Genomic DNA, 57,671 nt, shown 5'->3' with positions numbered 1-57,671 from the left:
AATACATCGTAACAGAAGTTCCAACCGCCGTTAACGTTACTGCGCTTAATACTGCAATCGTCGCTAACGATTTCGCATTTCCTTTAATGCGGTATAGTAACTGAGATGTCGTCACAATTTGCATTCCGTTATAGAATGAAGATTTTTTGTTTCGCACTCTTTTTAATACAAAGACTGTAAAGAACATAAATAATAAATATGTTCCAAGTACTGTTGCTAATAAAATGTAAAGAGCAAGTGGCATAAAGTTATCACTGTTTGCATTTTTAATAGCCGTTACTGATAAGAAATACCCTGATCCAATTAATAATATAGAAATGATAGCCATTACTTTAGAACCTTTTGGCATGACTTCGCCTTCGTTATCTGCACGGAATAGCTCAATTAACTTAAATTGATAAATAACGCGGTACCCTTTAAACGATGTGTATAAAATAATGAAACAAAAAATAACTGCTGTATCTATAACCGCTCCAATCGGTACTTCAAAGTGAACTTTTACACCTAACTCCATCATATTTACAAGTAAATTCAGGAATCCTTTTGAAAGTAAACTACCTATTATAATTCCGATTACTAACGATAATAACCCCATTAACATGTTTTCATAAAAAAGCATTTTACCTATTTCTTTCTTTCGAATACCAAGTAAAGAATAAAGACCTATTTCTTTCTTACGTTTTCGTGTAAAGAAACCATTCGAATATATAATAAATATCGCAACGAAAATAATGAGCATTACACTTGCAAGCTGGAATCCTCGTTCGATGTTATCTCCAGCTTCACTTATTTGTGAATTGTATTGCAGCGCCTTAAATGTAAAATAAATGACGATGCTAAAAATCATAGACGCAAAGTATATAAAATAATCTTTAAAATTTCGTTTTATATTACGAAGCGCAATGCTAGATAAGCTCATTTATAGCACCTCCAGAAATTGAAGACATCACATCAATAATTTGTTGGAGGAATTGTTTGCGTGTCATATCCCCGCGGTGTAATTCTTTGTATAACTTGCCATCTTTAATAAATACAACACGTTTACAATAACTTGCCGCAAATGCATCATGCGTTACCATTAAAATTGTTACACGATCTTTTTCGTTTAATGTTTTCATGCTTTCTAATAAATCTGTCGCTGACTTTGAATCAAGTGCACCCGTTGGCTCATCCCCAAAAATCATACTTGGATTTGTTACAATCGCTCTTGATGCTGCACAGCGCTGTTTTTGTCCACCTGATGCTTCATACTGATATTGATTTAAAATATGATCTATTCCAAACTTCTTCGCAATCGTCTCGACTCGTAATTCTACTTCTTTCGCCTTCACTTTTGATAAAGCGAGTGGCAGTGCAATATTTTCTCGTACTGTTAACGTATCTAACAAGTTATAATCTTGAAAAATGAATCCTAAATGATTACGACGAAATAGCGCCAATTCATCATCATTCATCTTCACAATATCTTTTCCATCAATTAAAATCTCACCTTTTGAAGCTGTATCAATGGTAGAAAGGGCATTTAAAAGTGTCGTCTTACCAGAACCAGACGGTCCCATAATACCGGCAAACTCTCCTTCTTTTACCTGTAAATGAATATCTTTCAACGCTTCAAACGTATTCCCGCCTGTATCATATATTTTCGAAATCCCTTTCGCTTCTAACATTGTTTTCATCTATCTGTACCTCCTGTTATGATTCTTGATGTTCTCTTTAAGCAACAGAATTCAGTATAGATATATTTTCTTAACAAATAGTGACGGGGTTTCTTAAGGTTTTCTTAAAAAGAAAAATCCAAAGCCGTAACAACCAACTTTGGATTTACTATTATTAAAATATTAAATTACACTTCGAACAAAAAGGAGCAGAATTCCCTTTTCTAATTTTCGCATCACATTTTGGACAATATACATATCGCTCTTCTATCTTTTGCCGCTCTATCATATGTAAGGATACTATTCTCAAACTACACATAACCCCAATTAATATAAGGCTCACAATGAGTAGCATACCTCTCACTCCCCCTTTATATATTACCATAAAATAACAAACCCGATTCTCTCATTAAGAATCGGGTTTATACTTACAATCCTAACTTTTCCTTTGCACCGTTAGGAATTTTATCTATCGTTACTTGCACTTTATCATGTAAAAACTGTCCTCTTGTAAGCACATGCCAGTACGAACCTTTTTGTAATTCACCTACTCCATCAATCGTTACTTCTTTTTCCTTACCATCCTTATCGTAAGCTTTCACTGTATATTCACGGCCTTTATTTCCACCTAATTCTTTTCCATTGGTATCAATAATTGCGTAATGATTCTCTATGTCAAGAAATGGGTTCATCTGATCTAGTAGCTTACTCCCATTTAATAAATATGCCGCTCCTGCTACAATCACAAGTAATGATCCTAAAATAAATCTTTTCATCTATATTCCGCCTTTCATTATGTTTTTCAATAAGACCTTTCTAAGTATATAGAGCATTTCTTAATAAAAACTCGTACAGTTTCTTAACTTTTTCTTAATGTAACAGGGCTGTGCATCAGCACTTCGATACATGAAACCATATTCATAATAAAGGAGGCTGCCGCCTCCTTTATTTACTCATCACTGTATTCCTTTTTTGTCTGTATAAATAAAACACACTCACAATCACTGCGATAATTCCTCCAAAATACACGCCATACTCTATGGCAATCGCCACAATACTTTCAATATGTTGTCCAAATATAGAACCAAGCACAAAGTAAACGAGCGTCCAAACAAAGCCTGTCGTATAGGAATATAAAACATACGTCTTAAATGACATGTTATTCATTCCAACTAAATACGGCACGATATGTCTTACAACCGGTATGAAATAACTCGTAATTAGTGCGTAATGTCCGTATGCCTCGACCATTTCTTGTGATTTTATAAAATACTTCGCCTTCTTCTTTTTCATTAATTTATGGAGTACTTTTGTCCCAAATATTTTCCCTAATATATATCCTAAAGAAAGCCCGGACACAACGCCTAAATATGTTAATAAAAACGCAGGAATAACACTTAATATACCTAATGAAGATACAAATCCTCCGCTCATCACAATCATTTCATCTGGAATTGGCATACCGATAATTCCTAACCATAAACAGAAAAATAATGCCCAATACCCGTACTGTTCAATGTATGATAATAATTCATGTAATTCCATTATGCATACGCTCTCCTTAGCTCTTTTTTACAGCTAAAGACGTAAGCTGGCGGGAAATTGAGCCACACTTTTTCTAATGTAATTTCAGGGAAGAAATGCTGTATAAAGCCTTTTTTCACAAGTGAATATTGAAATGTTATGAATTCCCCATTCTCATGTATCGCTTCCATTGCATTGTTTAAAATACGTTTTGAAACTTCTTCTGGTAAAGAAGTAAAAGGCAATCCTGATAAGACGTAATCAATGCATTCTATATTGAACTCTTCCATATACTTCTTTATATTTTCAGCTGAACCGTGTACAACAATGACGTTCTGCTCATCTTTAAATTTTCTCTTTAGCTCTTTGCAAAACACTTCATTAATTTCAATAAGAAGAAATATTGTTTCCTTCTTCTTTCTCTTCATAATTTCTTTCGTAAAGACTCCTGTACCAGGACCTAACTCTACAATGCATTTCGCTTTATTAAAATCAATTACATCTACCATTTTCTTTGCTAATATTTTTGAACTTGGCGCAATGGCACCAGTATGTTTCGGATGTTTAATAAATTCATGTAAGAATGTTATGAGTTGCATGTAAACCTCTCCCCATTCGTTCAATAGTTTTTAACTTGTGTCTAAGTATAACTATTGTTTCTTAATAAAAATTGAGGAGATTTCTTAAGATTTTATGAAGAATAAAAAAACAGCTATCGCCTATAGCGATAGCTGCCCCTTATTACTTCGCACTCACGATCTTATAATAAGAACGAACTGTTAAGAAGTAATATCCAATATAAATAGCGCCATATACTCCGATACTAATTAGAAGCGGAATCATAATTTCAAATGGTAGTATGTTCCCTAAACCTTTTAATGCAAACAAGCTGTGCAGGATTCCGATTACTAACGGAATCGCAAAAATAAAGCTTACTTGTTTTGCAATCGCTTTTTTCATTTCTTGTTTTGTGACCCCTATTTTGTGAAGTACAACATAACGCTCACGATCAGCATTTGCTTCTGTTAATTGTTTAAAGTAAATGATAGAACCTGTTGCTAGTAAGAATACAAGTCCTAAGAACATTCCGATGAACATCATTAGTCCAGTTCCTTCAAGCCCCATATGGAAACCAGTGTAGAAGTCTCTAAATGGTGGCACCATTTCTGATTCACCAGCTGGCATCACTTTTGCTAATTTTTCCGTTAACACTTTACTGTTTCTTTCATCTTTTACATCGATATTTTTTACAACACGTGTTCCAAATGCTTGCTTCGCTTGCTCATACATTTCATCTGAAACGACAACAACTAGTTCACCTAAGTTTGTAATTGCATTATCATTTGCGTCTTGAATCGCCAATTTCTTCGTTTCATTTCCAATTTGGAATACCACTTTATTCCCTTTATATTGAGGGCTAAACTCATGCCCTTCAATATAAGAACTATCATATATAAATGCTTCTCCTGCAGCTACATTCACTGTTTCCGCATCGATTTTTTGCGCAAGTTTGTTGAATTCAGATTGAGATATAAATTGATATTTCTCTGAGATACTGTAGTTCATATTAAAGATAAAATCGACTTTAGCTCCTTCAAACTTTCCTTTTACAGGAACCATCTCAACTTCAAATTGATTTTTTACAGGATGATTTTCTTTCTCTTCAGCAAAAATCGCATTTACTTTCTTATCTAGTTCTGCATCTTTCTTCTCATAAGAGTAGCTGTATGGTGCAACTGCTTTTGATTGTGTAAATGTGTTGTAATACATCGTAACTGACGTACCAACCGCTGTTAATGTTACCGCACTTAAAATAGAAATTGTCGCAAGTGACTTTGCATTCCCTTTAATACGATATAGTAGCTGTGACGTCGTTACCATATTCATACCGTTATAAAACGATGATTTATTATTTCTTGCACGTTTCAATACGAATACTGTAAAGAACATAAATAGTAAGTACGTACCTAATACTGTCGCAAGTAAAATATAAAGTGCAATTGCCATAAAGTCTGCATACTTAACTGCCTTCATGAACATTAATGCTAAGAAATAACCTGAACCGATTAAGAAAACTGAAATTAATGCCATAATGACTGATCCTTTTGGCATTGCTTCTCCTTCGCGTTCCGCACGGAAAAGTTCAATTAATTTAAAGCGATAAATTAAACGATATCCTTGGAGCGATGTATATAAAATAATCACAAGGAAAATAATTGCTGTATCAATAATGGCAGCCATCGGTACTTCAAAATGAACATTTAAGTTTAAGCCCATCATACTTACTAATAACTCAAGGAATAGTTTTGAAAGGACACTACCGATTGCAATCCCAATTACTAATGACATTAGTCCCATTAACATATTTTCATAAAAGAGCATTTTACCAATTTGTCTTTTACGAATACCTAATAACGAATATAAGCCAACTTCTTTTTTACGTTTACGTGTAAAGAATCCGTTCGAATATATAATGAACACTGCTACGAAAATGATAAGCATCACACTTGAAACTTGAAACGCACCGCTAATTTTTTTAGAGGCTTCCGCTGCTTTTTCCATTTGTGAATTATATTGCAGTGCTTTAAATGTAAAGTAAATGACGATACTAAAAATCATAGATGCAAAATATACAAAGTAGTCTTTAAAGTTCCGCTGTATGTTGCGGAGGGCAATGCTAGATAAGGTCATCAGCCATACCTCCAGAAATAGAAGACATTACGTCAACGATTTTTTGGAAGAACTGTTTACGCGTCGATTCACCGCGATGCAATTCTTTATATAGTTCACCATCTTTAATAAAAATAACTCGTTTACAATAACTCGCCGCAAATGCATCGTGTGTTACCATTAAAATGGTAGAGTTATCATATTCATTTAACGACTTCATACTTTCTAATAAATCTGTAGCTGATTTTGAATCAAGCGCTCCAGTTGGCTCGTCCCCGAAAATCATACTTGGATTTGTAACGATTGCACGTGATGCGGCGCAGCGCTGCTTCTGTCCACCAGATACTTGATATGGAAACTGACTTAAAATATGATCGATACCAAACTTTTTCGCAATTTCAAGAACACGTCGATCAATTTCATTTGCCTTTACTTTCGATAAAGCAAGAGGCAACGCAATATTCTCTTTCACTGTTAACGTATCTAATAAGTTATAATCTTGGAAAATGAAACCTAAATGATCGCGGCGGAATAACGCTAGCTTATCATCATTCATCTTCACAATATCTTTTCCATCAATTAAAATTTCACCGTCCGTCGCATTATCAATTGTAGAAAGAACATTTAGTAACGTCGTCTTACCAGAACCCGACGGTCCCATAATTCCAACGAACTCACCTTCTTTTACTTGTAAGTTAATGCCCTTTAACGCCTCAAATTTATTTCCACCTGTGTCATATACTTTTTTAATATTTTTTGCTTCTAACACTGTTTTCATCTCGACATCCCTCATTTCTTCTATTCTCTATTTTCACTATATACATTCTCTACTCTTGCCACTATCGATGTTTCTTACACAAACATGACAGTTATGTAAGGCACATAAGTAAAGACATCAAAAATTTAACGTAATGAATCAAAGTACTTTGTTACTATAACATTGGGATATCATACCATCCATTCATTCTCCTTACAGGAACATTACAATTTTGTAAGGTGAAAAAGCTACCTACAAAGTTGTGCACGAAATGTCGGATGGAGCTATTTCGTTCCTGCTATTCTATGTACAGAGGAGGTCATAATATGGATTCACTTAAAAATATGAATGCAGCAATGCACTATATTGAAGATAACCTTACGAATGAAATTGATTTTAAAGAAGTTGCGAGGCTAGCACTCTGCTCCGAGTATCACTTTAAAAGGATGTTTTCATTTCTAGCTGGCATATCGCTGTCAGATTACATTCGCTGTAGACGTCTTACTCTCGCTGCCTTTGAACTAAAAAACAGCAATATAAAAGTCATTGATGTTGCTATAAAATATGGCTACAATTCACCAGATTCATTTGCACGTGCATTTCAAAATTTGCATGGCATAACGCCTTCAGAAGCTCGAAGTACTAGTCATTCTTTGAAAGCTTATTCACCAATGACCTTCCAATTATCCATTCAAGGAGGAACTGAAATGAACTATCGAATTGAAGAAAAAGACTCATTTCGAATTATAGGTATTACAAAACGAGTGCCAATCGTTTTTAACGGTGTAAATGAAGAAATTGCTTCTATGTGGAAAAGTTTAAACCCACAGTCCATTCAAACATTAAAGATACTTTCAAATGTGGAACCAAATGGAATCATTAGTGCTTCTACAAATTTTTCTGAAGGAAGAATGGAGGAAAAAGGCGAACTCGATCATTATATTGGAGTAGCCACAACGAAAGATTGTCCAGAGCAATTCGCGCAACTTGAAGTTGCAGCTTCAACATGGGCTATATTTGAAGCTGTCGGTCCATTTCCTGATGCATTACAAAATGTGTGGGGACGTATTTATTCTGAATGGTTCCCTTCTTCAAACTATGAACTAGCAGGAGGTCCGGAAATATTGTGGAATGAAAGTAAAGAGATATCCTCGCCGAATTTCAGAAGCGAGATATGGATACCTGTTTTAAAAAAGTAATATAAGAGTCTAAACCTTTTCAAAATAAAAAAGCTGCTCTTCCTTTTTAAAGGAAAAGCAGCTTCTTTATTTTATCCCGCTATTTGCGGGCAGTAAAACTCCCACCTCAAAATTCAGATGAAGCAAAGAAGTTAGGTGGGAGATAAACTGCCCGTAAACGCCCGATTGGTAAAGGCTAATAATCAGTGGGGATGAACATCCCCCACTGATTAAAGTTTCACTTTATACTTCTTCTCGACTCGTTCTTATACAAGAAAATAGTAATAATCGTAAGTACTATAACAACTACAAAAGTAAATACTCTGTCGTTCGAGATAGTACCGGTACCGATTAACAAGGCAGGTATAACTGCCATAATTAAGCCACCAAACATACCGATAAACGATCCTATACTTTGTTTTATTACTTGAGTTTCTGATACCCAATCATAATAACCAAATCGATTATTAATAAAAATTCCCCATACTGCCGAAAAGAGTGAGTATGTTATCGGTGTTATTACGATGAAAAGAGAACTCCAAGCATCGAGTTTTAACCCGATTATTAGCAATACGGCACTAATAAGTGATGCAGGTATACTCAATGAAAGATTCATAAGAATTTTACTGTCATAAACCATCTTTGGCGCTATAGGCAATGACTTAATAATCCATACATTTTTTCCTTCTAAAGACAATGACACACATGTTGTACACGTCATTGAAATCGCTGCTGCAATAGCAAATGGAGCAATCTTTTGCAACAAGGGCTCAATTCCAGGATACGCTATTAATTGACTTGGCCCTACTACAACTACAGCTAACGAGAAAGCTATCGCCATCACGACTCCCATTCCACTATTTATGACATACACTGTAGAAGAAAAGAAACGTTTCAGCTCTTTTTTATACAATGCGACCAATACACTTTCTTTTCTCATACTATTAATCTCATAATTTGAAAGCATATGATAAGTGGAAATCCCTGTGTTTATTTGCTTATATTTTAACGAAAGTATTTTTACAAAAAGATAATACCAACTAACTGATATCCCGACGAATAAGATGAAAGCTATAATATCAGCATGAACAATTGCTTTTTGAAACATGTTAGCTAGTGGATACACTTTAGTTAATTGCTCCGAAACAATTGCACCAATTCCGTTCATATCATTAAGGCTATATTGAGCATTTCCGTTTTTTAGCATAAAGAAACCGAATGTAATAATTACTATAAAACTTAAAATCGTAGTTATTTTATTCGCATTTTTAAATTTAGAAGCGATTGCCGTAATCGCAGCTCCAAAGATTGCTGCAATTGTTGTTGGAATTAAAGATGCTATAAACATACTGATGAACCACATAAAGTAAAAAGAAACTGATTGATTTTCATGTATGCCATAAACAACTCCCATCGGTAGCATAATTACGATTGAAAAGATTGTATTCAGCAAGTATAAATACAAAAATCTACTTGCAATAACAGTACTTACACGAATCGGCAATGACATTAAAAAGTCGTAATCCTTAAAAGCAAAAATTTCTCCATTTGCCTTAAATATAGTGAAAAACAACGTTAATACACTGCTAATAACTAGTGCATAAACGGGAATAATTTCACTCATTCCTAGTTTCACCAATCCATATGCCGAGGCTCCGCAATATAACATTAACATGACACCAACTAGAGCAATAGATGCTGCCAGCAAAATCTTATTCTGCTTCTTTTTCTTATCTTTTTCATATTTAAAAGTGTTTAGACCGAGCTGCGTTATTAACCGGATTTTTAAAAGTCCTAAACTATTAGTATTCATTAGCAAGCTCCTTCATAAAGAGCTCTTCCAATGAACTTTCCTTTATTAAAGAATGCACTTCCCCTGAAAGTGCTAATTTCCCTCTATTTATCATCGCTATTTTATTGCATAACTTCTCCGCTACATCTAAAACGTGCGTAGAAAAGAAAATCGCACTGCCTTTTTCACAAAGCTCTTTCATAATACCTTTCAAAACTACGGCTGCCTTTGGATCAAGACCAACGAAAGGTTCATCTAAAACTAATAATTTCGGTTTATGTAAAACCGCCGATATAATCGCTACTTTTTGTTTCATCCCATGCGAATAAGAAGATATTAAGTCTCCCAAGTAAGGTGTAATCTCAAAGGCATCCCCATACTTCTGTATCCGTTCTTCCCGATCCTTCGCCGGCACTTTAAATACATCGGCAACAAAGTTCAAATATTGAATTCCTGTTAATTGCTCATATAAATCTGGATTATCAGGAATATACGCCATTACTCTCTTACATGCAATCGGATCCTTTTTTACTGAATGTCCATCAATAAAAATTTCGCCCTCTTCAAAATCTATAACTCCTACTAACGACTTAATTGTTGTACTTTTCCCCGCACCGTTATGTCCAATAAATCCAAAGATATCTCCTGCTTTAACAGCAATATTTAAATGATTTACTGCTTTCTTTCCACCTTTGTATGTCTTACTAAAATTTATAATTTCTAACATGTAAAATCCCCCCAAGTCATCTTTTTAACTGAATTTTCAGACCTTGAAACAGAAAATTTACTCAGTGAGCTTTTCATTATCTCCACTGAGTATTAAAATCTCTTAACACATAGAAACTATAACTATAAAATTTGATTAATATAGCTCACAATTGTATTTCTTTTTTATATAAAACGTAAGAATATAAATTCGTTATAATAACAGCAACTACTATAATCCCCAGCATCATATAAGATCTCCAATCAGCCGGAGCGAAAACACTTATAATCATAATAATTCCTAAAGCCACAAATACTTTTCCACTAAATCGATGTGTTTTCCGCCACACTTCTTCATTACTTAACGTCCATGGATTACGCATCCCGACAAAAAAGTTTGGCTTACACTGTGGTAAATAATTACCCATTACTAAAAATAAAACACCCACTAATAATTCTGGAACCCGATTAATAAATAAGTTATATCCTAATCCACTTGTAATAATATCTATATTCCCTACAAATAGTAGCAGGAGTACCCCATTATTCATCATCATAAAAGCTTTAGAAAATTTCTCGTAATTTGCTTTTCTTGGATCAATCTTAGGTATCACATTTAGAAATATATATAATGCAATCATAATTCCGACCATAGAAATCATTCCGTAAAATTTAGACGAATAGCCATCTACCTTACCGCCGCTCCAATGTGTCGCAATTGTATCCGGCAAATGCGGCCAAGCAAACGCCCAAGCTAAACAAGTTGTAACAATTAATATAATTGCGAAAAGATGTTTTTTCATTTCCCCTCTTCCCCCTTATTTGTAAACGTAAACACCCAAGTCAACAAATCTTGAAAGACAGTTGTGTTTAAAGAGTACACAACGAATTGCCCTCTTTTTTCATCTTGAATAAGTTCAGCATTTTTAAGTGCACTTAAGTGGTGTGAAATACTTGGTTTCGTCATATTGAAATGTTCGGCAATTTCACCAGCGGTTAGATCACCTTCTTTTAATAAGTCTAAAATTTTTCGCCTTGTTGGATCTGCTAATGCTTTGAATGCTTGATTCAATGTCTTTCTTCCTTTCAATAATTAGACATTTAGATATTTATCTAAATGTTAAAATGATTTCAGTTAATTGTCAATAATATGTAAGGCCCTTTTTACTTTTTCCACTTTTAACCTACATTAATTACTTTATAGATTAAAACTGTAAAGATGGAAGAAATACGAGGGATACAAAATAAAAGAAGCTCTTCTAACTAAAGGAAGAGCTTCTTTTATTTAAATTTTATCATTTTATTAACAAACGAAGAAATCCAAAAGATTATTAAACTTATAATAAAGGACATACCTACTATCGTTCCGAATGCATTTAACCAATAACTAATCATGCTTTCACACACCTAGTTTGGATTCTATTAAATAGAATACGAAATTATTCATTCTTTATAGATTCCTTCTGCACAGTTTTATGCGCCATGTCCACTGGAATTTTCGTTGTCCAAGTTCCTTCCGTTCCTCCAATTCTGTTAATATTAATATGTACAAATAAGAAGTCTGGGAATTTTTCACCTTCTAACGGTTCAAAAACAACTACTCCCTCTGGTTCGTCGTGCGCAGCTAACACCGTTTCAAAGCTCTTTCCTGCTTCATCACTTAAGTAAAAAGTACTTGCCTCTGGTGCATCAGGATTACCAATACGATCTTTTTGATAATTATCGATATGAGTGTTACTAAGAAAATGCAAATATTGCACAGCATTAAATTTCTTATTTTCATAATGTGGACTCTCTACTTGTTTCCCGTCTTCTTTACCATCAGATTTAATATCAAGCCCAGTTGTATTAAATTCATATGGAACGAGCGAACCATCTTGTTGTTCAAAACGATAATAAACAAGTATTTTGGCATCTTGAATTAATATTTCTTTTATATGAAGAGTAATACCATTATCGACTATTTTTTCATTTAGCTGTATAGACTTTCCATCCGCAGCATCCTTTTTAACTTGATCATTAATCATGTCATTTAATTTTACTTCCGGTTTTACAAAATAAGAATTGTTTAATGCCATTGTACTCGTCGGTATAACGACAGCCGCTATTAAACCCACTATTAATAATTTCTTTTTCGTTTTCTTTTTGCTATCTTTTTTATACATTTGACTAAAGGATTGATAAGCATGCTCTTTAACTTCTTTAGGGACCTCTTGTTTCATTGCTTTTTTTAATTCATTTGAAAACGACATTTGAATTAGATTCCTCCTCATCTATTTCTATACTAGACTGATTCCGAATTTTTTCTAACGCTCTGTGAATTCTAGACCTTACTGTACCTATAGGGATTTGTAATAGTTCTGCAATTTCGTCATACGTGTAATCGTGGTAAAAGCGATACACGATTACTATTCTAAATTTAAATGGAAGTTCTTGTATCACCATTAATAACTGCTCTTCTGTTTCTTTTCTTAATAATACTTTTTCGGGAACGTCTACAACTGGATTATCACTTAATTGTTGTTTTTCAAATAAGCGCATCCTCTTCCATATATTTTTTCTCCACTGACTAATCTGTTTGTAAACAATTCCATTCAACCAAAATAGAAACGGTCTAGATTGATCATATGTTGAAATAGATTTCCAAAGTTGAAAGTAAACTTCATTTACGATTTCATTTGTATCATGCCGATTTTTAACTATAGCGAAGACAGTTTCATATATTCTCTGACTCGTTAAATCAAATATAAATTCAAAAGCCTCCTCATCACCTTTTAATAAACGTTCTATCCAGATATGTATATCTTCATTACTTGCCAAGTAGTGCCCCCTCCTTAACGATGTTCTCACTATATATTGGACAGTAAGCAAAATAAAGTTCCAAATTTCATAAAAAATATATTATTTTTTATAAAATTTCATCTATTTAAAAGGACAATACATTCAGTTATCCCTATAATGCTTTTTACTTTTCTCACTTTTAACCTATACTGTTAACTAGCTTATATTTCAACATAATGAAAAGACGTGAAACACATGGTACACTATAGCTACAATTGTTTTTTTGAGGAGGAATATACATATGTATAAAATTTTAATCGTTGAAGACGATCCAAATATTTCATCATTACTGCAATCTCACATTCAAAAATACGGGTACGACGCTGTTGTTACTGAAAACTTTGATGATATTATGGAATCGTTTAACGCCGTGAAACCACACCTTGTTTTACTTGATGTGAACTTACCGAAATTCGATGGATTCTACTGGTGCCGTCAAATTCGTCATGAATCTACTTGTCCAATTATTTTCATTTCAGCGCGTGCTGGTGAGATGGAACAAATTATGGCGATTGAAAGCGGTGCGGATGATTATATTACGAAACCGTTCCACTACGACGTTGTAATGGCAAAAATTAAAGGTCAATTGCGCCGTATTTACGGTGACTATGCACCAAATATTTCTGAGCGTATCGTTGAAGTAGAAGGTTTAAAACTATTCCCTGAACGTCCAGAAATTCACTTCGGATCTGAACAAGTTCTTTTAACGAAGAAAGAAGCAATTTTAGCCGAAATGTTATTATCTAAATTCCCTCGTACAGCGAGCCGTGAAGATTTATTAGCTGCTCTTTGGGATGATGAGAGCTTCGTTGAGGAAAATACATTAAACGTAAACATCACGCGTCTTCGTAAAAAGTTCAATGAGCTTGGTATTGAAAATGCTATTGAAACAGTACGTGGACTTGGGTATCGTTTTAACGCAACTTGGAGTGAATAAGCATGAAGCTATTTTTACGTGATCATTTTACATTTTTTCTACTGTACGTATTAAACTTCGGTATCATTTTCGTTCTCTATGATGCAGTAGATGGATTTCAAAATAATAAGTTTTACTTCATCGTTTTAAGCTTATACTTATTTATTTGTTTCCTTGCTTATCGTTACGTTCGTAACCGTAGAATGTATCATAGATTAAGTGAGCAGCCAGAAAAAATGGAAGATGCGTTTATTGAAAGAGCAACCGCTCCGATGCCTCACGGTGTAAATGAACTCGTGCGTACGCAATACCGTCTCTTCCAAAAAGAACTACAATCGTATGAAGTAAAACAACAGGAACATCAATTGTTCATTAACCATTGGGTGCACCAAATGAAGACACCTGTTTCTGTTATGCAGCTTATGGTACTGGAGATGGAAGACGAACATTTAATTCCGAAATTCAAAAAAGAGTTAGAGCGTCTAAACCAAGGACTTGATATGGCTTTATACATGGCTAGGTTAAATAACTTCCATGAAGATTTCCATGTTGAGACGATTTCATTAAAAGATACGGTAACGAAAAATATTAATGGATTAAAAGAACTATTCATTCGTAATGGTGTCTTCCCTGTTTTAGAAGTACATTCTGATCTAAAGGTTGCTTCTGATGCGAAATGGCTAAAATTTATTATCTATCAGTTAATGACAAATGCAGTCCGTTACTCTGGTGAGCGTGGAAAGAAAGTGTTCTTATCCGCTTATCGAAATGGAAAAGACATTATTCTAGAAGTTCGCGATGAAGGCGTTGGTATTCCGCAAGAAGATATTCGAAGGGTATTTGAACCATTTTACACTGGGAAAAACGGTCGTACATTCGGAGAATCTACCGGTATGGGGCTTTATATTGTAAGTAAAATTTGTGATTATTTAGGTCACTCCGTCAAACTAGATTCTGAAGTTGGTAAAGGAACGACGATTAAAATCATCTTCCACAATGCTGCGAATAATCAAGCAGAGAATGTAGAGAAGGTGACTGAATCATGATCAGAACATATGCTAGCAAAATGTATGAGAACTCACTCTCATACATTTTTTGCAATAAAACTACATATTTCCCTGCTAACGGGAGGCACGTATTATGACATTTTGGCAATTTGCATTTAAAAATGTAACGCGCAACTCTAGAGCTTATTTTGCTTACTTTATAAGCAGTGCCTTTTCCATTGCTGTTTTCTTTTCGTTCGCTGTTTATTTGTTTCATCCGAAATTACAAAATCCCACTATGATCTCTGAAATTTCAGGATTAATGATTTTTTCAGAAGTTGTTATTGTTTTGTTCTCGTTCTTTTTTCTACTCTATTCAATCGGATCGTTTTTAAAAGTTCGTAAAAAGCAATTTGGTATTTTAACTATTTTAGGTATATCAAAAAAACAATTACATCGACTCGTTTTCACTGAAAATATGTTAATTGGTATTTTATCTATCTTTTTCGGTATGCAGTTTGGACTTGTCTTTTCGCAGTTTTTCTTATTAGTAACAGCGAAAATTACACATCTACCGGGGATATATTTATATCCCCCTACGAATGCTTTCATTTTAACAACGATTGTGTTTCTTGGTCTCTTTATCGCTGTATCTTCATTTACACCCATGCTAATTCGTACGAAAAAGACGGTAAACCTATTAAAAACGAATGGTAGGAAACAAAAGGAAAGAAAACCATCCATATTTATCTCTCTATTTGGTGCTATCTGTTTATTAGGTGGTTATATTTTAGCTGCAAACCCTAAATATTTCTTCTCAATAAACACGCAAGTAGGCGTTATCTATATGGTTTCAAGTGTTTTTGTGATTCCAGCACTTGTTACAATTGGGACATATTTTTTCTTTTCTCAAATTAGTTTCTTACTTATTTATATTTTAAAGAAAAGAAGAAAGTTTTATATGAAACGAATTAATATGCTTTGGATTTCGGATTTAGCAAGTCGTATTCGAACGAATATCAATATGCTTTTTATTGTAGCGATGCTATCTACAATTGCTTTCACAATGATTACGTTCCTATATGGCTTCGGAAAGTTTACAAAGCTAGATGTTGCGAGAACTTCACCTTTTCCATTTTCTTATTTTTCATATGACGCCAATCCTTTTGTTAACAAGCATTTAACTTGGCTTGAACAGCAGTTACAAAAAGAAAATTTCTCTTATAAAAAGATCAAAGCTGATTTATATGAAACATCATTGAAAGAAGATGAAGGTATAACGACTTACGATGACATTTATGCAATGAAACAAAGTGACTATAATAAACTTGCAGCTTCCCTGCGAATGAAACAACTATTCATGAGTGATAACGAAGCATATGTCTTAACAGGTAGCGCTTATTTCACCTTATTCAGCCAATTCGAGCCAAGCTACAATAGAAAATCCATTACACTTTCTAGCACAAATACGACATTACAAGTAAAAGGCTATGAACAAGTAGGGGCCATTCCCTCTGACTTTTCATATCAAACTTTAATTTTACCTGACACTGTTGTAAACAACTTACCAAATACAACAAAGCATGTAGCAGCGTACAATTATAACGTACAAAACTGGGAAAAGACGTATGAAATTGCTGATGATTTTATGAAAAAAATACAAAGAGATCGACAAGAATTCCAATACGAAGGACCCCTTATACGCTCCTATGAATCAGCAGGCTCATTATATAGAATCACATCAGGAAGTGCCGCATACTTCCTAATCGGGACATTCTTAGGTGTCATTTTCTTTATTGGAGCCGGTAGCGTTCTTTACTTCAGAATGTATACAGATTTAACGAACGAACAAGAAAAATATGTAGCAATTTCAAAAATTGGTGTAACAGATGCAGAGATGAAAAGATCTGCAACCATTCAACTTAGCATTTTATTTTTCGTTCCGTACGTTATGGCGTCCATTCATACAATGTTCGCAACAAAAATGCTTCAAGACGTAATTGCTTTATCACTATTCAAAGAAATTTCAGCCGTTCTTATTATTTTTGGAGTAGTTGAATTCATCTTTTTCTTATTCATTCGCTCCTTTTACATGCAAAAGTTATCAGAGTATACGAATGGTTAAGTTTTATAAATATATTAGTACAGGAAAAGGATACCTCTTATATCCTTTTCCTCTTCACTCTATTAGGAGGTTTAGGTGAATGACTTTTTGGCAGTTTGCCTTTAAAAATGTAACAAGAAACGCCAGAGCTTATTTCGCCTATTTTGTAAGCAGTGCGTTTTCTATTGCTATTTTTTTCTCATTTGCAGTTTATTTATTTCATCCTAAATTGCATATGACAGACGTGAATTATGCTCTGAACATATTAATGACAATTTCAGAAGTTGTCATTGTGTTCTTTTCATTTTTCTTTTTACTCTATTCAATTGGTACATTTTTAAAGGTTCGTAAAAAACAATTTGGGATTTTAACAGTACTTGGTATATCTCAAAAACAATTAAAGCGACTCATATTTATAGAAAATATGCTGATTGGTGTTCTTTCTATATTTTTTGGCATTCAACTTGGACTTGTTTTTTCACAGTTCTTTTTACTAGTTACCGCCAAAATTACACATGTACCTGGCCTATATTTATATTGGCCGACAGGTGCTATCGTTTTAACTATAATCATCTTTCTTGGACTCTTCATTCTCGTATCATCTTTTACACCGATGCTAATCCGTACGAGAAAAGCTGTACGTCTTTTAAAAGAAGGAAAACAACAAAAAGAAAAAAAAGCATCCGTACTCGTCTCTCTATTTGGTGCGGCATGTTTAATAACTGGATATGTATTAGAATCCAATCCATTATATTTTATGTCGTTAGGCGATATCATTGGGCTTTTATATGCCTTCTCTAGTATACTTGTCATTCCATCGCTTATTGCAGCTGGAACATACTTTTTCTTTTCACAGATTAGTTTTTTACTTATTCGTATATTAAAAACACGAAGAAAGTTTTATATGAAACGAATTAATATGCTTTGGATTTCGGATTTAGCAACGCGCATTCGAACAAATATTAATATGCTATTTATAGTAGCAATGCTATCAACGCTCGCTTTTACAATGATTACATTCTTATATGGATTCGGGAAATTTACAAAGTTTGATGCCATTAGGCAAAACCCTTTCCCGTTTACGTATTTATCACATACTGAAAATACGTTAGCTGATGAACATTTAAACTGGTTAGAACAAAAATTTAATGAAGAGCACTTTACTTATACAAAATTTAAAACAGACATATATGAAGTATCTTCAGCTGAAGATAACGCACAGCTCTATTATGCCATTAAACAAAGTGACTATAATGTACTTGCTAAGGCGTTAAATTGGGAGACTCTCTCGGTGAATAAGAATGAATCTTATATTCTTATGAAAGACTTAGACGATCAAGTTGTTGGAACAATTCATACTAAAGAAAAGAAAAATACTCTTACACTTGCTCAAAACAATTTACAACTACAAGTGAAAGAATATAAAGGTTATAACCCATTCCCAAACAGCTTAATATACCAATTGCTCATACTATCTGATGAAAATGTAGAAACATTATCCACCGTTTCAAAACAGATGAGTGTATATAACTTTAAAGTTAACGATTGGGAAGAAGCACATACTATCGGTTCAGCATTTATAACAAAAATCGATAACGACAATGCAGCTATTCAGGCAGAACATCCACCGTTTCATGCAAGTGAAGCAAGTGACTCTTTATACAACACGAAACTAAACGTTGCTTCATTCTTCTTAATCGGAACTTTTCTTGGTGTTATTTTCTTCATCGGTGCAGGCAGTGTTCTGTATTTCCGAATGTATACAGATTTAACAAATGAGCAAGAAAAGTATATAACGATTACAAAGATTGGATTAACAGCAGACGAAATGAAACAATCTGCTACAATTCAACTTGCGATTCTTTTCTTTGTCCCTTACATTATGGCATCCATCCATACGATGTTCGCGACAAAGATGCTACAAGAGATATTACATCTCTCGTTCTTCGCTGAAATTACAGTCGTACTTATGATTTTTGGAACGGTTGAAATTCTCTTTTTCCTTTTAATTCGTTCCTTTTATATGCAAAAATTATCACAACATATTAAGTTTTAAAAATAGAAAGGTGATTATTATGGAAGAAGTATTACACATAAAAAACGTCTCAAAAGTGTATGAAGGGAAAGTCCCTCATACCGCTTTAAAAAATATAAATTTACACGTGGATAAAGGTGAATTCGTCGCAATTATGGGGCCTTCTGGAAGTGGTAAATCTACGTTTTTAAACGTTATTTCTACAATTGATTCTCCTACTTCTGGAGAAGTCGTAATTAACGGCAAACAACCTCATACATTTCGTAGAGAAAAATTAGCAATTTTCCGCCGTCAAGAATTAGGATTTGTTTTCCAAAACTTTAACCTATTAGATACGTTAACGATTGGAGAAAATATCGTATTACCTTTAACGTTAGATAATGTTCCTTTAAAAGAAATGGACGAAAAGCTCGATAACATCTCAAAGAAACTTGGAATTGATCATATTTTGGACAAACGTATTTTTGAAGTTTCAGGAGGGCAAGCACAGCGTACTGCGGTAGCACGTGCTGTCATTCATCATCCGTCTCTTTTACTTGCGGATGAACCAACAGGAAACTTAGATTCAAAAGCAGCGATTGATGTAATGGAATTATTTACGAAATTAAACAAAGAAGAAGATGCAACGATTTTAATGGTTACGCATGATCCGTTTGCAGCAAGTTATTGTAACCGTGTTATTTTCATTAAAGATGGAGAGCTTTACAATGAACTGCATCGCGGATTGTATCGTGAGAAGTTTTATCAAGAAATATTAGATGTCCTAGCTTTATTAGGAGGAAGACGTGGATGACATTTTGGCAATTCGCATTTAAAAATGTCTCGCGTAATTCTAAAGCATATTTCGCTTATTTTGTAAGTAGTGCTTTTTCTATTATGGTTTTCTTTTCATTTACTGTATATGCGTATCATCCACGCTTACAAAGTGTACAAGGCTTTCAAGATCGGGATCCTCTAATGAACTTAGCTAGTACAGCACAGCTTGTGATCGTTATGTTCTCGTTCTTCTTTCTCTTATATTCAATTGGAACATTTTTAAATGTTCGGAAGCAGCAATTCGGGATACTCACTATTCTTGGTATCTCACAGAGACAATTAAAAAGATTGTTATTTACCGAAAACATGATAATTGGGATATTATCTATCTTTATCGGTATACAGGGTGGTCTTGTATTTTCTAACTTTTTCTTATTAGTCACTTCGAAATTAACAAGTTCAAAAGGTCTTTATTTATATTGGCCAACAGAAGCGGTTATCGTTACAACCGTAACGTTTATCATTTTATTTTTAATCGTTTCTACGTTTACACCAATGTTTATTCGTACTCGAAAAACAACGCAGCTTATTAAGGGAGTTAACAAAAAGAAGAGCGAAAAAAAACCATCTATACTCATTTCACTATTTGCTTTAACTTGTTTAGGACTATGCTATTATATTGCCGGTTATCCGCAAGGCTACATAACGGAAAAAAATGCACAAAATGGGTCTGTATTCTTAATTATGCTATCTATTTTACCGCTCGTAGTAGTTGGGACGTATTTGTTTTTTTCACAAACATTTCTTCTCTTTATCTATATTTTAAAGAAACGAAGAAAGTTTTATTTGAAACAAATAAATATGTTATGGATTTCAGATTTAGTTTCTCGTACCCGCAGTAATATTAATGTACTCTTTATCGTTTCTATGCTATCTGCACTTGCATTTACAATTATTATCGGGTTATTTGCTGCAAACAATCATACGAAAGCATCCATACTAGAACGATATCCAATACCATTCACCTATACATCAGAAGGTGTTAATGCATTTGAACAAAAGCATATTACTACGATTGAAACTGAACTTACAAATGCTAATTTTCAATATGACAAATATAAGTTTACCGTTTTAAAAGATACAGCTTCAAAAGAATCAATTTCCATTATGAAAATGAGTGATTATAACGCAATAGCAAAGCAATTAAACAGACCAGAAATCACTCTTGATTCTACACAAGTTTATAATATTTCTCGCTATTCACCAGCGTTATTAAATCTCGTGTCTAACCCATTTGCGAAGCAGGACACGATTACACTTGGCTCTAATAAAAAAGAATTTCAAATTAAAGGTTTTATTAATAGAGGAATTGAGCCTCCCTTTGCATTACCTCACTTAATTGTGATGCAAGATGAAGTAATTGAAAATATGATTCCTCATATTGAAACAATTACAGTTTATAACTACTTCGTGGAAAATTGGGAAAATGCAATTGTCCCAACAAAAAATATATTAAAAAGCTTAGATCATGATGCAGAAACCTTGTATGAAGCACATAAGGATGAAGAAGATTTCATTAAACCATTTCATATTTATACAGCTACGGATGAACTCGTTCATAGTAAAGGAAATGCGGTTGCTCAGTTCTTTATTTGGGCATTTCTCGGCTTTATTTTCTTTATCGGTGCGGCTAGTGTTTTATACTTCCGTATGTATAACGACTTAACGAATGAAAAACAAAAATACATTACGATTACAAAGCTTGGCTTAACTGAATCAGAAATGTTTCGCTCTGCAACGATTCAATTAGGAATTTTATTTTTCGTTCCTTACATCGTTGCTGGTGTTCACACGTTATTTGCTGTTAAGTTTTTACAAAGTATGTTTTCTTTTTCATTACTAAAAGAGACATGTATTGTACTCACCTTTTTCGGGATTATCGAGATCATTTTCTTCTTCTTAATCCGTTCTCTGTACATTAATAAATTATCACAACATATTAAAACGTGAATAAAATGGCCTTGTGCAATACGCACAAGGCCATTTTCAATAGTTTTTAATTAGCAGCAATATCCACCATAGCCGCCTGCATAACCGCCGTAACCACCATAACCACAACCGCCGCCTCCGCCGAAGCAGCTAGCACCGATGATAATTAATAAAATAAACAATACGATTAGAAGCGCAAAACCGCCGCCGCACCCATGTCTGCGGTTACAATCATCATGTCTGTGTTCACACTTTTCGCTCATTACTCTATTCCTCCTTTAGTATCATTCATAACAAGTTCACCTTGCTCTAAATGAGGGGATTCCATTTATAGTATGTTTTCAGGGCGAATAGGAAGCTTGGCTTACTTAAAAACGGGCTTGTTTCAGAAAATGAGCCTCATTAAAAAATGAATTAGCCTTATCAAGATGTAGGTATAAAAACATTTGACATACTAATAATTTCTTACTAATATTTAATTGAATGATCAATCAATTTTTTAATTATACATTCAAATTATATAAATCAGGAGTTGAATAGCATGACTGATTCTTTTATTGCAGAGGCTAGACGTGAACAAATTATTCTTGCATGTATCGATACATTAGAAGAGGTTGGATATAACAACTTAAGCTTAACGAAGGTAGCAAAAAAAGCTAAGATTAGCACTGGACTTATTTCTTATCATTTTAACGATAAGCTTTATCTTATGAATCGAACATTACAATTTTTAGTTGAGAAACAACATGAATTTATTAGCAATCGAGTACTATTAGCCCAATCTGAAATAAACAAACTAGAGGCTTTTATTGAAGCACATTTGGCTTATCAAGAAACTCATTACAAAAATAATATTGCCTTAATTGAGATTGTCTTTAATGCAAGAAATGAAGAGAATGTTCCTTATTACAGAATCGAAGACGACGAAGAAGATGATGCTCTTAGAACGATGTTATTAGATATTTTGAAGACTGGTCAACAAAATGGAGTGTTTTCTAACTCTTTCCGAATTGACACATTGGCTTCATTTATTTTAGGAGCAATCGAAGAAAGAATGCTAAAGGCGAATTCATCGATATCTATAGAAAATTACTCAGATGAGCTCATAAAAATGGTGAAGAAACTCACTATTTAAATGCCCTGATTTTGAAAAAATATATATTAAGAAAGGATGAACTACAAATGAAAAAGGTATCTGTCATTGGATTAGGTTTTTTAGAAAAATTACTTGCTATAGTAAGTCCAATCCTTTTAGGCGTTATTGGATATTTTTCACCTAAATTAATAGAGATTATAAAAAAGATTCCTCTTTTTTCTGACTCAAAAATTATAGAACTTTTAAATTCTATTAACCCTTTTTGGCTTCCAATTATCCTCATGTTAATTGGCACTATTGCAGGGATTTTATTTTCTTTAATTATTTATAGTGACGCTTTAAAAATGAACATTACTTCGGAAAGCATTCACGTGAATAAGGACGATCACAAGAAACAAATCACCAGGTCAAATGTAAAAGCCGTTTTTGTAGATAAGCGTCAAGTGATTATCATTGATCAAGAAGACCGAGAATGGTTACGTGAAACATCTGACATTAACCCAAGCAAAATTAAAGATACTTTCGTAATGCACGGCTTCCCCTGGGTGGAACAAGATCCTTATAAACATGAGTATAGCTTATGGAAATTAGAGGATGAGCGATTTAATAAAAGCATAAATACTATTTTGTATGAAAGACGAAATGCTCTTCGAGAAGGAAACTCGAAAAAAAAGAAGCATTTACGCAAAGATTTGAATGAGCTAGGAGTCTTTGTCAAAGACGATGGAGAAGATCAGTATGTACGTTCCATTAAGTAGTAGAAAGCACAAAAAACGAATAAAACCTACAGAGAAATTACATTTCCTCTGTAGGTTTTATTCGTTTAAATCTGATCTCCTCTCCTAAAGAAACATATTCAACACAAGGGCAAAACCGAATGCAATAAATGATAACAATGTTTCCAGCACCGTCCACGTTTTAAACGTTTCCTTCACCGTCAAACCTAAATACTCTTTTACAAGCCAGAAGCCTGCATCATTTACGTGAGAAAACATTAATGATCCTGCACCGGTTGCTATAACGAGCAATTCTAAATTTACACCAGACATATGCTGAATAACTGGTGAAACAATTCCTGCTGCTGTCGTTAATGCTACTGTAGCTGATCCGGTCGCTATTCGAATTAATCCAGCTACCATGAAAGCTAAGACGATTGGTGATAACGATATATGTTCTGCCATTTGCGCAATCGCCGTTCCAACTCCACTTTCAATTAATATTTGTTTAAACCCACCACCTGCACCAATTATTAAAATAATTGAGCCTACAGGTAGTAAACTTTCATCTGTTAATCTTTTTATCATCTTTTTATTAATTCCTTGTTTGATGCCAAGTAAATAAAATGCTGCAAAACATGAAATAAGTAAAGCGATTACTGGACTTCCTATAAAGACTAAAAATTCAGTTATTTTTATTGGTAAAGAAATATACGGTGCAACTACTGATAAAATCATTAACACGACTGGCAGTAAAATAATAAAAAACGAAACTTTACGACTTGGTAAATCGGTTGATACAGTCGTAACTCGAACAAGCTCCGGTTCATTTTCAGGTATAACCCTCTTATGTACCCACTTCGCAAATATCGGCCCTGCGATGATGGCTGTTGGTAACGCGATAATTAATGAATATAAAAGTACTTTTCCTAAGTTTGCATTATAAATCCCGATTGCAGTCATCGCACCTGGATGCGGAGGCACTAGCCCATGCACAATCGATAATCCAGCAATAACAGGTAACGCAATTAACAATATATTTTGCTTCGTCGTTTTTCGAATGGAAATAACAAGTGGTAATAAAATGACGATCCCCACTTCAAAAAAGACTGGAATCCCTATAACAAACCCTGCAGATAACATAGCCCAAGGTAATTTTTTTACGCCGAAAAATCGAATAAAGAAATCTGCAACTTGCATGCCTGCCCCTGAATCAGACATCATTTTCCCTAAGATAGTTCCGAGAGCCAAAATGCCAACTAAATGCCCTAATACACTACCAACACCAGTTTCATAGGCAGCCACTATTTTCGTTAAGTTCAGTCCAGACATAATAGCTAAAAATAAACTAGCAACTGTTAAACTAATAAATGCATGCCATTTCCACCATGATACCCCTAAAATGACAATTGCGATCGCAAGTAACGTGACGATTAATAAGTATATATCCATCTCTCATTCCCCTTACTTTTATAAAAAAAGAGGGAAAATCCCCTCTTTTTTATACGTCATAATTCACTACATAATGCTGCATTTCTGTATTGTAGTAGCCTTCGCTATATTCAATTACTTCGCCAACTTCATCGTAAGAATAGCGCATACGTTTTAATAACGCTGTCCCCTCTTTTTCACCTAACGATTCTGCAACGAAACTGGGCGCAAGTCCAACTGCGAATTCATCTCTGAAGTTTTCTAAATGTATACCTCGGTCTTCGACTAAATCATAAAGTGATTGTAAATCAAAGTCCGATAAGTCTGTACTTGCCATTTTCGCTGAGAAATAGTGCGTATAATGAATATATGGCGCATCATTTAACGTATATAAACGTTCAATACGAAAACTCTCTTTACCGAATAAGCGAAATGGCACTGTTCCTTCTTCATTATGAACGACTTCTGCCTTTAGCAATTTCTTTTGTACTTTATATCCTTCTTCCACTAACACTTCAGTAAATTTCTTACCCTTTGACAGTTTTGTCGCAGAAGTATTACGGATGACTTTCGTTCCTTTACCGCTTTTCTTTTCCAAATATCCTTCTTGAGCGAGTTCTTTAATCGCATTACGTACTGTAATTTTACTCACTTTGAACTCTTCCTCTAATTGTGGTTCTGAAGGAATATTCGTATGAATCGCATATACACCATGCAATATTCGATCACGAATAATATTTTTTATTTGTAAATATAATGGTCCTTTTTTTCTCGTTACGTTCACCGTTACACCCACTACCTTTCTACATCACCTACTGATGCCGTCATTGCCCGAAGTATATCCTTCTCTGATGACATTGGCGTATCACCGACGATTGTATGTGCAAGCATGCCAGCTGCTGACGCAAATGAAACAGCTTTCTCTGGTGCAAACTCTTCTATCTCGCCATGAATAATCCCGCTCGTATAAGCATCTCCAGCACCTATTCTATCATATACAGAAAACGTAAGTGTTTTTGCAAAAGTGAACGTTCCATCTTTACATATAAACCCGCACAGTGAATGTGTATTATCACCGTTAATAGAGCGATGTGTACCAGCGATTGTAGCAATATGATACGTTTCAGCTACCTTTGGAATAAGATCAACAAGTTGTGCCTCTCGCTCCGTTTCTTCTGTTTTCATTCCTAAAACAAACATCGCATCTTTTTCGTTCATCATAACGATATCAGCAAGTCCTAGCATTTCTTCATAATGCGGTTTTGCCTGTTCATATCCGTCTTCTCCCCAAAGTGATGGACGATAATTACAATCAAAAACGACGGCTCCTCCGTTTTCTTTAACTGCTCTCGCTAAAGACTTCATATGATGGCGCACCGTATCATTCATCGCAAGTGTAATACCGCAAAAATGAACGATATCAATTTCCTTAGCAATTTCTTCAAATTGGTACATCTCTTCAGACGCCGTATTGAAGCTACTTTCTAGTCGATTCGAATACGTAACGCGGCTTGCACGTGCACCGAATCCATTTTCTAAAAAATACATACCTACATATTTACCGCCTCTTGAAACAAGAGAAGTTTGAATCCCTAACTTTTGAATGTAAGATACAGCTGCATCTCCAACCGAATTTTCCGGTAAAGTTGAAATAAGAAGCCCTTCATGCCCTAAATGAGAAAGTGCCGCTGCAACGTTCACACCTGTACCTGAAAATGAGTAATTTAGCGTGTTAGCTTGCGACAACAATTCATATCCAGGTACTTGCAGGCGCATCATTACTTCGCCGAACGCTGCAATTTTCTTACGCATATTGATCAACTAGCTTCTTCACGACTGCTAATAATTCACGCACATCTTCTACTTTCGTGTTACCAGTTTCTTTATTAATAATAGAAGAGTACACGTGCGGGATAACTTGCTCTACATTTGCTTCAAGCGCAATGCGTACAATTGTTTCAAAGTTTTCTTTATCAATTCCGCCTGTTGGCTCTAATGCGAATCCTTCTTCCGCACAAGCTTTCGCGACTGCACGATATTCTTCTTCGTGAGCTAGCCCTTTCATTGGGAAGTACTTCAATGAATTTCCGCCCATATCACGTACAAGTGCGATCGCTGTTTTAATTGGAACGATTGCTTTTTCTTCCCCAGCTGCACTAATTGGACCAGTAGAAATATTTACGTACCCTACTTTTCCTGTTGGTGATACTAAACTATTAATCCAGCTATCTTTTCCGCTGAGATTTGCACGTGTCGCTCCAACTGAAGGGAACACTTGGTTAATATGGCTACCAGGATAATGCTTCGCAATTTCAGCCACAACTGCCGCTTGGCGATTATCTCCTGCTCCTAGTCCAATTGATACAGCATCCTCAATTTCTTTTCCGTATGCTTTCATCGCCGTAACTGCTTCTTCTACTGTTGGGTAGTCTTTTGATAACACTCCCACTACTACATAACCTTCTGCTGCTTCAAAAATATCTTTCGCATTTTCTATATTGTTTGCCAATACATTTAATGCTACGCGGCCTTTATAAAAACGTTTTTGAATGTTTGTCATTTTAGTTTCCCCCTACAATTTCTCTCATTTTTTCTTCAATCACATGTATGTCATCACCTTGAAGTGGACGTGGATCGATATCAAAGAATCCTTGTCTTACTCCGTAATCACGTGTATAAATGGCAATTTCCCCTTCGCGTAATGCTGTCACAACATCTTTTGCTGATTTATTTAATTGTGTCTCGTTAATATGAATACGAGCTCTAAAGATTGCTCTTCCGGCTTCATCTTGAACGATCGTTACATTTACGCCGTTTAATTCTTTTAGCGGTATAAGTACTTGTAACAATTCTTTTTCTTGCTCGCTCTTATCTTCTTTTACTCCGTACTCATCAAGCGCTTGAAGTAAGCCAAATGTTGTTTCTTTCCCAACCTTCATACTTCTTCCGATGCAATGTAATTGCACTTTCAGCCACTCAATATACTTTCTTTTACCGCCCACAATACCAGAAGTAGGCCCTTCAATCGCCTTTGAACCACTATAAATGGCAAGGTCTGAATACTTCACATATTTTTGAATGTCTTCTTCAGCTGCCGCATCGACGATAAGCGGGATGTTATTTCGCTGCGCAACTTCCCATGCTTCTTCAACAGAAATCATATTTTTTTGTACTGCATGATGGGATTTCACATAAAGAATCGCCGCTGTATTTTCACCAATCGCATCTTCAATATGCTCTGCTTTCCCTTCATTTGCATAGCCAACTTCTACAAGTTTACCGCCGCCTAAGTAAATCATCGTTTCAACAGGAGCACCGTATTGAACGTTATGACCTTTTAACATAATCACTTCGTTTTTCGCGATGACCTCTTGATGAAGTCTTTCACTTTTACGGCGATTTCCTTCTGTAACGATACCCGCGATAGAAAGCGCAATTCCGCTCGATGCTGAGTTCACAACAATCGCTGCCTCTGACTCTAGAATTCTCGCAATATGGTCTCCTGCTTTATCTACTAAATCAGCAATTTCCACATAATTTTGTCCACCATGTTTCATCGCATCCATAACTGTATTTGCCGGAGCGGATACACCTAAAATACTCATTCTACCGCTCGCATTAATTACTCTTTTTAATCCGTACTTAGCATTCAATGAATGACCCATTGATTACAACCCCTTTCGTATCAATCCTTTTTTCAGCAATGCGCTGATCCCCTTCTGAATCAATTAACGTAACCTTCTCATCTTTCACTGTAAATAAAGTTAAATTTGCAATATCGCCTTCTTGAATGCGGCCAAGCTCAGGTTTCTTAAGCCACTCTGCTGCATGTTTCGTAACCGCATCAATCACTTCTTCTAGCGGATAACCAAAGTAAAGGAATTTCGAAAGAACGTGAGCCATACTATACACTGGACCGTGTATACGGTTCTTCCGGTAAATATCTGTACTAATTGTATTAAGCGCAATACCGTAACGCTTCGCCGCTTCTGCTACTTTAAAAGAAAAACTAGCATTACCATGACCAACATCTAAATGTACGCCGCGATTCACTGCATCTAGTAACACAGGTAGCGGTTTGCCTTCTTCATCAAATAAATTATTTTCTTTCCCGTTTAAATAATGTGTAATGACATCATCTTTTTCTAAAAGAGGTACAACTTCCTCAATGCGAGGAGGCGCTGAACCGATATGTACCATAATTGGCAATGATGTTTCACGGGATAAATCACGCGCTATATGAAGTGGTTCAATTCCACTATCACAAACGACACTTTTACTCATTCTCGCCTTTAACCCAACGATTACATCTTTATACTTTTCTACTGCTTCTATTACTTTCTCTTTATCTATCCATTCCATATTGGATAATTCATCAATTCGTTTTAAACCGATGCGAGAAATATTTAAAAAGGCAAATAAATTCGTTTTTGCCTGCTCTCTACTTTTTACTAAATCTGCAATGCGATCAGCTCCGCAGCTACCTGCATCAACAATTGTCGTTACCCCTTGCTTAACGCCAATTTCATCCACCTCATCGCCATACGGATCAAACTCTGGAAAAGCGTGAACGTGCAAATCAATCCAGCCACTTGATACGTAAGTACCAGAGTAATCAAGAACCTTTCCACCTTCGCCAGCACCAGCTTTCGTCACCTGTGCGATTTTATTATTTTCAATTACAATGTCAATCTCTTCCCCGTTCACACGTTTCACATTACGTAGTACGAATCGTTCTGTCATTGTACTTCCACCCTTTTCTATAAGAAGCCATAAGAATACGCTTACATTAAAATTTCATTTTTCTTTATCTCTTTCACACGTTTAGAGTAGCACAAAAAAAGGAAGAAGTAAATATAACGTTATAATGTTTAAAAGCAAATAAAAAGATGCTCCTCAAAATGCGATAGTACAGGAAATTATATCAACGATTTTTCGAATATATCTATCATAACTTACAATATATCAACGATTTTTCAATTATATCTATCGTAACTCAAAATATATCAACGATTCGACAAGGAATATCGATTTACCGACAAAAAACGCCAATCCCTTTCTTATATACGAAAAGGCTGCTCCAAAACGGAACAACCTCTTTATCTATTCCTGAACCGTCACAATAACCCCATCCATATTGTTCCCCGAAATTTCATACTGCTTATTTACTGGGACATTTACGTTCATATTCTCTGAAACTTTATAATAAGAAACCGTATATTTCTTGCCTTCCACCTCAGTTGAAATTTCTTTTTCCTCTTTTAAGAACTCTAAATATTCCTCTAGCGTAAAATTCTTTTTTTGCATAATTGCGCTATGAGGTAAACCGACGTAACGTATATGCCATGGCTCATATTGAATGCCTGTAATGTTACTTTTATTTTTCGGGTAGCGTAATACAAAGCCATGCTTCCATACGTTCTCTTCCACCCACTTACCTTCAGGAGCCCTCTCCATTTTCTTTTGAGTAGACCCAACATCGAGTGATAATCCTAAATTATGCTCACTGTATCCTGCTGGGAGTGCATAATCTAATCCCATTTCTTTATATAATTTACTTTGTTCTTGAAAATCTCGGTACCCGCTACTCATTAGGAAATGCTGTACTCCATCTTTTCCAGCCGCATCGACAACGTTCAAAAACTTTTTTACAACACCCTTTGATAAGCGAAGGTTTCTATCAAATATTACATAACCTCTTACTAATTCACTATTATGATTTACATTTATAATATCAGACCTAATACTATCTTTCTTTACTGGGTAATCTTTATTAACTAATAGTAGATCCCCTTTATAAATTTGTTCTTTTGTAACCTCTACCTTTTCCATACTTGCAGTCTTTACTGCACTATTTTCCCCGCCGATTTTCACATCAATTTCCTTTTGAAATAACGGTGATATATAAACGCCTACACAGATTGTGCATGCTATAAAAAAAGAAATAAATACCCACTTTTTCATTTCTAGTTCCTCCTTAACGTAACTTACGTATAGAATAGAAAAAACTATTAAAATAAAAAGTGGGGTAAAGTTTAAATTTTTATTAAATTGTTACGTTCTCGTCTTTTGGCAATCTCACTTCAAATAGCGTTCTAACTACATTACTTTCAGCAGAAATCGTACCGTTATGCTGCTCGACAATATTTTTTGCAATAAATAGTCCAAGACCTGTCCCGCCACGGTTCTCGGTTCTCGCTTTATCACCTGTATAAAACATATCAAATAGATACGGTAAATCTTCTTCTGGAATGCTATCTCCGTAATTCATAACTTGCACGACAACTTCTCCATTATCGACATACCCATTCATATCAACAAATTGTCCATCATATCCGTATCGAACAGCATTTGTTAACAAGTTTTCAAATACTCTAGCTAACAATTTTCCATCACCGTGCATCGGTAAATGAGCATCAACATGCAATCTAGCTTCTAAATGATGTTTCTCTAATAACGGATATAATTCCTCTTCTAACTGTATAAGCAACTCACTTATATCAATAGGCTTTTTATCCAGCTTTAGCATGCCATAATTCATACGTGTAATTTCAAATAGCTCATCAATTAAACTTTCTAGCCTTTGTGATTTCGTATATGCAATCGTGGAAAAATGTTTAATTTGTTCCTTCGTCAAATTCTCATCTTTAAGAATTAAATCTAAATATCCTAACACGGATGTTAATGGCGTTCTTAAATCATGAGCTAAATTCACAACGAGCTGATCTTTACTACTTTCAGCAAAGTCGCCTCTTTCCACAGCTTCTTTTAACTTTTCACTCGCAACATTTATTTCGCGCGCGATATTTCCAAACTCATCATTTGATGAAACTTGAACTTTATTTGTAAAGTTACCGTTCGCAAGATGATGAATCCCACTAGAAATTTCATCAAAGTATTTTAAATACGGTTTTGTCAAAAAGAAGAAAAAGATAATAGATAACGGAATAAAGAAAATTAAAAAGAAGTTAATGTCCCCAAATTCCCTTACCATTGATCGAAATTGCGCTAAAGGCTCTTCGTAGCGAACCATCTTTTTATAATACAGCTGCAATCCTTTATAAATTATATAAGTTACAGTTGCTGCAAGCACCATACTTAACGCAAATAAGACAATCATTTTAAAACGAAAGCTTTTCATCATGTTAGCCATTGAAAGTATAACCTACCCCCCACACTGTTTTTATTAACTTATCCTTTCTTTTATCTTCCCCAAGCTTTTTCCGTAACGTACGAATATGTACCATAACTGTATTTCCACCTTCATAATAATCATCTGCCCATACTTGCTGAAAAATATTTTCCACATTGTACACTTTCTTCGGATGACTCGCTAATAAATATAAAATGTCAAATTCTTTCGGTGTTAACTCAATTTGCTCTCCATATACATTTACCGTTCGGCGCTCAGGATCAATAATGACTCCGCCAATCTCTAAAGCAGACTTACTTTCCGCTACTTTCGGTTGATTTAACGTAAAAAACCTACGCAGTTGTGCATTTACACGTGCAACTAGTTCTATTGGTGTGAAAGGCTTCGTCATATAATCATCCGCACCTAGTACAAGACCTGTCACCTTATCGAAGTCAGATGTTTTCGCGCTTAAGAAAATAATCGGCATATGATATTTGGCGCGAATCTGTCTCGTCACTTCATATCCATCCATTTTCGGCATCATAATATCTAAAACCACTAAGTCAATTGGCTGCGTTTTAATAATATGCACCGCTTCTTCTCCATCGGCTGCTTTCACAACATGATACCCTTCTTTTTTTAAATGTATCTCAATTAAATCAGCAATTTCTGCCTCATCATCAGCTATCAAAATTGAAATGCGCTTCATCTTACTCCCCCTTTATACGCTCGATTTTAAACTAGTCTATCCAATTTGTACAATACAAAAAAGGCTACCCGTTTGAGTAGCCTTAGTAAATGAAATTATATCGACCATAACTTGAATTATATCGGCGATTTTCCAATTATATCGACCGTAACTCGAATTATATCAGCGATTATTGAAATATATCGACTTACCGACAATTAACGACAAAACCCTCTCGCTATTTGCGGACAGCCTAACGAAACTTCCATTTACCGCTCAAACACAATCCGCTGCTTCGTGATTTCATCCAGTCTCTTGCGGTCTACTTCATACTCAGCTTCAACACTTTGCGGTACAATCACTTTCCCGCCCTTAAGCATCACTTCCGGCGAAATAATATCCTGCTCCCAATGTCTACTAGAAGCGGATATATCACCAGGAATCGTAAAGTTCGGCAATGAAGCAAGCGCAACGTTTTGTGCTCGTGATATGCCCATCTCTACCATACCGCCGCACCAAACTGGTATGTTATGCTCCATACAATAATTATGGATTTGAATAGATTCTGTTAATCCGCCCACTCGTCCTGGTTTAATGTTAACAATTTGGCAACTGCCAAGTGTAATCGCAACGCGCGCATCTTCTAAACTATGGATGCTTTCATCTAAACAAATCGGCGTTTCAATTTTCTTTTGCAGCTGTGCATGATCAAGAAAATCGTAATCCGCTAGCGGTTGTTCAATCATCAGCAATTGAAATTCATCTAGTCGTTTCAGCCTCTCCGTATCCGCTAATGTATAGGCTGAATTTGCATCAGCCATTAACGGGATATTCGGAAACTCTTTACGAATTTCTTTCAATAATTCGTAATCATGCTCTGGCTTTATTTTCACTTTAAAACGCTCGTATCCTTCTTCCGCGTACTTCTCGATTTGTTTTAGCATAACCGGAATCGTATTGATCCCGATTACAACGCCGACCTCAATTTCAGACTTCGTTCCGCCAAGCAATGTCGCTAGCGGTTTCTTTTGACGCGTCGCATATAAATCCCAAACAGCCCCTTCTATTCCGGCCTTTGCCATTCGGTTTCTCTTTATATGCTGGAACAAACTCGGCACTTCATTCGGATGAGAGATTTCAGTTTCCAATAAATCCGGTATTAAAAAATCCTGAAGTACATGCAGTGCTGTCTTCACCGTTTCTTCCGTATACCACGGTTCAGAAAAAGCAACGACTTCACCAAAACCAACGTATCCATCTTTATCTTCTAATTCAACGACCATACTCTCACGCCTTTCGTAAGTTCCGTAGCTTGCAGCAAACGGGATTACGAGTGGCATTTCCGTTATATAAAGTGTCACTTTTTTTATCTCCACCTACATCTCCTCCACTAATTGTCTTAACTCTCGTCTTAACAATTTTTTCGAAGCGTTTCGTGGTAATTCCTCTAAGAAACACACTTTCTTCGGCACTTTATATTTCGCTAATTTCTCCTCGCAAAAATGAAGAATTTCTTCTTCTGTTACCTCTCCGCTTTTTACAACAAAAGCAGCTGGCACTTGTCCCCAACTTTCGTCAGCCATACCGACAACACCGGCTTCTGCTACTGCAGGATGAGAGAGTAACACTTCTTCAATTTGAGCTGGATATATATTTTCTCCCCCAGAAATAATTAAATCACTGCGGCGGTCTAATACGTATAAAAATCCTTCTTCATCTAAATAACCGAGGTCACCAGTATGAAGCCAGCCATTTTGAATTGTTTCACGCGTCGCATCTTCACGGTTAAAATAGCCACCTGTTACGTTCGGTCCTTTTACAACAATCTCTCCTTCAGCATGTGGAGGCACTACTGCGCCGTCTTTTTCAATACGAAGCTGACATTGGAATAGTGGTTTTCCAGCTGATCCTACTTTCGTTAACATGTAATCTGCTGATAACGTACAAATTTGCGAAGACGTTTCTGTCATACCGTACGTTTGATACACAGGAATTCTTTTTTCTACACACGTTTCTAATAACGGTTTCGGCGCTGGCCCTCCGCCTAGTAACATGCATCGTAAAGAAGAGGGATATATCCCTTCTCCAAGTCGTTCTAAAAGATCTGTTAACATTTTAGAAACGACAGAAATAATCGTAACGCCTCTCGTTTGAAGTGCTTCATGAATAAAATTAGCATCATATTTCGGAACGAGTAAAATGCGCATACCGTACATAATATTTTTCATTAACAGAGATAGCCCGCCAACGTGGAACATCGGCATACAAGCTAACCAGCAATCATCATCACGAAGCCCTAAATTAAGCGCAGAACCGACTGCGCTTGCCCAATGATTACCGTACGTTAAAATAACGCCTTTCGGCTTCCCTGTCGTCCCAGACGTATAAATAATTGTCATCGCTTCTTCTAAAGAGAATTCTTCCTGTATAGATGCTTCCGCCTTCGATCCATTCATCACTTCAGCGAATGAATATACAGGGACATCTGTAGTCTCAAAATCTTGATCCGTCACTAAACAAACAACTTCAGCATCATCCATTTGCCAAAGTAGCTCTTCTCTTGAAAGACGCGTATTTAAAAGCACAGCTACTGCACCTACGTAAGATAGGGCGTGAATAACTGTAATCATCTCCATACCATTTTTCATCAGAACAGCCACTTTTTGCGCCCGCTTCACTCCAACGTGCGTGAGGTGTTCACAAACAGATACTACTTTTTCATGCAACTGCATAAAAGTAACCTTTTCGTCCTCTATTTCAATTGCAGTACGCTCTGGTGTTAAAAACGCACGTTGCTTTAACCAGTTAGGCATCGTCTCCATCATTCATTCTCCTTTCATGAAAGAAAGAGACTTGATGTGACATCAAGTCTCTTAGTTGTTTTGTTTCCGGTTGATTCCATCTAGCTACAGCGGCTAGAATGTTCGGTGGCTTCACTTCTTCCTATGAGGCAAAAGGCGCCTCTACGTCAGAAGTTCCATCCCCCTCACATTCTAAGCGAGCCGCTTTCGCTTTTGATCACATCTAGCTGCGCCTCCTAGCCCCTTCCGTCTAAGAACCTTCCGCACGAGAAAGTAAAAAACACTTTCTGTGCGAAAGAACCTTAGCCTACGAGGCTAAACAGTCGGCTCCGCTTTTGGTTTCATCACGGGAAACGAGGGAATTGACCGAAGTCCGGGCTGCGTTTTTCTTTGAACGCGTCACGACCTTCTTTTGCTTCGTCAGTTGTATAGTACAATAACGTTGCATCTCCAGCTAATTGTTGAATACCAGCTAGACCATCTGTGTCTGCGTTGAATGCAGCTTTTAAGAAACGAAGTGCCATTGGGCTGTTTGCTAAAATTTCTTGTGCCCATTGTACTGTTTCTGCTTCAAGCTCTTCTAATGGTACTACTGTGTTTACTAAGCCCATATCAAGCGCTTCCTGTGCGCTGTATTGACGACATAAGTACCAAATTTCGCGAGCTTTCTTGTGGCCTACCATACGAGCTAAGTAACCAGCTCCGTATCCACCGTCAAAGCTTCCTACTTTAGGACCTGTTTGTCCGAATACAGCGTTGTCTGCAGCGATTGTTAAGTCACATACGATATGAAGTACGTGTCCTCCACCGATTGCATAACCTGCTACCATTGCGATAACTGGTTTAGGAATTGCGCGAATTAGACGTTGTAAGTCTAATACGTTTAGACGTGGGATTTGGTCGTCACCTACATATCCACCATGACCGCGAACTTTTTGGTCGCCGCCAGAACAGAATGCACGTCCACCTTCACCTGTTAAAATGATAACGCCAACATTTGCATCATCACGAGCGTGTGCAAAAGCGTTGATTAACTCCATTACCGTTTTAGGACGGAATGCGTTATGTACTTCAGGGCGGTTAATCGAAATCTTTGCGATACCATTGTATGTTGAATAAATAATATCTTCGTAATTGCCTTCTTTTACCCATTCAATAGCCATTACAACTACCTCCTTGTATATTTCTGATCTCCTCTATAAGTGTAGCTTCCCTCTTAGGTGAAAAAAGCATCACTGCATAGTTTTTAGAAATCCCTTTACTATTGTATCAAACTTTTCAGGTTGTTCCACATGAATTGCATGGCCAGCACCATCAATTTTGACAAATTTCGCGTCAGAGACGCATTTTTCGATATTTTTTAATATGCGAAAGAACTTTTCATCATGCTCACCGTTCATTAAAAGAACAGGCATTTTTAAGTTTTGTAGCTCATTCCACCATGAAGGCTGAGCCCCTGTTCCCATGCCGCGCAAGCTATTTGCAAGCCCTTTCGGATTGTTAGCAAGTCGTTCTTTTCGCACTGCTTCTTTTACGTTTTGAGCTAAACTTTTTTGCGTTTCAAACAGCGGAATATTTTCCCACATTGATACAAAGCTTTTAATGCCTTCACGCTCAATTTTATGAGCAAGTCGCTCATCTTTTTCACAACGTTCTTTTCTATCCTCTTCACTTTCAAGCCCAGCTGTACAATTTTCTAATAAAAGAGAACATACATATTCTGGATATAGGCATGCCATCGTAATCGCCAGTCTACCGCCCATTGAATAGCCGAGTATGTGCGCTTTTTCAATATGAAGATAGTCTAGTAGCTCTTTCATTTGCAATGCCGCATTTCGAATATCATAATGCGTCACATCTTCAGGACTTTCTGTTTTCCCATGCCCAACAATGTCTACTAAAATGACTTGAAATTGCTCGCTCCAAGAAGGAACGAAAGAACGCCACGTTTCCATGCTTCCCGTAAAACCATGAAGAAGTAGAAGTGGTTCCCCGCTTCCGACTACTTCATATTCATACGATACACCTTGCAGCGTTACGTTCATTTTGATTCACCTTGCAACGATGTAGTAATTACGTCCTGTGTTTTCGCCCATAATTTGCGGTGTGATGTTAAGTTTTCATCACGGTTCGTACAAATTTCTACAACGTGTAAACCTTCCGCCCTTGTTCCTTTTTGTACCTCTTCGCGGAATTGCTCCCAACCATTTACACGGCTAAATGAACCACCGTACATGTTGACAACATGCTCATAGTCAAGACCAATCGGTGTTCCAAATAACGATTCAAAATGTTCCTTTTTCTCATACTGTGGTAAGAATGAGAAAATACCGCCACCGTCATTATTTACAACGACAATTGTTATATTTAATTCATGTAATTTTGCGGCTAATAATCCGTTTAAATCGTGATAAAATGATAAATCACCGATCACTAATACGAGCGGTTCACAAATAATGCTCGCTCCTAAAGCTGTCGAAATGATTCCATCAATCCCGTTTACACCGCGGTTTGCCATCACTTGAATATTTTTATCCGATGTGAAGAAGAATGAATCTGTATCACGAATTGGCATACTATTACTTGCAAATAACGTTGCCCCTTCTGGTAATACACGGACAATATCCGTAATAACTTTCCCTTCAAATGCCGTTTCATATGTTTCTATTTCACGAAGCGTTCCCTTCGTTTTTTCGTTTATATGTTTCCACATTCCGAACCAATCATTCTTTTTCATAACTGGCATTTTTTCTATTAGTGCACTGCAAAATGCAATATCACTTGCTTGGACAACTTCTGTCGCAACAAGAGCTGGGTCTCTCCATTGCCCAGATTCATCAACAACGATATGAACGGCTTTCGTTTGTTTTTTGATGAACTGCGTTAATGCTTTCGAAACAGGCATACCGCCAAAGCGAATCATAACTTCTGGCTTCCACGTTTCCTTTAACAGCTCATTTCGTAAAAATGTATCGTAACAGTCGATTACCATCGTTTTATCGTGATGTCCACTACGAATATTAGAAAGTGGGTCCGCTAATATTGGATATCCCGTTTTTTCAGCTAATTCCGCCACAAACGCTGCGATTTCCGAATGACTATCATCTCCACAAATAATAAGCCCCTTTTCCATATGTGAAAGGCGCCCTACAAGAGAGTCTACATATTCACTCGGCATCATCACGTTCCCTTGCTGAACTACTCCTGTATATTCCCCGCGTCCTTTATCCCATAAACTTTCTAATGAGAAGTCCGGGATAAGCGGTTCGCGAACTGGAAAATTAAGATGAACAGGTCCTTGCGGCGCTAAACAAGCACTTGCTATCATGCGTTGCGTCGTCATGCGAGCATAATGATACATCGCTTCACTCGCTTCTGGAAGTGCCATTTCTGTAAATTGCTTCACAAACGTACCGTATAAATTAAATTGATTCATTGCTTGCGGTGCACCGACATCTCTTAATTCATGCGGTCTATCCGCTGTTAAAACGATAAGCGGCACTCGTGAATGAAAAGCTTCACATACAGCTGGATAATAGTTCGCTGCTGCCGTTCCTGACGTACATAATAATGCAACAGGACGTTTTTTCGCTTTTGCGATACCGAGCGCAAAAAATCCTGCGGATCTTTCATCTACATGTAAATATGTGTTCATTCCTTCATGTTGTTCCATTAGTAGAGCTATCGGCGTTGACCGTGAGCCTGGACTAATGACAACATCACATACATTTAGACGCGTCAGTTCATCCACGAACGCGCCTAAATAATATGATAATGCTTCTATATGATTGTTCATTTCATTAATTCCTCCAAAGCACCAAGCATCGGTCTAAACTTCAAACTTGTTTCTTCATATTCAAGCTGCGGTACTGAATCAATTACAATCCCGCAACCGGCAAATAAGGATGCTTTCTCGCCGTTTAATAATCCGCAGCGAAGTGCAACCGCAAATTCACCATTTCCTTCATCATCTATCCAGCCAATCGGTGCACCATATAATCCTCTATCTAACAATTCAACATCACGAATCAGTTTCATCGCTTCCAAACGAGGTGTCCCGCCAAGAGCTGGTGTTGGATGTAATTCTTCTACCATTGTTAAAAGACTCGCATCGCCTTTTGCCTCTACAGGTGTATATAAATGAATTAAGTTTTTCGTTGTTAATAAGCCCGGGCTTTCCGGAATATTAACGGATTCGCAGTGTTCATTTAATACCGACCTGATCATGTTCACAACATAACCGTGCTCAGCTAAATTCTTTTCATCATGAAGAAGCGCATTACTATTTCGCTTACTTTCTTCTATAGATTGACCATGACCAGTTGAACCAGCAAGACACATCGAAGTAAACTTCTCATCTTCTTTGCGAATTAATCTCTCTGGCGTCGCTCCTAAGAAGCATGCTCCTTTATAATCAAAAGAAAATACGTAACAATCCGGTTGCCCAATGCGAAGCGCTTCTAAAACAAGAGCAGAATCAATATGATGATTCATCTCTACTTTTAGCTCCCTCGCTAATACAACCTTCTGCACGTTCCCCTGCTTCATCTCATCTTGCACTTTCTCAATGGCCTTCATCCAGCCTTTCGGATTCACTTCTACTTTAGATGTAACTGTTAATTTCGATCCTTCTAGTGCACATTTACTCTCCCCAAAAATTTTCTCTTCTAAAGAAACAATTTCGTTATAAAGAGTTTCTGCACAATCCGTTGCTGAAACGAATGTATTCATTGTTAACCATGCTTTTTCATTTTTTACAGTTAATAAAAATGCCGGTAGTGAAAATGTCGTATCATCAAATTCTTTCCATAAGTCCGTTTTCTCTTTTTCTTGGTCAAATGAAAATCCACCAAATAAAAGAGGACCTGTTCCAAATTCGTATTTTTCTCTTTGTACAAATGCGTTCTCTTTTACTTTATCCCACTCGTCACGAGCCGTTTGAAAGCGTTTGTGAGAAGCAGTTGCTATAGTGAAAACAGAGCCAATTCCAGCAAATATTACATGCTGAGCTGGGTCTGCAAAATAACATCTATTTTCGAATGCAATCCTTTTTCCTGCTGCATAAAACAGAAGAGGATCCATCCAGTCTATTTGTTTTACAAAGCTCACCAATATTTTTTCGTCAGTTGCACGCTTAATGGCCGCACTAAGAACTTCTTGCAAGCCTATTTGTTTCGTTTGAATCACAATTGTCTCCCCCCTATGGGCGAAAAATAGTCATAATTACGCTTGATTTTAAGATACACCTCAAACGAAAGGCCTGTCAACGTTTAGCATTTCTGAGAAATTCACCTTCTCTTCCTAGAAAATAAACGTTGACACTAAATGATGCTTTTTCTACACTTAGTTGTGTACAATATGTGACAAAAGGAGGATTCAACATGGAAATGAACGTCGAAACGAATTCCTCTCCTACGGCGCCAAAGCCAAGTAAGCAAACAGGCTGGCGCATTTGGTGGAGTTTACTACGTCCCCATACATTAACAGCAGCTTTCGTTCCTGTTTTCATCGGAACAGCCTATGCAATGCAGGTCGGAGGTATAAATCAAATACATCTCCCTCTTTTCCTTATAATGCTTCTTGCTTGTCTTCTCATTCAGGCAGCAACAAACATGTTTAATGAATACTTTGATTATAAAAGAGGACTTGATCACGAAGGTTCAGTTGGTATCGGCGGCGCTATCGTTCGCGATGGCATTCAGCCAAAAACAGTACTTAACTTAGCATTTGGATTTTTCGGCATCGCAATACTATTAGGTGTTTATATTTGTATGAATTCTAGCTGGTGGCTTGCTGCAATCGGTCTTGTTTGTATGGCCGTTGCTTACCTTTATACAGGCGGTCCACTTCCAATTGCCTATACACCATTTGGAGAGTTAACAGCCGGATTATTTATGGGTGTCATTATTATTGGGATTTCATTCTTTATTCAAACTGGAACTGTAACATCAGAAGTCATTTTACTATCGATTCCAAGCTCCATTTTAATTGGTGCCATTTTACTAGCCAATAACATTCGTGACTTAGATGGCGATAAAGAAAACGGTCGTAAAACGTTGGCAATTCTCGTTGGACGTGAAAGAGCCGTTGGTGTACTTGCTTCTATGTTCATCGTTTCCTACATTTGGACAATTGCTTTAATTATCGTGGGCATCGTATCACCATGGATGCTTATCGTATTTTTAAGTGCACCGAAAGCATTTAAAGCGACGAAAGGCTTTATCGGCAAAAGTATCCCAATGGAAATGGTACCTGCGATGATTGCAACTGCAAAAACAAATACAATCTTCGGTCTCCTCATGGGAATCGGATTATTGCTTGGATATTTCCTTTAAAAGGAGCTGCTAATGCGGCTCCTTTTTCATATACCAATTTCAGCTCATAATTCCTACTCTCAACGCTCATACTATGTAAAGAAACTGAATTGTAGGAAGGTGGATGACAATGTTAACTCCACAACAAGTAAATCAATTTAAATCCGTTTTAGAAAAACAAAAACAAGAACTAGAGCAAACAATACAAACGCATGAAAATGAAAATCGTGCCTCTGAACGCGATTCCGTCGGAGAATTGTCTAGCTATGATAACCATCCAGGTGATATGGCTACAGAGCTATATGAACGTGAAAAAGATTTCGGGCTTATTGAGCTTTGGCATAAACAGCTAGAGGATACGAAACATGCCTTGCAAAAAATAGAAGCAGGTACGTACGGTATTTGTGAAGTGTCTGGCGTGGAAATTCCATTTGAAAGATTAGAAGCAATGCCGACTGCTACAACATGCATACAGCACGCGACAAATAAATTAAATATGGAGACCCGTCCAGTTGAAGAAGAAGTATTGGCTCCTTCTTTCCATAAGCACGATGAAGATCATTCTGTTGAGTACGATGCAGAAGATGCGTGGCAAGATGTCGCAAATTATGGAACGTCTGAAACACCGTCTGATTTAGAAAGACAAGATTCAAAAAATTATAATGGTATGTATGTAAATAGTGAAGAGAATGTTGGATATGTAGAGGATTTCGAAAACTTTATCGGTACAGATATGTATGGAAAAAACCCACAAGTTTTCGCCACAGAAGAACATGAAGAGTATGAACAAATGCTTGATGACTTTGAAGAGCGTACCTTCAAAGGCGAATTATCTTCAAATGAATCTAGTTCCAAAGAGTAAAGTGAAACTTTAATTAGTGTGGGGACCATCCCTCACTAATTATTAGCCCACACCCTTCGGACGTTTACGGGATAAAAAAAAGCATTCCGAAATTCGGAATGCTTTTTATCGCTAGCTAATTAGTTTTTTGTAACGTTAGCTGCTTGTGGTCCGCGGTTTCCTTCAACGATTTCGAAAGAAACTTCTTGACCTTCTTCTAAAGTTTTGAAGCCTTCGCCTTGGATAGCTGAGAAATGTACGAATACGTCTTCTCCGCCTTCAACTTCGATGAAGCCAAAACCTTTTTCGCCGTTAAACCATTTAACTTTACCTGTTTGCATGTCATGTACCTCCTAAATAAAAATGAAACTATGAATCCACATGAAAAGGTGGATATAAAGGACATGAATGTATAACAAGCTTACAGCCTTTAATACAACGTGCTTTATTTCCGTACCACATTATGTAGCTCAATAGTGCTTTCACTATATCACGCTATATGAAAAACGTCAAATGAGAACACTTTCATTCCATCATTTTTTTATAATTTTAATATAATGTTGAATTTCCATCTCCTTATTTTATTTGAAAATTAACAAAACTAGAGTATTCTAATACTATTAAATTCTGTACAATATAAATATATATTACATATGAGGTGAAAAAAATGAAGGCACATGAAATCGAATATAAGTTATACGGTGACGATATGCAGTTCGTTGAAATTGAATTAGATCCAGAAGAGAGTGTTATCGCAGAAGCTGGGGCAATGATGATGATGGAAGACTACATCGAAATGGAGACAATTTTCGGTGATGGTTCTGGACCATCTAACGGTCTATTCGGAAAATTAATGGGGGCTGGTAAGCGTCTTGTTACAGGTGAAAGCATGTTTATGACTGTATTTACAAATACAGGTCACGGCAAACGCCACGTCTCATTTGCTGCTCCTTATCCTGGTAAAATTGTTCCTGTTGATTTAACAGAATATCAAGGGAAAATAGTTTGCCAAAAAGATGCGTTTCTTTGTGCTGCAAAAGGTGTTTCTATCGGAATTGAGTTTACTAAAAAAATAGGAACTGGTTTCTTTGGTGGTGAAGGTTTCATCATGCAGAAACTTGAAGGTGATGGTCTAGCTTTCATGCATGCAGGCGGAACTGTATATAAGCGCGAATTAAAACCCGGCGAGAAACTTCGCATTGATACAGGTTGTCTCGTTGCCATGACAAAAGACGTTAACTATGATATTGAATTTGTAGGAAAAGTAAAAACAGCTCTATTTGGCGGTGAAGGTTTATTCTTCGCAACGCTAGAAGGTCCTGGAACGGTTTGGATTCAGTCCTTAACACTTAGCCGCTTAGCAGCACGCCTTACGAGTCCAGCAGCTCAAAGCACCGGTGAAGGCAGTGTTTTAGGTGGACTTGGTCGTTTATTAGATGGAAAAGAGTAAAAGTGCCCTTATGGGGCGCTTTTTATTTAGGTGGACTACGCTTCCCCTCCCCCTCATATAACTAAATGTTCCATCCTCATTTTCAAAACCCTCAAAAAGAATGAATCAAGTCCCTCACTGCATATATTTAACCATACCTTTTCTTAAGGAGGGCTTCCTTAATGCGTACTCCTTTATCCTTTGATAAAGACACTGCCATATTGTTAGCTTCTTGTTGTGAGTTAACGTATGAACAATATAAACAAAATGGGATTTTTGAAATACCAGATGGTTTTCAATATGTACAAGGTTTTCAAGGAAAAACCATTCAAATGACAGAATGGTTTGGATTCATATTAGAATCTGAGGATACAATTATTGTAGCTTTTCGGGGCACACAAACAGATACAGACTGGATTATCGATTCACTCGTCAACCAAAAGCCATACCCATATGCTTTAAACAGCGGAAATGTCCATAACGGCTTTCTTTCTATTTATGAATCTTGCCGAGATTCTATTATGGATATGCTCGTATCATTGCCAGCCCATAAAAAACTACTAGCTACCGGACATAGTTTAGGTGGTGCGCTTGCTACATTACACATATTAGATGCACGTATCAATACTGCCTTCGCACAGTATGGCCTTTATACATTCGCTTCTCCAAAAGTAGGAGATATCGCTTTTCGAAATTATTATAAACTACAAGTAGCTAGTAGCTTTCGTTTTGTAAATTTATTCGATGTCGTTCCACTTCTCCCTCCGCGAAACATAAATTTTAATGATCGTGATTGGGAATATGCCCACGTTCATCACAATATGACATTTACAAAAAATACAAAATCTATTACGAATAATCATTCCATGACAACATACAAAACATGTCTGACTTCTCATTTTTAACCAGTAAACAATTGGAAATTATACATTCGTATACTATAATAATATATGAATTTACTTTTGGATGAGGGGACCTTACATGTTAAAGTTTATCTTTGCACTTTTTCTCATTGTAATTTTTTCGGTTACAGGTTTCTTTACATTTTCATACTTTGCGACAGGAGAATATGGTGGAACAGGCATAATCTATACCGCTATCCCATTTCTTTCTTAAGCAAAATAAGTAAACCGAGCTTAGTCTCATTTAGCTCGGTTTACTTTGCGAAGCAATCGTATTCCTGTTTTAAAAGCGAATACACTTTAGAATCACTGTACGTATTATTCATTTTTACATTTTGCCTCAATGTACCTTCATATACCATTTTTAATTTTTGCATCACACGTTCAGAAGCTACATTTTTCACACTACATCTCCCTTCAATACGATTCAAATTTAATTCTTGAAAACCAACTTTTATAACTTGTTCTAACGCTTCAACAATAACTCCTTTCCCCCAATATGTTGGGCTAATTACAGCTCCAATCGATGCACTATTATGTGGCATAAGCCTTATTCCACATGTTCCAATTACCTTTTGGTTATCATTCAGCATAATAGACCATATAAGAGCCTTACCATCTCGTATCGTTGTAAACATATTTTCTAATAAACGATGAGTTTCCTCTTTCGTTTTATGTACTTCCCTCGGTACATATGTAGCTGTTTCCGAATTAGAATATACTTCAAATAAATCAGCTGCATGCGCACCGTGTATCTTCGTTAAAATTAATCTATTTGTTTTTAAATCTCCTTGTTCATACATACCCTTCATATGCCATTCTCCACACTTCTGTATAATGAGTAAAAGTCCCTTCAAAAGGGACTTTTACTTAATGTTGTTTAACCGTATTACCAATACCCCAAATTTCATTACTGTACTGCAAAATCGTTCGATCGCTCGCAAAATGACCTGATTGTGCAATATTTAAAATCGACATTTCTAGCCATTTCGTTCGATTTTCATAAGTACGCCCTACAGCTTCTTGCCTTTCCGCATATGGACCAAAATCTCGCAAAACGAAATATTCATCATTTTGAATAACGAGAGAATCGTAAATTGCTTCAAATTCAGCTCCCGACTGTGCAAAGAAACCATTCGTTAACTGATCTACTACTTTTTTAATATGCATATTGTGGTGATAATAATCACTTGCACGATATCCACCATTTTGATAGTAATGAAGAACCTCTTCCGCCGTTAAACCGAAAATGAAACAGTTATCATCACCGACCCTGTCTTTTATTTCAATATTAGCTCCGTCTAATGTGCCGAGTGTAATCGCACCATTCATCATAAATTTCATATTTCCTGTTCCTGATGCTTCTTTACTCGCAGTTGAAATTTGTTCACTTACATCCGCCGCTGGGAATATATCTTCCGCTACAGAAACTCGATAGTTTTCTAGAAAGATAACTTTCATATATTGGCTTACGTACGGATCGTTATTTACTTTCCTTGCGAGTTCATTAATTAATTTAATAATTTTTTTCGCATAATAATAGCCAGGTGATGCTTTCGCTCCAAAAATAAAAGTACGCGGATAAAATGTAAAACTAGTATCCTCTTTCAAACGGTTATACAAATATAAAATATGAAGAACGTTTAATAATTGTCGCTTGTAAGCATGCAGTCTTTTTACTTGCACGTCAAAAATAGAATTTGGATCAATTGTAATCCCCATTTTATTATGAATACGCTCCGCTAAAATCTCTTTACGCTCTTGTTTTACCTCTGCAAATTTCTCTTGGAAACTCGCATCATATTGAACTGTTTGCAACGCCTGCAGCTTAATCGGTTCTTTCTTCCACTCTGTTCCAATCGCCTCTGAAATAAGGTTCGTCAGCTGCGGATTTGCCTTCATTAACCAACGTCTATGAGCGATTCCATTCGTCTTATTATTAAACTTATCTGGATAAAACTCATAAAACAATCGCATTTCACGTTGCTTCAAAATTTCCGTATGAATTTTTGCTACACCGTTTACGCTATGGCTACCGACAATTGCTAAATGAGCCATTTTCACAAGATCATGTGCAATAATCGCCATATCTTCAATGCGATGCCATTCGTACGGATAACGTTCCCAAAGTTCATGACAGAAACGTTCATTAATCTCTTCAATAATCATATAAATTCTCGGTAATAACGGTTTAAAAATGTGAATTGGCCACTTCTCAAGCGCTTCTGATAACGTCGTATGATTCGTATAAGAAATCGTTTGCGTCGTTATGTGCCAAGCCTCTTCCCATGCTAGTTTTTCTTCATCTAATAAAATACGCATCAGTTCTGGAATCGCTAAAACCGGATGTGTATCATTAATATGAATCGCAATTTTTTCATGTAATTGACGAAGGTCACCATATCTTTCTCTATGCGTACGAACGATATTTTGTAAACTTGCTGATACGAGGAAATACTGTTGTTTTAAGCGAAGTATTTTCCCCTCATCATGCGTATCATCTGGATATAAAAACTCCGATACCGCCTCTGTTTCACGCTTATATTTCAAAATATCTTTGCAGTTTTGCGGGAAAGGAACTGGTTCAGCATTCCAAAGCCTAAGCGTATTTACAGTACTCGTCTCATAGCCTACTACTGGAACATCATATGGTACCGCCATAATGACTTCTGCATTCGTATGCCTGAACTCTAAACGTCCATCCATTTCTAACGGCTCCACACTGCCAAAATAGCTTACTTCTACAGCTTGATCATGCCTTCTTACTTCCCATACATTTTCATGAAGAAGCCATTGTTCTGGAAACTCAACTTGATAACCATCAACAATTTTTTGATCAAACAAGCCATGTTTGTAACGAATCCCACAGCCGTGTCCTGGTAAGTTTAAAGATGCGAGTGAATCAAGAAAACAGGCTGCTAGACGTCCAAGCCCACCATTTCCAAGACCTGCATCTGCTTCCACCTCTTCTAACTCTTGCAAAGAAATCCCAAGCTCCGAAAGGCCCTGCTCACATACATCCCTGATGCCTAAATTTAAAATGTTACTTCCAAGCAAACGTCCAAGTAAAAACTCAATGGATAAGTAATACATTTGCTTTTGCTCTCCAGACCGATAGCTTTCGTTCGTTGCAATCCATTGATTATTCATATACTCACGTACCATGTACCCAAGCGTATTATATTGATCACGAGTTGTAGAGTCTTTGAAACTTTTCCCATACATCGTCTCTAACTTTTCTAGAAAGGCTGATTTGAAACTTTCAACATGAGTAAACATTTTTTCACCACCTACATGTTATTCCATGAGACTTTTATACAATTTCTTATAAGCAAGAGCTGATTTCTCCCAACTATAATCTTCAGTCATCGCTTGTGTTACAAGCTGTTCCCATACCGGCTTATCGTGATAAAATTCAATTGCACGGCGAACCGTATACAACATGTCATGTGCATTGAAGTTCGTAAAACTGAAACCATTTCCTTCTCCTGTTTCTTCATCATAAGATTGTACAGTATCGTTTAATCCACCTGTTTCTCTTACAATCGGAATCGTACCGTACGCTAATGCGATAAGTTGTCCAAGTCCACACGGTTCAAACAGTGACGGCATTAAAAATAGATCGCTTCCCGCATACACTTGATGCGCAAGCTCCTCATTAAATCCGATATATACCTTCACCTTCTCTGGATACTCATATGCCATCCATTCAAAGAACTGCTCGTATTCTGAATCACCGGATCCTAAAATGATACATTGTACATCTTCTTCCATTATTTCACGGAATACAGTACGTACTAAATCAAGACCTTTTTGTTTCGTTAATCTCGTGACCATTGCAATAATTGGTGTATCCTCTTTTTCTGGCAAACCAAAATAACGCTGCAATGCACGTTTATTTTCATTTTTTTCATATAATGACTCTGCATCATACTGAGCTGTAATATACGAGTCCGTTTCTGGGTTATATACGCTCGTGTCAATTCCATTTACAATGCCACTCAGCTTATCATTATATTTTCGTAGCAATCCATCTAATTTCTCACCGAAAAACTCATATTGTATTTCTTCTTTATATGTCGGGCTAACCGCTGTAATTTGATCAGAAGCGATAATACCGCCTTTCATAAAGTTCACATTTCCATAAAACTCTAGCTGCTCACTATGAAAATATTCATCACCAAGCTCTAACAGGTCGTACATCACTTCAGGAGAAAATACACCTTGGAACTGCAAGTTATGAATTGTATATACCGTTTTAATACGCTCATATAATGGGTTGTCTTGATACTTTTCGCGAAGTAAGAAATTAACCATAGCGGTGTGCCAATCATGGCTATGAAGAACATCCACTTCAAAATCAAGATGCGGAATACACTCTAAAACTGCCTTCGAAAAATAAGAAAAACGCTCTCCGTCATCATAATGACCGTACAAAGAATCCCTCTTAAAATAATATTCATTGTCTATTAAATAATACGTAATCCCGTCTTGCTCACCTTTTAAAATTCCGCAATATTGATTTCTCCAGCCAAGAGGAACGTTAATTACTTTATGAAGCGTACATCCATCTCTTAATTTTTGCGGAATAAGACTATAATTCGGAAGTATAATACGTACATCCACACCTAATTTTTTAAGCTCTTTTGGGAGCGCACCTGCTACATCAGCTAATCCTCCCGATTTAACAAACGGTACACATTCTGATACTGCAAATAAAATATTCACTTGTTGTCCCACTGCTCGAAAAGCATATATTACTCTTCTTGCAGCTTCCTCCCTTCGAGTTTTCATTTAAATTAAAACTTTAATCAGTGGAGGAAAGACCCCCACTGATTCTTCAAGAATAACTATTAATCGTACTGTTTTGAATGCTTCCTTTTTCTACAACGTACGGCTCATCGGTGTTTCCTTTTAAAACGACACCGTCACCAATTTTCACGTCTTTATCAATAATAACACCGTCTATTATACAGTTATCTCCAATTTGGCTCTTTTGCATAATAATACTATTACGAACAATTGAACCTTTTCCAATTTTAACAGAACGGGAAACAACACTGTTTTCTACTTCCCCTTCAATAATACTGCCATTTGCAATCATTGTATTTTTCACGACTGCACCCTTTAGGTAACGAGTTGGCGGCTCATCTTTTACTTTCGTAAAAATCGGTGCTTCTTTCTTAAATAATTGCTTCCAAATAGCAGGTTGCAAAATTTCTAAGCTATGTTTATAGTAACTTTCAATCGAGTCAATAATAGCTACATATCCTGTATGCTCATACGTAGCAATATGCAGTGATTTTCCGCGCTTTTCTCTCACTACATCAAATAAACTGTATTGCTCCACATCTTTATATGTCTCAAATAAATCTAACAATAATTGTTTCTTTAACACGTATGTTTGAAGCGAAACCCCTTCATGGCAAACTTCAGTAATATCAGCTGCCGTATGTATATGCCGCTCTAACACCGCCTGGAAATTTAATGCTGTTACGAGATGGCTATTCGTAATAACAACGTATTCTTCTCTGCTTCTTAGAAAATAATCAATATGTCTTCTAAAATGTGCAAAAGATCCAAACTCATCTTGGTCACATTGGCAATTTGGTGGGAATAAAAACAATCCGTCACGTTTTCTATCTAAATCCCACTGTTTCCCTGAACCAACATGGTCCATTAACGAACGGTTTTTATGGCTTGTAAAAACCGCCACACTATGAATATTAGAATTCACCATATTGGAAAGCATGAAATCAATGAGTCGATAACGGCCCCCAAACGGTAGCGCCGCTAGTGAACGATGCCCTGTTACTTTCTGTAAGGAAGTAAAACTTCCCGTTGCATTAATAATTCCTAACATTTTTTCTCCCATTCATTTCATCCCCCTTTTCTATTTCCCTTCAGCAATTAATACTACATCGTCAACATTTTTTTCTGGACGAATGATTGTTCCATCTTCAATAACCATTTCCGATCCAACAATTGCTCTTTCAATCACAACATTTTTCCCAATCTTCGCTCCTGGCATAACGACGGAATCAATAACCATACTACCTTCTTCCACCGTCACCCCTTGGAATAAGACAGAATGCTTCACGTCCCCTTCAATGACGCACCCTTCGTTAATCAGTGATTCTTCCACTTTTGCCTTTTCCGCAATATATTGAGGCGGTTCGTTTGGATTGACAGAATAAATACGCCAGTTACGATCATTTAAATTCAATGATGTTTCATCGCGAAGTAAATCCATATTCGCTTCCCATAAGCTTTTCACTGTTCCAACATCTTTCCAATATCCTTCAAACGGATACGCCATTAGCTTCTTCCCTTCATCTAATAAAAGCGGAAGTACATCTTTTCCGAAATCATTACTAGATTCAGGATTTCTTGCATCCATTTCTAAATACTCTTTCAAAATTGCCCAGTTAAAAATATAGATTCCCATTGATGCAAGATTACTTCTTGGAAATTGCGGTTTCTCTTCAAACTCAACAATTTCCATCTCTTCATTCGTATTCATAATGCCAAAGCGACTCGCTTCATCCCAAGGCACTTCAATAACAGAAATCGAAACGTCCGCTTCTTTCTCAACATGGTAATCTAGCATTTTACTGTAATCCATTTTATAAATATGATCGCCTGATAAAATAAGGACATACTCTGGTTCGTACTGACTTAAATAGTTTAAGTTTTGATAAATGGCACTTGCCGTACCTGTGTACCACTTCACACCTGAAGACTCCGCATAAGGAGGTAATACTGTGACTCCACCGTTTACTCGGTCTAAATCCCAAGCATTGCCGATTCCGATATAATTATGAAGTTCGAGCGGTTGATACTGCGTCAAAATCCCAACCGTTTCAATACCAGAATTCGCACAATTACTTAACGTAAAATCAATAATGCGATATTTACCACCAAATGGAACAGCTGGCTTAGCTAAATTTTTTGTTAATGCACTTAAACGACTACCTTTTCCCCCTGCTAGTAACATTGCTACGCACTTTTGTTTTTGAGCCATCTTGTTTTTTGCTCCCCTTTCTAGTCTTCACTGGTCGTAATATGGATACGCCAAATGGTGGAATTGTAATTTCTACATGTGCCTCTTGATTATGGTACGGTTCTAGAGTCGCCTTAAGACGTTTTTTATTCACTTGCCCCGAGCCGCCATATTGCTCCGCATCACTGTTTAAAATCTCGTTATAATACTCGAAATCTGGCACACCTACTTTATAGTTTTCATATGTAGCTTTCGTAAAATTACATACGACAACTAACGCATCTTCTTGTTTATCTCCTTGGCGAATAAACGAGAAAATACTTTGCTCATTATTATTAGCATCAATCCACTGAAATCCTTCAGGTGAATGATCAAGCTGCCAAAGTGGTTTTGAGCGCTTATACAATGCTATGAGCTCTTTAAAGTAATCATGCATATAACGATGCATTTCAAAATCATGTAAATTCCAATCTAAATCTTCAAGGTCTTTCCACTCATCAAACTGCCCAAATTCTCCTCCCATGAAAAGTAATTTCTTTCCTGGGTGAGTAAATAAATATCCATATAATAAACGAAGCTGAGCAAACTTATCCCAGTAATCTCCTGGCATTTTATTTAATAACGACTTTTTCCCGTGAACGACTTCATCATGAGAAAGCGGTAATATGAAGTTTTCAGAGTAAGCATATAGTAAAGAGAATGTTATTTTCTCATGAATATACTTCCTGTATTCAGGTGCACACTCCATATATTTCAGCACGTCATTCATCCAGCCCATATTCCATTTGTAATTGAATCCAAGTCCACCTTCATAAGTTGGAGCTGTTACAAGTGGCCAAGCTGTTGAATCTTCTGCTGTCATAAGAAAGTCTTCATCCTCTGCAAATACCGCTTCATTTAACTCTCGTAAAAATGAAACAGCGTGCTCATTACTTTGCTCCTGTCCTTCTTTATTCCAGTACAACATATTCGCAACTGCATCCACCCTGAAACCGTCAATATGGAAATATCTCATCCAAAATAACGCATTTGAAATTAAGAAATTACGTACTTCCCTTTTTCCTAAATCAAAATTGACAGTTCCCCATACTTGGTTTTCTTGTACATCCTTATCTTTATATTCATAAGTCGGTGTCCCATCAAACAAATATAGACCGTGAGCATCTTTACAAAAATGCCCCGGCACCCAATCTAAAATGACACCGATTCCATATTTATGACATTCATCGACAAAATACATCAAATCATGTGGTGTGCCGAATCTACTCGTTGCTGCATAATATCCCGTCCCTTGATATCCCCAAGAACGATCATATGGATGCTCAACAAGCGGCATGATTTCAATATGTGTAAATTGATGTTCCACCACATACGGAATGAGTTCTTCTACCATTTCCCTATAAGAATACAGCGTTCCATCTTCTTTCTTCTTCCAGGAACCGAAATGTAATTCATAAACTGTCATCGCTTCTTTATAAACCGGCTTTTTCTTTTTCTTACGACTCCAGTTTTTATCATTCCATTCGTATCCCTTCATATCAAAAACTACAGATGCCGTATTCGGTCTTATTTCTGCATATACAGCGTACGGATCTGCCTTAAAAATGACGTCACCAGCCATCGTTTCAATCGCATATTTATATATTACCCTTTCTTCAATATGCGGTATAAACAAGGACCAAATTCCCTCTTCTGTCTCTTGTAGCATCTTATGTTGCTCATAATCCCATTCATTAAAATCGCCAACAACACTCATTGCTTTCGCATGAGGAGCCCATACTGTAAATCGTACCCCTCGCATCTCATCTTCCGTCACAATATGTGCACCAAAGATGCTATAACTCTCATAGTACTTTTCTGTATGAAACTCATCTCGTTTCACTTTTTCACAATTTATTAAACTCAATATGCTCACCTCACTAAGATGACAGAATTTTTTATACTTTAACTATTTCTGCAAAAAACTGTGATATCCTTGTTAATTTATAAAAAATATTCGTTTTTTTCTTAAAAACGTTGGTTTTTCTTCACATTTCCGTGTAAAATATCGAATTTTGACGAATATTCATTGCAAACGCTTCATTTTCCCCTATCTTTTTACTATCATTTTTTTCTCAACCTCTATTTTATTAGGTTTAGCCTATTTTTCATGCTATTTTCTACTTAAAACCGTAGCAAAACAATCTGTCATAAAAAATGTTTCTCAACATTTTTTGTCATAAATTTATTGAAATGCGAAATTCCTAAGTAGATTATTCTCAATAAAGAATATTAAATTTTCATAAATATAACTCATGCTAAAATACTGTGTTTACTCTATCTATATCCAAAACGAAAATTCGATAAAAAATTAAATTAAGGTGGGTTCTTATGCCAGTAAAACAAAAATTAGAACTGGGAGTTGGCACGGCAACGCTCAGCTTATCACTTACATTCGGTGGTTTATTCGCTTATTTCAGTGATTCTGAAACATCGATTAACTCATTTCAAACTGTCTAACAACAAAATTAGGTACTGAAAGCTACTTGGTCAATATTATTATGCAAGACCTGAGGAAAGCCTTGCAGGTGATAAAGATATTTGCTTCGTCGAAAAGAACTTCTTGAAAAAAGGTCCGGATGCACCTAAATCACAAACACCTGTAGAAAAATCAAAAAGCGGTACACTGGCAGATATTTTAAAGAAATTAGGATTAACGCCTAAAAAATAATAAAGTGAAACTTTAATCAATCGGGGCTTTACTGCCTGGTAAATAGCGGAATAATAAAGAGCACTCTACGTAAAATAGAGTGCTCTTTTTCTATAAACAACCCTTATCCAGCAAAAGGGGTATATTGGGGATATACAAGGGAAACCGGAAAAGGAATTTATATTAAATTATATAAGTTCAGAGGTAAGAAGCAGTTTCCCACCTCTGAATTATTTAGCAATTATTATAGTACTGGTACCATTGTTTCTTTTAATACTTTTACAGAATGAGCGAATTTCACTTTTTCTTCTTCATTTAGCTCAAGTTCTACAATTTCACGTACACCTTCGCGGTTAATTACAGCTGGAACACCTACGTAAGCATCTTTCTCACCGTATTGACCTTCAAGGTATGCAGATACAGTTAATACGCTGTTCTCGTTGTTTAAGATCGCTTTAGTTACACGAAGTAGTGACATACCGATTCCGTAGTAAGTTGCACCTTTACGCTCGATGATATGATAAGCTGCATCACGTACGTTTTCGAAAATTTTATCTAAGTCTTCTTGATTGTACTGTTCGTTGTTAGCTAAGATTGTTTCTAGTTTTTGTACACCGATAGTAGCGTGGCTCCATACTGGAAGTTCAGTATCACCGTGCTCACCAACGATGTAAGCATGAACGTTACGTGGATCTACATCTAAGTAGTCACCTAACATGTAACGGAAACGAGCAGAGTCTAAAGTTGTACCAGAACCGATTACGCGCTCTTTTGGTAGACCAGATTCTTTCCAAGTTACGTAAGTTAAAATGTCAACTGGGTTAGTTGCGATTAAGAAGATTCCATCGAATCCGCTATCCATAATACCGCGAACGATTTGTTTAAAGATCTTTGTATTTTTCTCAACTAAGTCTAAACGAGTTTCACCTGGTTTTTGTGGTAATCCCGCAGTGATAACTACTAAATCTGCATCTTTACAATCTGCATAGCTACCGCTCCAAACTTTTGTTGGTGATGGAGAGAATGGTACCGCATGACTTAAGTCCATTGCTTCCCCTTCTGCTTTTGCTTCATTAACATCTACAAGTACGAATTCTTCAGCTACACCTTGGTTGATCATTGAGTAAGCGTAACTACAACCTACAGCTCCTGTTCCTACTAATACTACACGATTGATACCTTTTTTCATGTTAATTTCCCCTCTCTATTGTTCACATATATTTTTTTATGATTGTTTAAGTAATTAATTAAAATACTAATTTAATGTTGTTTAACTTCTTTACATTCATATTGTAGCACGTATCATTGTGAATTACTTCACAAATTATGACCTATTTGTGAACTTTTTCACATAGAGTGTAAAGTTATTGGAATAGGTGTGAAATCCATTTCAATGGAGGCGTTTTCTTTAGATTGTGAAAGGGTTTTTCTTATGGTTTTTGTCGGTAGGTGAAATTATATCGGCGATTTTTAGAATATATCGACCGTAACTCCAAATATATCAGCGATTATTGAAATTTATCGATCGTAACTCAAATTATATCAGCGATTTTTGCAATATATCGACTTACCGACAAAACTCGACAATAATGACAACATAAAAAAGCTGTCTTCAGTAGGTCACACCTATTGAGAGAGAGCAGCTTCTTCTATATATTATTTATTTTCCACAGTAGCTCCCGGATGTATTTTCTTCGATTTATACAAGTGGAGGAGGCTACAGCCATACAGATGGGATAAAAGTTCAATTTGAGTATGATTTGTTAAGTAGATAATTCCTTCATATTCATACAGGTCCAAATAAACAACATGATTGTATTTACGGCTCTCTATGTACCCCACTGCAACAGCGAATACTTCATATTTCTTCTATTGCATAAAAAAGCAGACTATCCAAAGCCCACTTTTACACAACAAAAAAGAGATAGCAGATTATGCTATCTCTTTTAGTATGACCCGTACGGGATTCGAACCCGTGTTACCGCCGTGAAAGGGCGGTGTCTTAACCACTTGACCAACGGGCCAGTTCTGGCAGAGAAGAAGGGATTCGAACCCTCGCACCGCGTTCGCGATCTACTCCCTTAGCAGGGGAGCCCCTTGAGCCACTTGGGTACTTCTCTATAATATGGCTCCGCAGGTAGGACTCGAACCTACGACCGATCGGTTAACAGCCGATAGCTCTACCACTGAGCTACTGCGGAACAATTATGGTGGGCCTAAATGGACTCGAACCATCGACCTCACGCTTATCAGGCGTGCGCTCTAACCAGCTGAGCTATAGGCCCATAATTGAAAAGCGGGTGAAGAGAATCGAACTCTCGACCAGAGCTTGGAAGGCTCTTGTTTTACCACTAAACTACACCCGCATTAAATTGTAAATGGTGAGCCATGAAGGATTCGAACCTTCGACCCTCTGATTAAAAGTCAGATGCTCTACCAACTGAGCTAATGGCTCATTTTGAAAGTGGTGCCGGCTAGAGGACTTGAACCCCCAACCTACTGATTACAAGTCAGTTGCTCTACCAATTGAGCTAAGCCGGCTTGCGATTTCAAAATGGTGGCTCGGGACGGAATCGAACCGCCGACACGAGGATTTTCAGTCCTCTGCTCTACCGACTGAGCTACCGAGCCTTTATGTAAAAAAATGGCGGTCCCGACCGGGGTCGAACCGGCGATCTCCTGCGTGACAGGCAGGCATGTTAACCACTACACCACGGG

General features: G+C 36.5%; 52 protein-coding genes, 8 tRNA genes and 3 pseudogenes (1 of these 63 running past the window's edge). 17 read left to right on the top strand and 46 right to left on the bottom strand.

Features of this window, described 5'->3' with window-relative positions:
* The 8 genes from JDS81_RS20385 to JDS81_RS20350 all read right to left on the bottom strand — a co-directional run.
* Positions 1-919, bottom strand: the beginning of a protein-coding gene (locus tag JDS81_RS20385; protein ID WP_097953549.1) for an ABC transporter permease. 998 nt of this gene lie to the left of the window's left edge; the window shows 919 of its 1,917 coding nt (coding positions 1-919); it begins with the start codon at positions 917-919; its stop codon lies off the left edge, out of view.
* Positions 906-1,676 (bottom strand): ABC transporter ATP-binding protein, encoded by a 771-nt coding sequence (locus tag JDS81_RS20380; RefSeq protein ID WP_097953550.1) that lies wholly within the window; start codon positions 1,674-1,676, stop codon positions 906-908. The genes JDS81_RS20385 and JDS81_RS20380 overlap by 14 nt, the downstream gene beginning before the upstream one ends.
* A 154-nt stretch (positions 1,677-1,830) precedes the next feature.
* Entirely contained in the window at positions 1,831-2,010 is a 180-nt protein-coding gene (locus JDS81_RS20375; protein WP_097953551.1) for a hypothetical protein, read from the bottom strand.
* Positions 2,011-2,083: 73 nt separating this feature from the next.
* Positions 2,084-2,431: a YxeA family protein gene (locus JDS81_RS20370; protein WP_000819392.1), complete on the bottom strand. Its 348-nt coding sequence runs from the start codon at positions 2,429-2,431 to the stop codon at positions 2,084-2,086.
* Positions 2,432-2,600: 169 nt separating this feature from the next.
* A complete protein-coding gene (locus JDS81_RS20365; RefSeq protein ID WP_000418929.1) occupies positions 2,601-3,200 on the bottom strand; it encodes a DedA family protein in 600 nt (199 codons plus the stop codon).
* Positions 3,200-3,778 carry a class I SAM-dependent methyltransferase gene (locus JDS81_RS20360; protein WP_001176057.1) on the bottom strand — a complete coding sequence of 193 codons (579 nt, stop codon included), beginning with the start codon at positions 3,776-3,778 and terminating at the stop codon, positions 3,200-3,202. Before JDS81_RS20360 ends, JDS81_RS20365 begins: the two co-directional genes overlap by 1 nt.
* Before the next feature lie 142 nt (positions 3,779-3,920).
* A complete protein-coding gene (locus JDS81_RS20355; protein ID WP_097953552.1) occupies positions 3,921-5,870 on the bottom strand; it encodes an ABC transporter permease in 1,950 nt (649 codons plus the stop codon).
* The gene (locus tag JDS81_RS20350) at positions 5,857-6,627 is read right to left on the bottom strand and encodes an ABC transporter ATP-binding protein (protein WP_000859662.1); all 771 of its coding nucleotides are present in this window, start codon (positions 6,625-6,627) and stop codon (positions 5,857-5,859) included. The genes JDS81_RS20355 and JDS81_RS20350 overlap by 14 nt, the downstream gene beginning before the upstream one ends.
* 305 nt (positions 6,628-6,932) lie before the next feature.
* On the opposite strand from JDS81_RS20350, the gene JDS81_RS20345 reads away from it, so the two are divergent.
* Positions 6,933-7,805, top strand: a complete 873-nt coding sequence (locus JDS81_RS20345) for an AraC family transcriptional regulator (protein ID WP_000377676.1) — start codon at positions 6,933-6,935, stop codon at positions 7,803-7,805.
* Between the two features lie 217 nt (positions 7,806-8,022).
* Here JDS81_RS20345 and JDS81_RS20340 read toward each other — a convergent pair whose 3' ends face one another.
* The 6 genes from JDS81_RS20340 to JDS81_RS20315 form a co-directional block, all read right to left on the bottom strand.
* A complete protein-coding gene (locus tag JDS81_RS20340) occupies positions 8,023-9,597 on the bottom strand; it encodes a putative ABC transporter permease subunit (RefSeq protein ID WP_097953553.1) in 1,575 nt (524 codons plus the stop codon).
* Complete coding sequence (locus JDS81_RS20335) at positions 9,587-10,303, bottom strand: ABC transporter ATP-binding protein (protein WP_097953554.1); 717 nt, start codon at positions 10,301-10,303, stop codon at positions 9,587-9,589. The genes JDS81_RS20340 and JDS81_RS20335 overlap by 11 nt, the downstream gene beginning before the upstream one ends.
* Positions 10,304-10,448: 145 nt before the next feature.
* Positions 10,449-11,084 (bottom strand): SdpI family protein, encoded by a 636-nt coding sequence (locus JDS81_RS20330; protein WP_000716342.1) that lies wholly within the window; start codon positions 11,082-11,084, stop codon positions 10,449-10,451.
* Positions 11,081-11,353: an autorepressor SdpR family transcription factor gene (locus JDS81_RS20325; RefSeq protein WP_001070532.1), complete on the bottom strand. Its 273-nt coding sequence runs from the start codon at positions 11,351-11,353 to the stop codon at positions 11,081-11,083. The genes JDS81_RS20330 and JDS81_RS20325 overlap by 4 nt, the downstream gene beginning before the upstream one ends.
* A 367-nt stretch (positions 11,354-11,720) precedes the next feature.
* Positions 11,721-12,533 (bottom strand): DUF4179 domain-containing protein, encoded by an 813-nt coding sequence (locus JDS81_RS20320; RefSeq protein ID WP_097953556.1) that lies wholly within the window; start codon positions 12,531-12,533, stop codon positions 11,721-11,723.
* The gene (locus JDS81_RS20315) at positions 12,517-13,101 is read right to left on the bottom strand and encodes a sigma-70 family RNA polymerase sigma factor (RefSeq protein ID WP_097953557.1); all 585 of its coding nucleotides are present in this window, start codon (positions 13,099-13,101) and stop codon (positions 12,517-12,519) included. The genes JDS81_RS20320 and JDS81_RS20315 overlap by 17 nt, the downstream gene beginning before the upstream one ends.
* Before the next feature lie 262 nt (positions 13,102-13,363).
* On the opposite strand from JDS81_RS20315, the gene JDS81_RS20310 reads away from it, so the two are divergent.
* The 6 genes from JDS81_RS20310 (at position 13,364) to JDS81_RS20285 (ending at position 21,929) form a co-directional block, all read left to right on the top strand.
* On the top strand, positions 13,364-14,059 hold the full coding sequence (locus JDS81_RS20310) for a response regulator transcription factor (protein WP_000276732.1): 696 nt from the start codon (positions 13,364-13,366) through the stop codon (positions 14,057-14,059).
* Between the two features lie 2 nt (positions 14,060-14,061).
* Positions 14,062-15,084 carry a sensor histidine kinase gene (locus JDS81_RS20305; RefSeq protein ID WP_000765359.1) on the top strand — a complete coding sequence of 341 codons (1,023 nt, stop codon included), beginning with the start codon at positions 14,062-14,064 and terminating at the stop codon, positions 15,082-15,084.
* Positions 15,085-15,178: 94 nt separating this feature from the next.
* On the top strand, positions 15,179-17,149 hold the full coding sequence (locus JDS81_RS20300; protein ID WP_097953558.1) for an FtsX-like permease family protein: 1,971 nt from the start codon (positions 15,179-15,181) through the stop codon (positions 17,147-17,149).
* Positions 17,150-17,228: 79 nt separating this feature from the next.
* The gene (locus JDS81_RS20295; RefSeq protein WP_097953559.1) at positions 17,229-19,184 is read left to right on the top strand and encodes an FtsX-like permease family protein; all 1,956 of its coding nucleotides are present in this window, start codon (positions 17,229-17,231) and stop codon (positions 19,182-19,184) included.
* A gap of 19 nt (positions 19,185-19,203) precedes the next feature.
* Positions 19,204-19,956 carry an ABC transporter ATP-binding protein gene (locus JDS81_RS20290; protein ID WP_000393256.1) on the top strand — a complete coding sequence of 251 codons (753 nt, stop codon included), beginning with the start codon at positions 19,204-19,206 and terminating at the stop codon, positions 19,954-19,956.
* Positions 19,953-21,929, top strand: coding sequence for an FtsX-like permease family protein (locus JDS81_RS20285; RefSeq protein ID WP_000144930.1), 1,977 nt, complete (start codon positions 19,953-19,955; stop codon positions 21,927-21,929). Before JDS81_RS20290 ends, JDS81_RS20285 begins: the two co-directional genes overlap by 4 nt.
* Before the next feature lie 50 nt (positions 21,930-21,979).
* Here the strand turns inward: JDS81_RS20285 and JDS81_RS20280 are convergent, their stop codons facing one another.
* Positions 21,980-22,171, bottom strand: coding sequence for a YjcZ family sporulation protein (locus tag JDS81_RS20280; protein ID WP_001290392.1), 192 nt, complete (start codon positions 22,169-22,171; stop codon positions 21,980-21,982).
* A 278-nt stretch (positions 22,172-22,449) separates the two neighbouring features.
* Between JDS81_RS20280 and JDS81_RS20275 the strand changes: the two genes are divergently transcribed.
* Together JDS81_RS20275 and JDS81_RS20270 are read left to right on the top strand one after the other, a co-directional pair.
* Positions 22,450-23,043 carry a TetR/AcrR family transcriptional regulator gene (locus tag JDS81_RS20275; RefSeq protein ID WP_097953560.1) on the top strand — a complete coding sequence of 198 codons (594 nt, stop codon included), beginning with the start codon at positions 22,450-22,452 and terminating at the stop codon, positions 23,041-23,043.
* A gap of 47 nt (positions 23,044-23,090) precedes the next feature.
* Complete coding sequence (locus JDS81_RS20270; protein ID WP_097953561.1) at positions 23,091-23,762, top strand: YqeB family protein; 672 nt, start codon at positions 23,091-23,093, stop codon at positions 23,760-23,762.
* Between the two features lie 84 nt (positions 23,763-23,846).
* Here JDS81_RS20270 and gntP read toward each other — a convergent pair whose 3' ends face one another.
* From gntP to JDS81_RS20195, 15 genes are all read right to left on the bottom strand, one after another.
* On the bottom strand, positions 23,847-25,172 hold the full coding sequence (gene gntP, locus JDS81_RS20265) for a gluconate permease GntP (RefSeq protein WP_097953562.1): 1,326 nt from the start codon (positions 25,170-25,172) through the stop codon (positions 23,847-23,849).
* A gap of 49 nt (positions 25,173-25,221) precedes the next feature.
* Positions 25,222-25,947, bottom strand: coding sequence for a GntR family transcriptional regulator (locus tag JDS81_RS20260; RefSeq protein ID WP_000539290.1), 726 nt, complete (start codon positions 25,945-25,947; stop codon positions 25,222-25,224).
* Positions 25,947-26,963 carry a sugar kinase gene (locus tag JDS81_RS20255; protein WP_097953563.1) on the bottom strand — a complete coding sequence of 339 codons (1,017 nt, stop codon included), beginning with the start codon at positions 26,961-26,963 and terminating at the stop codon, positions 25,947-25,949. The genes JDS81_RS20260 and JDS81_RS20255 overlap by 1 nt, the downstream gene beginning before the upstream one ends.
* Positions 26,956-27,711 (bottom strand): 2-dehydro-3-deoxy-phosphogluconate aldolase, encoded by a 756-nt coding sequence (gene dagF / locus JDS81_RS20250; RefSeq protein ID WP_097953564.1) that lies wholly within the window; start codon positions 27,709-27,711, stop codon positions 26,956-26,958. Before dagF ends, JDS81_RS20255 begins: the two co-directional genes overlap by 8 nt.
* A 1-nt stretch (position 27,712) precedes the next feature.
* The gene (locus tag JDS81_RS20245; protein ID WP_097953565.1) at positions 27,713-28,816 is read right to left on the bottom strand and encodes a DgaE family pyridoxal phosphate-dependent ammonia lyase; all 1,104 of its coding nucleotides are present in this window, start codon (positions 28,814-28,816) and stop codon (positions 27,713-27,715) included.
* Entirely contained in the window at positions 28,794-29,894 is a 1,101-nt protein-coding gene (locus tag JDS81_RS20240) for an amidohydrolase/deacetylase family metallohydrolase (RefSeq protein ID WP_097953566.1), read from the bottom strand. The genes JDS81_RS20245 and JDS81_RS20240 overlap by 23 nt, the downstream gene beginning before the upstream one ends.
* Positions 29,895-30,254: 360 nt before the next feature.
* Positions 30,255-31,115: a M15 family metallopeptidase gene (locus JDS81_RS20235; RefSeq protein WP_097953567.1), complete on the bottom strand. Its 861-nt coding sequence runs from the start codon at positions 31,113-31,115 to the stop codon at positions 30,255-30,257.
* A gap of 82 nt (positions 31,116-31,197) precedes the next feature.
* Positions 31,198-32,304 carry a sensor histidine kinase gene (locus JDS81_RS20230; RefSeq protein ID WP_097953568.1) on the bottom strand — a complete coding sequence of 369 codons (1,107 nt, stop codon included), beginning with the start codon at positions 32,302-32,304 and terminating at the stop codon, positions 31,198-31,200.
* On the bottom strand, positions 32,297-32,995 hold the full coding sequence (locus tag JDS81_RS20225) for a response regulator transcription factor (protein ID WP_000822514.1): 699 nt from the start codon (positions 32,993-32,995) through the stop codon (positions 32,297-32,299). Before JDS81_RS20225 ends, JDS81_RS20230 begins: the two co-directional genes overlap by 8 nt.
* Positions 32,996-33,243: 248 nt before the next feature.
* Positions 33,244-34,350, bottom strand: a complete 1,107-nt coding sequence (gene menC / locus JDS81_RS20220) for an o-succinylbenzoate synthase (RefSeq protein ID WP_097953569.1) — start codon at positions 34,348-34,350, stop codon at positions 33,244-33,246.
* A complete protein-coding gene (locus JDS81_RS20215) occupies positions 34,351-35,796 on the bottom strand; it encodes an o-succinylbenzoate--CoA ligase (protein ID WP_142311452.1) in 1,446 nt (481 codons plus the stop codon).
* A 323-nt stretch (positions 35,797-36,119) separates the two neighbouring features.
* On the bottom strand, positions 36,120-36,938 hold the full coding sequence (gene menB / locus JDS81_RS20210; protein WP_000963888.1) for a 1,4-dihydroxy-2-naphthoyl-CoA synthase: 819 nt from the start codon (positions 36,936-36,938) through the stop codon (positions 36,120-36,122).
* A 69-nt stretch (positions 36,939-37,007) separates the two neighbouring features.
* Entirely contained in the window at positions 37,008-37,820 is an 813-nt protein-coding gene (menH, locus tag JDS81_RS20205; protein WP_097953571.1) for a 2-succinyl-6-hydroxy-2,4-cyclohexadiene-1-carboxylate synthase, read from the bottom strand.
* Positions 37,817-39,571: a 2-succinyl-5-enolpyruvyl-6-hydroxy-3-cyclohexene-1-carboxylic-acid synthase gene (gene menD / locus JDS81_RS20200; protein WP_097953572.1), complete on the bottom strand. Its 1,755-nt coding sequence runs from the start codon at positions 39,569-39,571 to the stop codon at positions 37,817-37,819. The genes menH and menD overlap by 4 nt, the downstream gene beginning before the upstream one ends.
* Positions 39,568-40,962, bottom strand: coding sequence for an isochorismate synthase (locus tag JDS81_RS20195; RefSeq protein WP_097953573.1), 1,395 nt, complete (start codon positions 40,960-40,962; stop codon positions 39,568-39,570). Before JDS81_RS20195 ends, menD begins: the two co-directional genes overlap by 4 nt.
* A 194-nt stretch (positions 40,963-41,156) precedes the next feature.
* Between JDS81_RS20195 and JDS81_RS20190 the strand changes: the two genes are divergently transcribed.
* Together JDS81_RS20190 and JDS81_RS20185 are read left to right on the top strand one after the other, a co-directional pair.
* Complete coding sequence (locus JDS81_RS20190) at positions 41,157-42,110, top strand: 1,4-dihydroxy-2-naphthoate polyprenyltransferase (RefSeq protein ID WP_000425740.1); 954 nt, start codon at positions 41,157-41,159, stop codon at positions 42,108-42,110.
* 109 nt (positions 42,111-42,219) lie between these two features.
* Positions 42,220-42,951: a yteA family sporulation protein gene (locus JDS81_RS20185; RefSeq protein ID WP_000957400.1), complete on the top strand. Its 732-nt coding sequence runs from the start codon at positions 42,220-42,222 to the stop codon at positions 42,949-42,951.
* Positions 42,952-43,070: 119 nt separating this feature from the next.
* Here JDS81_RS20185 and cspD read toward each other — a convergent pair whose 3' ends face one another.
* Entirely contained in the window at positions 43,071-43,271 is a 201-nt protein-coding gene (cspD, locus tag JDS81_RS20180; protein ID WP_001193053.1) for a cold-shock protein CspD, read from the bottom strand.
* A gap of 326 nt (positions 43,272-43,597) precedes the next feature.
* Between cspD and JDS81_RS20175 the strand changes: the two genes are divergently transcribed.
* The 3 genes from JDS81_RS20175 to JDS81_RS30760 all read left to right on the top strand — a co-directional run bounded on the left by JDS81_RS20175 (position 43,598) and on the right by JDS81_RS30760 (position 45,475).
* Positions 43,598-44,380, top strand: a complete 783-nt coding sequence (locus JDS81_RS20175; RefSeq protein WP_000643604.1) for a TIGR00266 family protein — start codon at positions 43,598-43,600, stop codon at positions 44,378-44,380.
* 161 nt (positions 44,381-44,541) lie between these two features.
* Entirely contained in the window at positions 44,542-45,264 is a 723-nt protein-coding gene (locus tag JDS81_RS20170; RefSeq protein ID WP_001260116.1) for a lipase family protein, read from the top strand.
* A gap of 76 nt (positions 45,265-45,340) precedes the next feature.
* A complete protein-coding gene (locus JDS81_RS30760; protein WP_000911069.1) occupies positions 45,341-45,475 on the top strand; it encodes a hypothetical protein in 135 nt (44 codons plus the stop codon).
* 40 nt (positions 45,476-45,515) lie between these two features.
* Here JDS81_RS30760 and JDS81_RS20165 read toward each other — a convergent pair whose 3' ends face one another.
* From JDS81_RS20165 to glgB, 6 genes are all read right to left on the bottom strand, one after another.
* Entirely contained in the window at positions 45,516-46,073 is a 558-nt protein-coding gene (locus JDS81_RS20165) for a GNAT family N-acetyltransferase (RefSeq protein ID WP_097953575.1), read from the bottom strand.
* A gap of 58 nt (positions 46,074-46,131) precedes the next feature.
* Positions 46,132-48,540 (bottom strand): glycogen phosphorylase, encoded by a 2,409-nt coding sequence (glgP, locus tag JDS81_RS20160; RefSeq protein ID WP_097953576.1) that lies wholly within the window; start codon positions 48,538-48,540, stop codon positions 46,132-46,134.
* Positions 48,541-48,558: 18 nt separating this feature from the next.
* Complete coding sequence (glgA, locus tag JDS81_RS20155) at positions 48,559-49,989, bottom strand: glycogen synthase GlgA (RefSeq protein ID WP_002106619.1); 1,431 nt, start codon at positions 49,987-49,989, stop codon at positions 48,559-48,561.
* 112 nt (positions 49,990-50,101) lie between these two features.
* On the bottom strand, positions 50,102-51,136 hold the full coding sequence (gene glgD / locus JDS81_RS20150; RefSeq protein ID WP_000504178.1) for a glucose-1-phosphate adenylyltransferase subunit GlgD: 1,035 nt from the start codon (positions 51,134-51,136) through the stop codon (positions 50,102-50,104).
* Between the two features lie 18 nt (positions 51,137-51,154).
* Positions 51,155-52,285 (bottom strand): glucose-1-phosphate adenylyltransferase, encoded by a 1,131-nt coding sequence (glgC, locus tag JDS81_RS20145; RefSeq protein WP_000057608.1) that lies wholly within the window; start codon positions 52,283-52,285, stop codon positions 51,155-51,157.
* Positions 52,233-54,170, bottom strand: a complete 1,938-nt coding sequence (gene glgB, locus JDS81_RS20140; RefSeq protein ID WP_097953577.1) for a 1,4-alpha-glucan branching protein GlgB — start codon at positions 54,168-54,170, stop codon at positions 52,233-52,235. Before glgB ends, glgC begins: the two co-directional genes overlap by 53 nt.
* 464 nt (positions 54,171-54,634) lie before the next feature.
* Here glgB and JDS81_RS20135 point away from each other — a divergent pair.
* Positions 54,635-54,754 (top strand): annotated as a pseudogene (locus tag JDS81_RS20135) (TasA family protein); the annotation flags it as partial.
* Positions 54,755-54,782: 28 nt separating this feature from the next.
* A pseudogene (locus JDS81_RS31115) lies at positions 54,783-54,974 on the top strand (dockerin type I domain-containing protein); the annotation flags it as partial.
* A gap of 223 nt (positions 54,975-55,197) precedes the next feature.
* On the opposite strand, the gene JDS81_RS20125 reads toward JDS81_RS31115, so the two are convergent.
* Positions 55,198-56,142 (bottom strand): L-lactate dehydrogenase, encoded by a 945-nt coding sequence (locus JDS81_RS20125; RefSeq protein ID WP_199688613.1) that lies wholly within the window; start codon positions 56,140-56,142, stop codon positions 55,198-55,200.
* A gap of 487 nt (positions 56,143-56,629) precedes the next feature.
* Between JDS81_RS20125 and JDS81_RS20120 the strand changes: the two are divergent.
* Positions 56,630-56,794: pseudogene (locus tag JDS81_RS20120) on the top strand (IS4 family transposase); the annotation flags it as partial.
* Positions 56,795-56,905: 111 nt separating this feature from the next.
* Here the strand turns inward: JDS81_RS20120 and JDS81_RS20115 are convergent.
* The 8 genes from JDS81_RS20115 to JDS81_RS20080 form a co-directional block, all read right to left on the bottom strand.
* A tRNA-Glu gene (locus JDS81_RS20115) sits at positions 56,906-56,977 on the bottom strand.
* 5 nt (positions 56,978-56,982) lie between these two features.
* Positions 56,983-57,073: transfer RNA gene (locus tag JDS81_RS20110), tRNA-Ser, on the bottom strand.
* Between the two features lie 6 nt (positions 57,074-57,079).
* Positions 57,080-57,154 (bottom strand) — tRNA-Asn (locus JDS81_RS20105).
* Positions 57,155-57,161: 7 nt separating this feature from the next.
* Positions 57,162-57,238: transfer RNA gene (locus tag JDS81_RS20100), tRNA-Ile, on the bottom strand.
* A 10-nt stretch (positions 57,239-57,248) separates the two neighbouring features.
* Positions 57,249-57,319: transfer RNA gene (locus tag JDS81_RS20095), tRNA-Gly, on the bottom strand.
* Between the two features lie 13 nt (positions 57,320-57,332).
* Positions 57,333-57,408, bottom strand: a tRNA-Lys gene (locus JDS81_RS20090).
* Between the two features lie 10 nt (positions 57,409-57,418).
* A tRNA-Thr gene (locus JDS81_RS20085) sits at positions 57,419-57,494 on the bottom strand.
* Between the two features lie 14 nt (positions 57,495-57,508).
* Positions 57,509-57,584, bottom strand: a tRNA-Phe gene (locus JDS81_RS20080).
* Positions 57,585-57,671 lie beyond the last annotated feature (87 nt).

The organism is Bacillus cereus group sp. N31 (assembly GCF_016483245.1).
Taxonomy (GTDB): domain Bacteria; phylum Bacillota; class Bacilli; order Bacillales; family Bacillaceae_G; genus Bacillus_A; species Bacillus_A toyonensis.
The sequence above is the reverse complement of the archived record's forward strand: the minus strand, read 5'-3'. Positions and strand labels throughout refer to the sequence as shown.

Bases quoted from the DNA above. Each gene is read 5' to 3' on its own strand.
- glgC (WP_000057608.1), bottom strand. From the start codon at position 52,285: ATGGCTCAAAAACAAAAGTGCGTAGCAATGTTACTAGCAGGGGGAAAA.
- JDS81_RS20355 (WP_097953552.1), bottom strand. From the start codon at position 5,870: ATGACCTTATCTAGCATTGCCCTCCGCAACATACAGCGGAACTTTAAA.
- JDS81_RS20340 (WP_097953553.1), bottom strand. From the start codon at position 9,597: ATGAATACTAATAGTTTAGGACTTTTAAAAATCCGGTTAATAACGCAG.
- menB (WP_000963888.1), bottom strand. From the start codon at position 36,938: ATGGCTATTGAATGGGTAAAAGAAGGCAATTACGAAGATATTATTTAT.
- JDS81_RS20275 (WP_097953560.1), top strand. From the start codon at position 22,450: ATGACTGATTCTTTTATTGCAGAGGCTAGACGTGAACAAATTATTCTT.
- JDS81_RS20350 (WP_000859662.1), bottom strand. From the start codon at position 6,627: ATGAAAACAGTGTTAGAAGCAAAAAATATTAAAAAAGTATATGACACA.
- JDS81_RS20375 (WP_097953551.1), bottom strand. From the start codon at position 2,010: ATGCTACTCATTGTGAGCCTTATATTAATTGGGGTTATGTGTAGTTTG.
- JDS81_RS20345 (WP_000377676.1), top strand. From the start codon at position 6,933: ATGGATTCACTTAAAAATATGAATGCAGCAATGCACTATATTGAAGAT.
- gntP (WP_097953562.1), bottom strand. From the start codon at position 25,172: ATGGATATATACTTATTAATCGTCACGTTACTTGCGATCGCAATTGTC.
- JDS81_RS20300 (WP_097953558.1), top strand. From the start codon at position 15,179: ATGACATTTTGGCAATTTGCATTTAAAAATGTAACGCGCAACTCTAGA.
- JDS81_RS20290 (WP_000393256.1), top strand. From the start codon at position 19,204: ATGGAAGAAGTATTACACATAAAAAACGTCTCAAAAGTGTATGAAGGG.
- JDS81_RS20370 (WP_000819392.1), bottom strand. From the start codon at position 2,431: ATGAAAAGATTTATTTTAGGATCATTACTTGTGATTGTAGCAGGAGCG.
- JDS81_RS20235 (WP_097953567.1), bottom strand. From the start codon at position 31,115: ATGAAAAAGTGGGTATTTATTTCTTTTTTTATAGCATGCACAATCTGT.
- JDS81_RS30760 (WP_000911069.1), top strand. From the start codon at position 45,341: ATGTTAAAGTTTATCTTTGCACTTTTTCTCATTGTAATTTTTTCGGTT.
- JDS81_RS20165 (WP_097953575.1), bottom strand. From the start codon at position 46,073: ATGAAGGGTATGTATGAACAAGGAGATTTAAAAACAAATAGATTAATT.
- JDS81_RS20225 (WP_000822514.1), bottom strand. From the start codon at position 32,995: ATGAAGCGCATTTCAATTTTGATAGCTGATGATGAGGCAGAAATTGCT.
- JDS81_RS20380 (WP_097953550.1), bottom strand. From the start codon at position 1,676: ATGAAAACAATGTTAGAAGCGAAAGGGATTTCGAAAATATATGATACA.
- JDS81_RS20240 (WP_097953566.1), bottom strand. From the start codon at position 29,894: ATGACAGAACGATTCGTACTACGTAATGTGAAACGTGTGAACGGGGAA.
- JDS81_RS20305 (WP_000765359.1), top strand. From the start codon at position 14,062: ATGAAGCTATTTTTACGTGATCATTTTACATTTTTTCTACTGTACGTA.
- JDS81_RS20230 (WP_097953568.1), bottom strand. From the start codon at position 32,304: ATGGCTAACATGATGAAAAGCTTTCGTTTTAAAATGATTGTCTTATTT.
- JDS81_RS20185 (WP_000957400.1), top strand. From the start codon at position 42,220: ATGTTAACTCCACAACAAGTAAATCAATTTAAATCCGTTTTAGAAAAA.
- glgP (WP_097953576.1), bottom strand. From the start codon at position 48,540: ATGTTTACTCATGTTGAAAGTTTCAAATCAGCCTTTCTAGAAAAGTTA.
- glgD (WP_000504178.1), bottom strand. From the start codon at position 51,136: ATGGGAGAAAAAATGTTAGGAATTATTAATGCAACGGGAAGTTTTACT.
- JDS81_RS20310 (WP_000276732.1), top strand. From the start codon at position 13,364: ATGTATAAAATTTTAATCGTTGAAGACGATCCAAATATTTCATCATTA.
- JDS81_RS20365 (WP_000418929.1), bottom strand. From the start codon at position 3,200: ATGGAATTACATGAATTATTATCATACATTGAACAGTACGGGTATTGG.
- JDS81_RS20270 (WP_097953561.1), top strand. From the start codon at position 23,091: ATGAAAAAGGTATCTGTCATTGGATTAGGTTTTTTAGAAAAATTACTT.
- menD (WP_097953572.1), bottom strand. From the start codon at position 39,571: ATGAACAATCATATAGAAGCATTATCATATTATTTAGGCGCGTTCGTG.
- menH (WP_097953571.1), bottom strand. From the start codon at position 37,820: ATGAACGTAACGCTGCAAGGTGTATCGTATGAATATGAAGTAGTCGGA.
- dagF (WP_097953564.1), bottom strand. From the start codon at position 27,711: ATGACAAACATTCAAAAACGTTTTTATAAAGGCCGCGTAGCATTAAAT.
- JDS81_RS20280 (WP_001290392.1), bottom strand. From the start codon at position 22,171: ATGAGCGAAAAGTGTGAACACAGACATGATGATTGTAACCGCAGACAT.
- JDS81_RS20175 (WP_000643604.1), top strand. From the start codon at position 43,598: ATGAAGGCACATGAAATCGAATATAAGTTATACGGTGACGATATGCAG.
- JDS81_RS20330 (WP_000716342.1), bottom strand. From the start codon at position 11,084: ATGAAAAAACATCTTTTCGCAATTATATTAATTGTTACAACTTGTTTA.
- JDS81_RS20285 (WP_000144930.1), top strand. From the start codon at position 19,953: ATGACATTTTGGCAATTCGCATTTAAAAATGTCTCGCGTAATTCTAAA.
- JDS81_RS20215 (WP_142311452.1), bottom strand. From the start codon at position 35,796: ATGGAGACGATGCCTAACTGGTTAAAGCAACGTGCGTTTTTAACACCA.
- cspD (WP_001193053.1), bottom strand. From the start codon at position 43,271: ATGCAAACAGGTAAAGTTAAATGGTTTAACGGCGAAAAAGGTTTTGGC.
- JDS81_RS20255 (WP_097953563.1), bottom strand. From the start codon at position 26,963: ATGCGTAAGAAAATTGCAGCGTTCGGCGAAGTAATGATGCGCCTGCAA.
- JDS81_RS20360 (WP_001176057.1), bottom strand. From the start codon at position 3,778: ATGCAACTCATAACATTCTTACATGAATTTATTAAACATCCGAAACAT.
- JDS81_RS20320 (WP_097953556.1), bottom strand. From the start codon at position 12,533: ATGTCGTTTTCAAATGAATTAAAAAAAGCAATGAAACAAGAGGTCCCT.
- JDS81_RS20170 (WP_001260116.1), top strand. From the start codon at position 44,542: ATGCGTACTCCTTTATCCTTTGATAAAGACACTGCCATATTGTTAGCT.
- JDS81_RS20245 (WP_097953565.1), bottom strand. From the start codon at position 28,816: ATGGGTCATTCATTGAATGCTAAGTACGGATTAAAAAGAGTAATTAAT.
- JDS81_RS20295 (WP_097953559.1), top strand. From the start codon at position 17,229: ATGACTTTTTGGCAGTTTGCCTTTAAAAATGTAACAAGAAACGCCAGA.
- JDS81_RS20125 (WP_199688613.1), bottom strand. From the start codon at position 56,142: ATGAAAAAAGGTATCAATCGTGTAGTATTAGTAGGAACAGGAGCTGTA.
- JDS81_RS20190 (WP_000425740.1), top strand. From the start codon at position 41,157: ATGGAAATGAACGTCGAAACGAATTCCTCTCCTACGGCGCCAAAGCCA.
- JDS81_RS20335 (WP_097953554.1), bottom strand. From the start codon at position 10,303: ATGTTAGAAATTATAAATTTTAGTAAGACATACAAAGGTGGAAAGAAA.